Here is a 48,404-nt window from a genome sequence, read left to right on the forward strand (position 1 = left end):
GGGGCCCTCATGCCGGTTACCGATAATCCAAACAGGTTACAGTGACGGCGCACTTAATTCATGAGTCTTCGAACCCGCGAAAGCGGCCGGGGTCATGGAGTGCACCTGTCACCGTAACCCTTAACTTGGCGGCGATTATGCGGTCACCCGGGATTAAGGTTTCTGCATTCGGTAGTGCCCATCGGGCACCCTTTTCCTAGGTTCCCAGTCTAGGAATGTCAGTCGCTGTTCCTTCCGCAGCCGAGCCGCGATGTCGCGAATGTCCTTTAGCCTCACGACACGCCGGCTCAGCACGAGCGGCCAAGCGTCTTCGAACTTGATCGACGCCGGAGCGGTAGGAACGAGTTCGAGGAACGCCACTTCTGCCGCGCGCCCTTCGCGAGCATCAGTATTACGGTATTACGGTGACAGTGCACCTAATTCATGAGCCTTCGAACCCGCGAAAGCCGGAATTCATTGAGTGCACTGTCACCGTAATCCTGAGCCATCACGCCTGCGACCCCAACTCGGACATTGTGCGCTCCCTCGGTTGGGGTTTATCAGCGCCGAAAATTCCGCACCCTCGCCGCTCGCCGTAGCATCTGGATTGCCACCTCGCCGCAGACGATGCCGGAGGGAGCGATCCGATCCTAGCGTCAAGCATTCGCGAGGTGGCGCCGCAGCACCGGCTTGAGCAGCACCACCGCGCACAATGCTGCCAGAATGTCCATCGCAGATACCGTGTAAAGAACGGTGGACCAGGTGCCGGTCGCTTCCGTGATGAGATTGCCGATCGGGACGAGCAGAGCGGCGACGCCTTTCGAGCAATACAGCACGCCGTAGATGCTTCCGATATTCTTCGTTCCGAAGGCATCTCCCGATGTAGCGCTGAACAGGCTATAGACCTCACCCCAGGCCAGGAAGACGACGCCGCTCAGGAAAACGAAAGCCCATGGATTGCCGCCGAACGTGGCGAGCGCGGTAATGCCGAGCCCTTCCAATGAGAAGGCAACGAACATCGTGTTCTCGCGCCCGATATAATCGGAGATGACACCGAACAGCGGCCGCGAAATCCCGTTCATGATGCGATCAAGCAGGAGCGCGAAGGGCAGCGCGGCGAGGGCGAAGAAGTACAGATCGACCCTGAGATCCTTCACGCCAAGATCCTGCGACATCGGCCCGAGCTGCGCGACTGCCATGAGGCCGCCGGTCACCGTCATCGTGAACATCACGAACAAGACATAGAAGACAGGCGTCTTGGCGGCTTCGAGCAACGTGTAATCGCGTCGGCTTTGCGGAACGGTCGTCGAGGGTCGCGTTTCACCCGCTTGCGGAGCCCGCAGCGCCAGCGAGGCGAGCATGATAATGATACCCTGGATCAGGCCGTACCAGAAGAAGGCGGCCTGGAATCCACCATTGGCGATCATGTTGGCGATCGGAATGATGGTGAGAGCGGATCCCGCACCGTAGGCTCCCGCAGTGAACCCAACCGCAAGCCCGCGGCGATCCGGAAACCATTTGATCGCGTTGTTGACGCAGGTCGCGTACACGCAGCCCACGCCAATGCCCCCGATTGCGGCGGCGATGTAGTAGTCCGTGAGCGAGGCGGCGTAAGAATCGATGATCCAAGCGAGCCCCGTGAAGAAGCCGCCGATGAGCACGATGATGCGCGGGCCGAAGCGGTCGATCAGATAGCCCTCGAATGGCGTAAGCCAGGTTTGCACGAGCACGAAGATCGTGAACGCGACCTGGATCCCGGCGCGCTGCCAACCGAACGTTTTCTGGATTTCCGGCACGAACAGCGTCCAGGCATATTGGATGTTCGCGGCGGCGACCATGCAGATGACGCCGAGAATGAGCTGCATCCAGCGGTAGCCCGCTTGGGCTTGCGCGCCAGGATGCGTCGTCGAGATCGTTGCTGATGACGTCATGATACCTCCGATGCTGGCACCGCGACGGCCATCGAACCTCCTCCGTCAATGTCCCGTCACTTCCAGCTGCGCAATTGCCCAGCTCATGGCCTCCGCCGGCATCATGGGTATGACCGCCAGCGAAAGCACCAAGCCAAGGGCAGAGAAAAGGGAGACCGCTGTCAGATCGTCGTGCCCCTCATAAATCGTGTACATGGGTGCCTCCGATGCTTGGGTTGCACCGCCATCGGTAGCCCAGCGTCTGATATGAAACACTCGGAGCGGCGCTGGACCTATTCCCTCCCCGGGAGCGTCGGCGCATCGTTCCGATGTTTATCCAGCCGCCTTTGCGCCGTCTGCCGACGACGTCGAACGACAGGAGTGCGCTCGGCAGGAGCGTGTCAAATCGCGACAGAGGCGGGCGACCGACGACGAGCGGCAAAGCCGCACGGAAACGATCAATCGGTCCGACCCGTCTCACGGATGTCGTTCCACGTGACAGCGCTTGCTTTTGCAGGCGCCTGGGCGGGATACCGGGCAGTTCCAGATTATAACCGCAATCGAAGCGCGCGTCCGTGCGCTCTCATGCCGCACTCCCGTCACGGAACAATCCTTGGTCGCCGCCGAGCTCGTGGCGCTCGACCGGACGCCGATGCGAATTGGGGGCAGGCCGTTTCACGCGACAAGGCCACCGATTCTACGATGGAATGGTAGAGACCATAGTCAGATCGAACCAGGAGCGTTACCTTGCCGGGCACTGAATTACGACAATCAGTGACGAAGCAGAGCGTTTCTGGTGCGGTAGCTCAGCGGGGCAATGAAATAACACCGACTAAGCCATCGTCGATTTGCTGGTGGGCCCGGCAGGACTCGAACCTGCAACCAGGCCGTTATGAGCGCATTCATTGCGCACTAAGTATTTGAAATCTCATCGGTTTGACCTCGTCTCATTTCAAATTATCGCATTCTGTTCTGGTCCAAACTGGTCCCGGCCTGGTCCCCACCGAAAATCGCGTAAACCCTATGAAACAAGGGGTTTTACGCGACTCGGGAGAGCTTTCGAGACCGCTTTCCTGGACCCCGCTTTTTGGTGATCAGGTTGGTCGCATCGCTCATGTAGTCGGGGTGATGATGACCGTAGTTGTCGATCAAAACCTTCGGTGACATGCCGAGATATCCTGACGCTTCCCAGATGTCGCAGCCCTGCTGCATGAGCCAAGTCGCAGCGGTATGACGCAGCGTGTGTGGCGTGACGTTGCCTTCCGAGAGATCAAGCTTCGCCAGCTCGACAGCGCTCGCCATTGCCGTCTTGACGCTCTTGATCGCGGCACCGTTCCACTCGACGAAGTGACTGGCGACGATCCCCCTGTCGACCCACCGACGCATGTGCGCGAGCAGTCGGTCCGGCAGGGGGATGATAGGCTGCCGCTTGTTGCTCTTCTTCTTGCCGATCGCCAGGCGGTGGTAGACGCCCTCGTCGAGATCGACATAGGACTTGCCGGTCGCCTTGTGGATCGAGGCGGAAGCGATGGCTGCCGCACGAGTGCCGGTGTATAGACCGATCAGGATGAACCGGGCGAGATGGCGGAGCGTGTACTTGCCCGTCTTGATCTTGATGCCCTTGTTCTTCCCGCGATGGATCGTCTGCTCTTCCTTGTATCGCCAGCAGGTCCACAGAAGATGGGCGGCCTCGGAGCGCTGAAGCCAACGCTCTCGACGGTCGCCCTTCTCAGGAAGGTTCACGCTGATGACAGCTCGATGGAGGTTCTCGTTGCCGTGATGATTGACGGCGGCCCGGAGGTTCTCCAGGTCGCGACGAGCGCCGCCCTTGCTGCCGCGATGCTTGACGTAACCATCGGTCATGTCGCTGTTCATCGCGCCCAGGTACTTCTTGCCGAAGTATTTGCCGAGCCGGGTGATCGACTGCTTCAGTCGCCGGATCTGAAGTTCCTGGGTCTCTTCGTCGTACTCTTTGACCTTGTGCTTGTAATAGATCGCGAGGACGTCGGCGAGCAGGATCTCATCGACGTCGCGCAGCTTGCGCTCGGGATTGTACTTGGTCGCTATGTACTTGCTGAGCGCTTTTTCCGCTTCCTCGGGCGGTCGTCGCTCACCAGGTTTAACAAGGACTCCTGTGCTAGTTGAGCTTTCTCCGTCTCGGATAACCCAGACGGATTTACGTCCTCCCTTCCGGGCAGGTCGTTTGTAGAGTCGTGCTCCCTTGTTCTGTTGCGACATCGTTCTCTCATACGCTTTATGTCTGCCAGCGTGGTGAAATGCTTTCCGGCGATCAGCTCGACGTCAAGTGTTCCACGGGCGATTTCGGTTCGGAGCCCGGTAATGGTCATGCCACCAGCCGGGAAGGCGAGTTTAAGTGCATCTTCTAATCTGAGCGGCGTGTCGGAGTCGACAATGCTTACTCCGCCCCCTTCGATTTTCGGCATCACCGACATGACGGATCTTCCTCAAATGCCCGGTAGGGGCCGGCCTGATAGTCCTTCCCCATGACGGTGTAGTTGACGTAATGCATCATTTCTTCCCGAATACGCTTTCGATCGAGTGGGTATTCTTTTCGACCGGAGCCTTCCAGCTCTTGATGGTGTTCTGCCTGCCGTTGACCTGGCCCTTGACGTGGAAGTCTTGCTCCTGTCGGGCACGGTTCAGCTTGGCGACCATGACGCGGAAGCCGGCGAGGACCGCTTGATTGTGGTCCCTGAAAGTGTCCGGCTTCCCGTCCTTTCCATTCACCCACTCCGGAGCCTGACCCGGTATGCCGAACGTCGCATGGTAGAGACCGTCGATCTCCTTGTGCTGCACGGCTGCCGAGTAGAAGGAGTTGGCGATTTTCGTCATGCAGCCCTCGCGTAGATTTGTCGCTCGATGATCTTTCGGTTCTGGATGAAGCCGCGGAAGTTGCCGTGCAGCTCGGGCGCCTGCCAGTGCTCAACCCGCCATTCGCCATACGGTCCAACCTGACCGGGCACGCGAACGTCAGGTGTTGCCTGATGCTCGGCCGGCGATGCGTGCAGCGGGCGGGCGCCGACCAGATCGTGATAGAGCTGCAGGTCCTTGTGGACCAACGGCTGCTTGCCTTCGTGCGTCAGGTAAGAGGTGCGAGCGCAGCGGGCGACGGAGATTTTGATCTGCGTCGGCAGGTCCAGCCATTCCCGCTCGTATTCGGTGACGAACGGCAGATGCCATTCACCCGGGCGCAGCTGATCCGGAACGCTTTCGGCGAAAGCATTCTTCAGCGCGATGGCGAGCGCCTGGATCTCGGGCTGAGCATCCTTGTGGTCGCGCAGCTCGAAGAAGTTGTCCCATTCGGTCGCGGACACCAGGACACTGATGTGGGCGAATGGCTCCAGCAGTCGATTGACGACCTGCTTGTGGTATCCGGATTCGTCGAATGCCTGGGCAATCTTGATGGCCTTGTCGCGGGCCAGTATCCAAGCTTCCTCCGGACTAAGCTCCAGAAAGCAAGGCTTGAGGTTTTGCTCATCGATAGCTTCGATGAAGATGGGAGCGCGATGTTCCTCGTCTGCTTGCATGCCCCGCTGGTTCTTGCCCCAGTGGATCGGCATCGCGGTATCGCGCAGGATGTCTTCGATCAGTCGGCTGACGGGGATCGCACGGGAGCTGGAGGCGTTGCGCGACAGGTTCCGGTCGTACATTACCCCGTCGTTGATCTCGATGATCATGTCGGGAGTCGAACTGAGGATGCGGTGCGTCAGCTCCTCGGCATGGATGAAGCGGGGGTAGCGGAGCAGCGCGGTCTTCAGCTCGATGCCGTCAGGCGAAACGCTGTGCGTGATCTTCTTGGCTGCGATTGTCATTCGGTCGAAGTTTCCTCAAGGATGCGTGCTGCTTCGGCATCAGTGTCAAAGGGGCCGATCGTGTCGAAGCTCGTTCCGTCCGGCTCCAGCCAGACGATGTACCAACCGGCGTCGTAAGCATCGCAGCCGGGATGGTGGTGGATGATGGTCGAACCCTGCGGCTCGGCCTCACTCATTGCTTCACCGGAGGCACGGTGCAGTACCAACCGCTCCTGGTGTTCTTGGCGACCGATCCCGCGGGGCAGTCGGGCTTTGTCGCGTCACCGATGATCAGACAGATCACCAGCAGGAAGAGGGTGATGACGCAGAGGATGAGAACCTCTCTCCAGTCGTCGAGCACGATCATGCGGCTTCCTTCGTGATGACGCGCTCTTCGATCGCATCGAGCAGTCGGGGCAGAGCCGTGAGGAGTCCAGTCAGGAAGCGGGCGCGCTCGGCGGCGGCAGGCGTGTTGCCGGTCATGGCGAGCACGAGGTCATCGCTGTTGCGGACCGAATGCATCACCGTGCGCTCAGGCAGGTCGAGGCGCTCGCGGGATTTTGCCAGGTGCGTCGCCATCTCAGCGACGTGCTCTTCATCGGTCAGTTCGGCGGAGCCTGCCCAGGTGGGGGACTCTACGAGTGTCAGGAACTTCCTCGCTTCGCGGACGAACGAGAGCAATTCCTGTTCGGTATTCTGTTGGTCTGACATGTGGGTCTCCGAAAATTGCCTAACCGAAAAGGAGACGGCCGCCCGTAGGCGACCGTCGTTTCTCACCACAGAGAATTACTGGGGCTGAGCGAGCTTCGAGATTTCCGGCTTGGCCGACTGGAAGGCGCGGAGCAGGCCGTCGTACTCACGCTCGTGGTCGTTGATCCAGTTCGCGTTGGCGACGAAGATGGCGTCGACCTGGATCGTGCCGATGGCCTTGGTGCCGTAGACCGCGCCGGACGGCTGGATGCGCGGGTAGGTGCCGGCCGGGATCTCGCCATAGCTGTAGACGTACTGGCCGCGGGCATCCTTGGCGACGGTCGTCATGTCGCGGTCATCGGTGCCGACCAGCACAACGCGGTCGCCAGCGTTCTGGGCGTCGTTCTTCATGAACGCGCTGTTGAGCGCGGTGATCACCAGGGCGCACTGCACCTGGCTGCCATCGGCCACAGCCTGCACGGCGCGGATGCCGGAGCGGTTGTCCGTCACGACCTTGCCGTAGCGCGCCTTGTCGGCGAGCACGAACGCATCCCACGTCGTGTGGGCGCCGGAGCCATCCGGTCCGATCGCCACGGTCATGTCCTTCGTCAGGTTGACCATGCGGCCGAGGTCGAGCTTGCGGTTGCAGATCATGTGCGCCTGCTCCTGGTAGAGCACGCCAGCGCGCTCCAGTGAGCTGATCGCCTTCGCGTTGCGGTTCGAGTAGACGAGCATCGCGTCGGACTGCACGAACGCGCCGTCGCACTCGCCGGCCGTCACCTTGTCGAGGTTGTCGAGCGAACCCTTGGTCTCGATGACCTCGACGCCCGGGAACTTGGCCTTCACCATGTGGCCAGCCTTGAAGTAGTTGAGCTGGCTGTTGCCGGTGCAGAGCCGGAATTTCACGGCATCGGCGTGGGCGGATGCGGTCATAGCGCCGAGAGTCAGCGCGGCGATCAGGAAGAGCTTCTTCATTCGTTTCTCCTTTGGAGGCCCGCATTTGCAGGCCGATTGCATTCAAACAAGCGTCAAGGCACTAAAAGAACCAGCGGCGGACCGGGTACTTGCGTGCCATTTTCCAGACGGAGGTGGCGATCACGTAGATGCCGAGGCCGTCCAGTATGTGATTGGCGAGGAAGACGCCGACCATTGGCTATCCCTCGACCGGGTTGGGGAGACCCGTTTCCGGGCTGTATTTCTGGTCGGGCCGGCGAGCGAGGCGGGTCGGGTCCTCACCGTTCATCAGCAGCCGCTTGATCTCCTGGATCATGAACGTCACGCCGACGACGATGTTCGGGATATCGCCGCCGTAGCTGCGGAATCCGCTCCAGTCCTTCGGGTAGGCCTCCGGGATGACGTGGAAGGCGTCAGCCCCGCGGTTGCGGCGATCGAGTGTCGCGTCGAACTGGGCGAAGCCTGCATTGAACAGCTGCCCCTTCGAGGCGTCGACTCTCTCGTTCGCGCTGCCCCACATCTTGTTCGTCAGGCCCAGCTCGTTCATCACGAGTTCCAGGGCCGTCTTCTCTGCTTCAATTGCGTCCAAAGTCGCTTCTCCTTTGCATTTATTTTTGCATTCAAGTCAGCGGAAATGCAAGCAGAATTTGGGTCCTAATACTTTTTTCCGTTCGGCTTGACGCGGTTCTCGTGCTTGTGATCGGGGCGCGTCAGGTTGAACGCGCTCTTCTCAGCAACGGCTCCCGCCAGATCCAGGCCGAGCGCGCCGGCCAGGTCGCCGAGCGATCGGAGGTTGAGGGCAAGTGCGATTTCCAGGCGGTTGAACGGGGCGATTGCCACGATGGCCTCACCGACCTTGGAGTTCATCGCGCCGCCGAGGTCGCCGTTGCGGATCAGAACGTCTGCCGCTTCGGTCTCCAGCGCGGTGCGATGGGTCAGCTTGTCGTCCATCAGGCTCTTGCGGTCGCCCTCCAGTGCTTCGGAAAGCTCGCTGTGCATCAGGGCGATCTTGACGGCCGGCATCAGCGGGTTTTGCCGCAGGTCGGCGCCGGTCGCGGGATCGATCCACCAATGAGCATTCATCTTGTGGCAGATGCGGGTGATCGTCTCGGTAGCGGATCTCAGTTCGTCGAGATCCTGCTGGGTGAAGTTGTCGTTCACGTTGGCTCCTTGAATCGGTACTCGTCAGCCAGGTCCTCGAACATCCGGACGACGTCACGCTGGTGACGGCCCGTCTGATCGTTCCAGTCGAAGGGGTGCTTGCCCAGCTGAGTTTTGATGATGGGAACGAAGCGCGCGTACGCGCTTCGATCGTCTTGTCCCGCAGCCCGGCGGATCGCCCCCTCGATGTCGAAAGAGCGAGCCTCCTGGCTGAATACGGGGACCGGCTTACCCTGCCGATCCCTCGCGAGCGTCTTCTGCGTCCAGCGCCCGGGCTTGGAGAACAGCAGAAGGCAGCGCTCCACGATCTCCAGCTCGGTGAACATCAGCTGCAGCCGGTGGTCTCACCGCACGTCTCACACTTCAAACAGGTGCCGTTCCGCACCATCGTGAAGCTGTGGCAGTTGCCGCACTCGTCGCCCGTGTAACCGGACATCTTGGCGACAGCCCTCTGATCCGGCAGGACCGCCTTGGTCGTCCGATCGACAATCTTCTGGAGATCATCGTCGGTCATCCCTTCGGCGACGTTGACGGTGATCTGGTTGACCACCGTCGCATCCTGGCCGACGCCATCGCCCATCGCCGTGTGATTGCTCTCGTCGGGGGTGACGTGAGCCAGGTCATCGCGACCGAGGTAGTTGATCGCGAGGTCCCGCCATACGAAGTCGATGATCGAGCTGGCGCTCTTGATGCGGTCATGCTCCTGAACGAACCCAGCCGGCTCGAAGCGGAAGAACGTGAACGCATCGACGTACTCTTCGACGGGCACGCCGTACTGGAGGGCGATGCTGACGGCGATGGCGAAGGCGTTCATCATCGACCGGAAAGCGGCGCCTTCCTTGTGCATGTCGATGAAGATTTCACCGAGCCGACCATCGGCATACTCTCCGGTGCGGAGGTAGACCTTGTGTCCGCCGACGATAGCCTTCTGCGTGTAGCCGTTGCGCTTCGAGGGCAGCTTCTCGCGCTTGCGGACGATCTTCTCGACCACCTGCACCACGTTCTGCTTCTGCTCGACCACCTCGTCTTCGACCTGATCGTCCTCGACCAGAGCGGAGCTGAGCGGCTGAGACAGCTTCGAGCCGTCACGATAGATCGCGTTGGCTTTCAGACCGAGCTTCCACGACAGCATGTAGGCCTTCTTCACGTCCACGATCGATGCGCTCGCGGGCATGTTGATGGTCTTGCTGATCGCACCCGAGATGAACGGCTGGACCGAAGCCATCATCTTGATGTGACCCTTGGTCGAGATGAAGCGCTTGCCGATCTTGCCGCAGGGGTTGGCACAGTCGAACACCGCATAGTCCACTTCCGCCAGGCCCGGAGCACCCTCCAGGGTCATGGTCCCGCAGACCTCGGTGTTCGCCTTCTCGATCTCCTCGTCGCTGAACCCGAACGCCTTCCAGTCCGCCAGGAAGCGGATGTCGAAGGCCGATCGGACACTCGACTCAGAGATCGAGGTTCCAGCTGCGCGCAGGGCCAGATCGAACTTGGCCGGCAAACGACCCGTTCCGGTCGCATACAGAACCATCGCCTCGATCTCAGCCTTGCCGTAGCCGAGCTGAGCCAGCGCCGGCCGAACCGACTGGTTGATGATCTTGAAGTAGCCACCGCCGGCCAGCTTCTTGAACTTCACCAGAGCATAGTCCGGCTCGATGCCGGTCGTGTCGCAGTCCATCACGAGACCGATGGTCCCGGTCGGCGCGATGACCGTGGTCTGCGCATTCCGGAAGCCGTACTGCGAGCCCAGATCGATGACCTCGGCCCAGATCTCGCTCGCGCGGCCTGCCAGACCCTCCTGGTACTCGTTGTCCCAGTCGAGACCGACCGGCTCGATCGAGAGGCCGGTGTACGGCGCGCTGCCGTTCTCAGCCGCTGCGTAGTGATTGTGCATCACCCGCATCATCGAGTTGGCGTTCTCGTAATACTTCCGGAACGGTCCCAGCTCCTGAGCCATCTCAGCCGACGTGCGATAGGCGATGCCAGTCATGATGGCGGAGATTGCGCCAGCGAACGCCCGTGCGTTGTCGGAGTCGTAGGCGATGCCCGCCGACATCAGCATGCCGCCGATGTTGGCAAAGCCTAGTCCGAGCGTCCTGTAGTCGAACGACCGGAGGGCAATCTCCATGGACGGGAACTGCGCCATGTAGACCGAGATTTCCAGCATGATCGTGATCAGCCGGCAGGCGTGCTCGAAGCTCTCGACCTCGAAGACAAGCGGGTTTTCGCCGCTCTGCGAGGTGAACTTGAGCAGGTTGGCCGAGGCCAGGTTGCACGCCGTGTCGTCCAGGAACATGTACTCCGAGCACGGGTTGGACGCACGGATGCGACCGCCGGCCGGGCAGGTGTGCCATTCGTTCATGGTCGTGTTGAAGTGCAGACCGGGGTCTGCGGACTCCCAGGCGGCGAGACAGATCTGATCCCAGAGATCCCGGGCCTCGATCGTCTTGACCGCCTTGCCGTTCGTGCGACCGATCAGGTCCCACTTGTGGCCGAGCTGGACAGCCTCCAGGAAGTCGTTGGTCACCGACACCGTGTTGTTCGAGTTCTGACCCGACACGGTCTCATAGGCCTGCGACTGCCAATCGACGTCGAACTCCGGGAAGTAGAACGGCTCGTCGTTGTTGGCGAGCTGGATCACGCGCTGGATGTAGCTGTCCGGCACGAACGCCTTGCGGGCGGTCTTGATCTCGGCCTTGCCGTCCTTGCCGTCGAGGATCGCCCAGTGAACGGCCTGGAGAGCCTTCTTCACTGCCTTCGAGCCAGCGACCAGGGCCGCAACCTTCTTCTCTTCCTCGACCTTCCAGCCGACGTATTCCTCGATATCCGGGTGATCGACATCGACCACGACCATCTTGGCCGCGCGCCGCGTCGTGCCGCCGGACTTGATCGCGCCGGCTGCCCGGTCACCGATCTTGAGGAACGACATCATGCCCGACGACGAACCGCCGCCCGACAGCTTCTCGCCCGTGCCACGCAAACTCGAGAAGTTGGAGCCGGTGCCGGAGCCGTACTTGAACAGGCGAGCCTCACGGAGCCACAGGTCCATGATGCCGCCGTCCTGGATCAGGTTGTCGCCGACCGACTGGATGAAGCAGGCGTGCGGCTGCGGGCGCTCATATGCCGACGTGGACGGCTTGACGTCGATGACGTCGTCGCCGTCTTCCTCGACGAAGAAGTGACCCTGGGCCGGGCCGTCGATGCCGTACGCCCAATGCAGGCCGGTGTTGAACCACTGCGGCGAGTTGGGTGCGAACATCTGGGAGGCCAGCATGAAGCGCATCTCGTCGTAGAAGGCGAGCGCGTTGGACTCCTCGGACTCGTTGAAGTCCTTGATGGAGACGAACATGCTCATGCTGCCGGGCTTGAAATAGCCGCCCTTCAGACCCCAATAGGTCCAGCAACCGGCGAGGCGGTCGAACACCTGCTTGGCGGTCGTCTCGGAGCCGAGGAACTTGTCCTCTTCGCCGAGCGGGAAGGGCTCAGCGACGGAGCGCTGCAGCCACGCCGGCACGACCTTCTCGGGCACCTTCACCAGGATCTTCGGCACGCCGGCCTTGCGGAAATACTTCTGCGCCAGCACGTCGACAGCGACCTGCGACCAGGACTCGGGCACCTCGATGTCTTCCAGGCGGAAAGCGATCGAGCCGTCCGTGTTCTTGATCTCGCTGGTCGCCTTGCGCCAGGCGATCAGATCGTAAGGCGAGACGCCCGCCCTCGTGTATCGTCGTTCAATTCTCATTACGTGGTGGGCCTTACCGGTAGGACTTGGAGTAATCGATGCGCTGCTCGTACTTGATGGGCACGAACTTCACGGGGAGCGCGCTCAGCTCCTTCAACAGGCCCTCGATGGCCGTGTTGTTGGCGTCGTCGCGGGGATCGAGCGCCTTCAGCTTCGCGACGAGAGCGTCGATGCTGGCTGCCTCAGCCCTGCTGAGCCGGCGCTTTGCATGGACGGCGGTGCCGAACTGGCGATAGGCGAACTTCTGCTTCACCTGCCGAGGCTTCGACTGAGCCTGCAGCAGCAGGCCGAAGGCCTTGAGGATCGAGTCCTGGGTGGTTCTGACTTCCATGGTTTTTGCTTCTCCTTTTTGCATTCAAGCAAGCGTCAAGACATGGCTCTGATGCGCCGTCTGATCTGTTGTCGGGCGTAGTTGGCGGAGTAGGGCGTCCTGGGCGAGACGGAGACGGGTACCGACATCCACTTGCCCCTGACCTGAAACTCGATGAGGTGATGCTTCTTGTCGTGGCCGAAGCTGAACGCTTCGATCTCGCCACTACGTTTCATCTCCTCCGCTACCTTCTTCACCTCGCGTACGTGTCTTTCCATTCTTCCCCCGTTTCGGAAATGGCCGCTTGGGCCATGCCTTCTTGCGTCGAGGCTGAGGTGCCTCAACTTCGGGGTCACCTTTGGCCAGCATGCGACGTCTGAACTCTTCGGTGTCCTTCGCAACCCGCTTTGTGCGGGCGATTTCCTGCACGTCACCTCGCGTCAGCTCCTCGCGGGATCCAAACGTCTTCTTGGCGTGACAGTCTGTGTGCTTGGCCTCGATGAACGCGGGGTCATTCGACCGCGGCGTTGTATCCTTGGCCTCAGCGTCCCAGCATCGCAGCTGGATGGCAGGGACGTGATCGAACTGGGTGTCGTCGAGCTTGCCCAGCCTCTGACCGCATTTGCTGCAGAGGCTGTGCTGTCTGATCACCACCTCCAGCTTGACAGAGACCGGTATGGCCTTCCGGAAGCGGGCAGGTGGGGCAAGTTCGAGGACGGATTGCATTTGCATTTCCTATTTGTATTCAAGCAAACAGTCAAGCATTTTGAACCGGGTCGTCGATGATGATCAGGTCTGCGGTTTTGCCGAGCAGCTGCTGCGGCGAGCGCGGCTTCGGCACGATGACCGACACCCGTTGCTCGTAGGCCCGCTGCCCATCCGCCGTTACGTGGCCGTCCTCGGTCAGGAACTTCTTCCGGATCAGGGACTCGACGATGACCTTCTGCCACGGCTGCATCTTGATGCCGACAGCCTGGCCGGTCGCCTTCAGCCAGTTCAGATAGGCTGGCAGATGCTCCCGCATGAACTCCACCTGGGCCTTCGACATGCGCGGCTTGCGCTTGGGTTTAGCAGCCGACGTCATCGGGCTCGTCCCAGTTCGGGTCTTTGTACAAGCGGTATTCCAGGCCTTCGCGGTGCCACTGGCCGGCACACATGCCGATGACCTTGTTGTTGGCGAGGAAATCCTCGTCGGACATCTCCTCGTCCTCGTACATCTCCTTCAGCTCGGCCGCCGTCGCCAGCTCGTTGGTCCAGACCAGCTCGGTGTTGCCGACCTTGACCTTGGCGAAATCGGTGAGGCTGTTCTCGACCTGCGAGATGGCGTGGCGCAGGTCTGCCAGCTCGGACAAGAACAGGGCGGCGTTGTTCGGCCCGCCGCCTGGGAAGGTGCTGGCGAGACCGAAGCGGCCGATCTTGCCGTAGATGCGCAGGCAACGGCCGATCACTTCGACGACCTCGCCGGACTCCTCGACGACGCGGACGACCTTGCCGCCGACGTCTGTGGGTAGAAATCTTGGGTTCACGGGTTTTTCCTTGGGAAGATCAGGTTGAACAGGTCGCGGAGCTTCTCGCCCTCGTGCTGCGCTGCTCAGGCTGTTGGGTCGACTGCGAAGTCATCTCGATCCTCGTAGGTTGGTTTGACCATGCCCGATGCGACCATCCAGGCCAGCAGGTTCATGGCGGGCAGATAGCGGACACGTCCGCCGTCGCTGGTGTGATTGACGATTTTCCCGCGGGGGAATCTTGGTGGTGCCTTCCATCCCTTTGGCGTGGTGACGAGGACGTGGGCCTCCTTCAAGGGGAGGCCCAGCCTCTTCGCCGCGTTCAGGGAATTGGCGCAGAGCTGCGCCAGGTCCGATGGGTTCATGCCGCGACCGGCTCCGGAAAGAGCTTCCTCAGCTCCGCCTTGACCCGGTCGATGACGCGGTGGGAGAAGTTGTCCGGATGGCGGGCATCGGTGACGATGCCGTCCGTCATCTCCAACTCCTCGTCGATCCCGAAGGCCGTGTGCGGGTTGCTCGCATGCCACAGGCCGTAATAGTTTCGGATCGACATGCCGGCGAACATCAGGCAGCCGGCGTGCTCGGGGACGTACATCGCCTTCCGGCCGTCCGGCGACATGTCGGGCATCCGCCAGCTCCGCTCGTCGAGCCAGCGCTTGACCGCCACAGCGTCAGCGGAGACCTTCGCGAGGATGTCGGCGACCATGCCGTCCTCGTCCAGATAGGATCCGTGCCATTCCTGGCTGTCCCGGGGTTCACCTTCAACAACGTTTGCCATTACGCGGCTTCCTTCCATTGAGACTCGTTCCGGGCTTCTTTCATCAGCTCTTCGAGATCGAGCCCGGGGATGATGATGGTCGTGATGATCTCCATGGCCCGATCGAAATAGGCCTTGAACTCGTCCTCCGGCATCGCGTCGAACGCGGTGGAGGAGGGGCACATGATGATCTCGGCGTCCGGTGAGATGACCGGCTCGACCACGCCGCAGCCCACCAGGAGCGTCTTGTGGAGCGCATCCTCTGTCGAAAACTTGTCGGTGTTCTCGACCACGATCCGCAGGATCACCCGGTAGAGGCGATGCCGCGGCCCGCTGCGGGGCTGCGCCAGCTGGATGCGGAGCGGAACGTCGATCGGAAACCGCTCCAGCATCTTCTCGTCGTAGGGCGCATGCGCTCTCAACGTGATGCCGTCGTCGCCAATCTGCTTGCGCACCAGGATCCACTGGTTCTTCGATTTGTTGCTTGCCTTGCTCATGAAGTCCTCAGATCAGGGGCAGCTGTCTTGGCTTTGGCTTTCGCTTCGGCGCCGGCTCGGGCGGCTTCTCCTTGGCGATTTCGCCCAGCTCTCGGATGTGATCGCGGCAGGCATCAGCCAGCATGTCGATCTGCGCCTGTGACAGCTCGTATTGTTCCCGATGGGCGGACTCTTCCGCCCACCAGGAACGCAGGCCGTTGGCGCTGCGGGAAAGCTTGATCCCCCACAGCGCCAACTCGCAGTACGCTTCAGCCGGAGTCATCAGCCGTTAGCCGCTGCCTTTTCCTTGGCGGGCTTGACCCAGCCGAGATCCTTCAGCCGCTGCGTTGCGAAGCTGCGGAGATCGGTGACCTCCTGCTTCGACATCTCAGCCATCGCGTCCTTCATGTCCTTGCTGTTCATGAGGTCCGTGACCGCCTTGATGTCCTGGGCCTCGCGGATCTGGGTCTCGCACTTGATGATCAGATCCTCGATCCGGCTGCCGCCACTGTTGCCGCCCTGCTGCTGATCGCCGCGGTCGTCGTCACGGCTGTCACGCCGATCGTCACGATCATCGCGGCGGTCGTCGCGTCGGTTGTCATTGGACGCCGGGGCGGTGTCGAACTCGTCACCGTCGCGGAAGTCCCGCTTCAGGTCGTTGACGTACCGGTTGTCGTCGTACATCCCGAGGTGGATGTCGGCGGCGAAGCCCAGGCCGGACAGGCTCTTCGAGATGGCGTCTGTCAGCGACTTCTTCGGCGCCTCTTCATCGGTGAACCAGCCATTGCGGTTCTTGCCGACAAAGGTGGTCTGACCGAAGTGCTCGATCTCGCCGCGCTGACCGTCCAGCATGTACCAGAGCTTGATCCGGACGACGTGGATGACTTCCTTGTCGTGCCCTGGCTGGTACTTCTCGTCGATCACGTTCCAGCCCCAGCCCAGGCCAAGCGGCCCGAACTGTGCGGTGGCCTTCTTGGCCAGGTAGGTGGCGTTGGTCGCCGTGCCCTTGAAGCCACCACCGCGGTTGAACTGCTTGGTGTGCTTGGGATCGGTCGCCTCGACGGCGTTCCAGATCCGGAGGTTGGTGTTGTTCTCGCTCATGAATGCTCCTTATGCCGCTTCCGTTGCGGCGGGTTTCTCGTTGCTGTTGGCTGCCTTCTTGCGCGGAGCCCGGGATTTCTTCTCAGGCTTCGGCTCCTCGGCCGGCGGCGGCATGTTCGCTGCGTCCTCGACCGCCTTCTTGATGGCTTCCTCATCGAACTTGATGAGCTGCTTGCCGTCCTTCGACAGGTTGATGGACACGCCCTTGCCGGCCGCAGACTTGGCGTCGGCGGGGAACAGGCGCTTGATGGCTTTCTTCGCCTTCTCGTGCTTCTCGACGGACGGCTTCGTGCTGAGCAGCGTGAAGGCGAGGTCGCCCCACTCGTTGTTCGTGCTCATGTCGACGACCTTGATCCGCTCGGCGACGGGAATGTCGACCTTCGGAGCGCCAGGCGTCCGGCCGGTGACGACGCAGTCCCAGAAGTCCTTCTCCGCTTCGAGGAGCGCGAGCTGGTAGAACAGGTCGGCCTCGACTTCGATGATGACGTGCTGGGCGGCACCTGTCAGAATCGACAGGTAGGCCTTGGGCAGATCGGTCACCATCATGTTGTGCTGGACCTGCGGGTAATACTTCTCGTACGCCTCCTCCTTCGAGAAGCCGAACGGGAACATGAACTTGAACTCGACCACGGCGATCGGGTCCGCGTCCTCAGCCTTGCGCACGAGGCCGTCGAGCGTGGTGTGTGCCTTGTCCCAGGCGTAGTAGTGGACCTTCTTTTGCTCGTCCGTGACCAGCAGCTCGGTCTCGTCCTCGAACAGGTCGGCGTTCAGCGGCTCGGTCAGGTTGCCGAGATTGATCAGGATGACGTCGCTGAGATCCTCAGGGAGAACCTCGCCGCGCTTCTCCATCCAGAGCTGCTCGATCGCTGCCTGATCACCGGACATGATGATCTTGGCATCCGATCCTCCGATCGACTTCATGCGTGCGGCGCGAGCCTCATCGCTCATGCCGATATGTCCAGTGCGCCTGCGCATTTTCATTTCCTTTGCATTCAAACAAACGGTTAAACGTACTCGCGCCAGATGGCCTTTTCGCCGAGCGTCTCGACGAAGGCCCTGTGGGCGGCGATATCCTCGTTGGTCAGTCGGCTCGCCAGCGGTGTTGGTCGCTGTCGAGCCGGCTTGACCTCTTCCTCTTCAGCAGCGCCGGCCAGAAGGTCGAGCTGCATGCCGATCTGCAGACCACCGCGCATCTCGACGTAGACTTGAGCCAGAAGCTCGGAGTCCAGGAGAGCGCCGTGTTCGGTTCTTCTCGAAGTGTCGATGTTGTAGATGCTGCAGAGAGCATCCAGCGTGTGCTTCCTGCGGGGATGCACCTCCCTGGCCATGGCCAAGGTGTCGACGACCTCATTCTCAAGCGGTGCAATGCCGAGCCGATCCAGCTCTTCATTTATCATCGAGATGTCGAAGGTGGCGTTGTGCGCCACCAGTCTGGCCCCCTCGATGAAGCTCAAGAAGCGATTGTGGATCCGCTTGAACGTCGGCTTCGTTGCGAGGAAGACGTCGCTCAAGCCATGGATCCGGTATGCCTCCCGGCTGACAGGCATCAGCGGGTTGCAATATTGGTGGAACGTCCTGCCGGTAGGGACCATGTCGACTATCTCGACACAGCCGATCTCGACGACTCGATCCTTCTTGCGATCGAGCCCAGTCGTTTCCGTGTCGAAGATAATCTCCCTCATCGTTGTATCGGTCTCCTGGTGAACGGGTCGATGCCGTCTTCACGCATCTGGACGAAGAGCTGATCCTGGGAGCGATCCAGCACAGCCTCGGCCGCTGCCAGATACGCGGACCGAGCCAGCTCGATCTCGTGGGGAGAGGCCCCGGACAGCAGAGCCGCCTTGAACCTCTCCAGCGATGCAACCTGCACATGGATCGCCGCGTGCAGGTTGAGGTGGGCGTTAGCCCCTTCCGGGCTACGCTGCGTCACGGATCCACGTCTTCCGGAACGTGATGCCTGTGCGCTGCTCGAACTGGCGGAGCTTCGCGATCACCTCGTCGGCGGTGAACTTGTTGTAGAGCCCGTCGAGCGAAGGCGCGTTGCCCTTGAAGAAGGTCGAGGTCGGCTTATCCAGCGGCCGGATGTCCTCGAACTGCACCAGCATCAGCACGGTCTCGTTGCCGGCGATGCGGATGGTGTGCAGGTCATCGGCCTGCATGTAGTAGGACTCGCCGTTCGTGAAGCGGTAGCGGTTGGCTTCGTACAGGATCTCCTCACCCGCGAAGGTGAAGCCGTTGCCGCCGTTCAGCGGCGTGTTGTACTCGAACCAGTTGAACACCTCGCCGACGTCATCGACGAGCGAGCGGCGGAACCAGACGTTCTCGACCGCGCCGGCTGCGACGTAGGTCTCGAAATCGTAGCGGTGATCGTGCGGTGCAACGACCTCGGGCATCGCCGAGACGTCACCGTCGAAGAAGTACAGCTTGATCGTCTCCTCCGGAGAGCGCTGGAGGCAGAGATAATCGAAGCCCTTGACGTGAAGGTCCTTGAAGGAGTGTTCGACGATCTGGTCGATGTCGAGTCTGGCGGGCAGCGGCAGGTCGTTCATTAGTGAACCTCTTTGAAGGTGATGCCATTCCCCGGCACGATGCCGAGGTCGTTCTTGAGACCTTTCAGGATGAAGCCGACCGTGCGGGTCCTGATCTCGTGGATGTCCGTGTGCTTGGGCTTGCTGTTCGGACGGTAGTGGCGGTGGACGATGTCCTTGTCGCCACCACGAGCGAGCGCCATAGCGGCCTTGACCAGGCGCTTGGGCATGCGGGCGCAGTTGCACCATCGCAACCATTCCAGCACGCCAAGTGCGCGGTCGATGTCGTCCCGCTGCGGAGCAGTCTTGGTGTCGCCGTCGAAGGGCTTCATCGCCGAGAGGAGGCGGATGCGCTCGATCTCGATCAGCTCGGCACGCGACATGCCGATCATGTTCCAGCCGCCTGAGCGGCGACCGGAGGTGAGCCAGCGCTTCTCCTGGTCGGGAAGCTTGTCGACGATGGCGACCGACTCCACGAGGAGCTGCCAAATCACGTCGTTATGCCGGGCTTCCTCGTACCCCTTGAGGTCGTAGGCCAGCTCGGCACCGCGCCGCAGCCAACCGAGAACCAGCGTTGCGTCCTGCTCGACGGAGGTGGACAGCTTGTCCTCCTTGTCGACAATCGGCTTCACGGTCTCGATCGCCTTCAGCACGTCGTCCGGGATCGGAACGCCAGAGCCACCAGCGATGCTCTTCAGCGTCGTCATTGGCTTGTAGCCGAACGGCTTGTCGGGCTTGCCCATCAGGCGGGTCAGCGTCGACGGTTGCAGTCCTGCATTGCGAGCCAGATCGGTGATGCTCCAGTCCTTGGTCTCCAAGATCTGGTTGATCCAGCCGATCACAATCGCTCTGGCGCTCTGGCTTTCCATATTGATCCTCAGGCGGGAACGAGGGTGGGCTTCTGCGTGGCGACGGGTTTGCCCCCGAGGACTCGGCGCCGGGTGGCGCGGTACTCGAAGAGGTTCGTGCCGATGCGCTGCTGCGTGAGGTGCAGCAGGCCGTCCTTGCTGTCGGCGAGGACGCGGTCGGCAACGAAGTTGAGGGCTTGAACGCGGGTGCGTTCGGCGGACCGGAGCACGTCGCTTTCGGGCACCACGACCTGGCGGTCGAACTGGAGGTCACCCTGCCAGTAGACCAGGACGTCGCCATTGGCGGCGCCCTTGAGCCATTCGTAATACTCGGAGAGAGCGCCCGGACCGATTTCCAGGACGGTTCTCGCCATTACGCCACCAAGCTCTTCAGCAGGCTAGCGTGGGTCTCGACCGCGAGGCTGACGCCTTCGAGGATCCGGCCGAGCTGAGCCACCGCCTCGACCTTGTCCTCGTGAGCCATCTCGGGCTCGTCGGACAGATCGAAGTCGGGCTCGAAGTCGACGTCGAACTCGTCTTCGTCTTCCTCGTCGTCGGGGCCCTGCTGAGCGAAGATCGACAGCTCCGGACCAGCGGGGTCGGTGCCGAAGATGTTGTTCATGAGGGCGACCACTTCGTCGGGAGCACCAGCCTGAGCCAGCGCCTCGCCAACCGTCTGACCGTCCTCAACTTGGATGAGTTGCATTATAACTCCGCTTGCATTCGTGCAAATGATGGAATGTGAAAAGGGGCGCCCTGGCACGCACAACCAACAGGGCGCCCCTCGATTTTCCCCGCTCAACGGGGAAGCTCAGTAGAACTGACCAGTCCGAAGCTTGGTCAGGACGTCATCGCCTTTGCAGTCGTCAAAAGGGGATGTCGTCGTCCAGGTCGTTGTTGCGACCGCCGCCGTTGCCGCCGCCGTTACCGCCGCGGCTGCTGCCACGGTCATCACGGCCACCGCGATCATCCCGATCGTCACGGCCACGGCTACCGCCGCGGTCATCCCGATCATCGCGGCTCGACGAGCGACCCGAGGAGCGGCTGTTGCCGCCGCGGTCATCGCGGTCGTCGCGGCTGTTGTTGCGACCACCACGGCTGGAGCCGCGGTCATCGTCACGGTTATCGCTGCCGCCGCGGTTGTCGTTGTCGAACGACAGCTTCATCAGGGCATCGATCGGCGCGAAGGCGGGGATCATCACCTCGGTCGCGTACTTCTTGTTGCCGTCGTTGTCTTCCCACTCGCGGGTCTGGAGCTTGCCTTCGAGACGGACGAGGTCGCCCTTCTTGAGGTAGCTCTCGACGAACTTGATGGTGTTCTCGTTCCAGACGACGATGCGGTGCCACTCCGTCTTCTCGACGCGCTCGCCGGAACGCTTGTCCTTCCAGCTCTCGCTGGTGGCGACGCTGAAGTTCGCGACAGAGCTGCCACCGTTCAGGTGACGGATCTCGGGGTCCTTGCCGAGCCGACCAATCAGCTCAACACGGTTCAGACTTGATGCCATTTGTGGTCTCTCCTTTTCGACGTTTGCATTAGCATAGCGTTTGCATTCAAGCAAGCGCTATTTCAAAATTCTGGCCCCATGAACAGGCCGGTCTTCTCGTTGAAGAGCATCAGGGCGGTGCCGGTGTTGCCGGCGATCCGCTTCAGTCGCACCTTCGGGATGATGATCTTCCTCGAGTTCGGGTTATCCGGGTCGTCGCCATGGACCACGATGCCGAGGTCCGGCTTGTTCGCCCAGTGAGCCGAGTCCGAGATGCTGTACAGCCCGGGAACCATGCCGGGGTCCAGCTTCGTCGGGTGAGCGACGACGACCACGCAGACGCCAAACTGCTTGGCGAACCGCTTCAGCTTTTTGATCGCCTTGCCGACGTATTCAGTCAGCGACATGGAGCCGGGCCGGCTGTGCTCCAGCTCGTTCCACGGGTCGATCAGCAGCATGCGGACTCCGTCACGAAACACCGCGGTCGCGGCGCGCTCGATCAGGAAGTCCAGGTCGATGTCGAAGTCCGCCGTCTCGTCATAGTCGATGAACTGGAAGTAGCGCTCGACAAACGCCTCGGCTTTCTTCTTCTCCTCGAACGACCAGGCCGCGCGCTCCTTTTCGAGATACGCGGTCATCAGCTCGTACGCCAGGAACGGCTTGACGTCCTTCTCGCCCGAGAAGATGGCGATCGGCCACTTGTGCTTCTTGGCCAGGATCACCGCCGCCTGGTTGATGAAGGTCGACTTACCGACGTTCGGCACGCCCGTGCAGACCACGAACTGGCCGCCGTAGAACTTCATCAGCTTGTCCAGCTCGTCGGACAGGCCGATCTCGCACATGACCGGGATCTCCATCTCCGGATAGTCCGAGAGGCGGAACAGACCGGTGACGGGCCAGGGCCTGGCATTATCGATCATCTCCCGGACGCGCTCGGCGCCGAGATACTGCTTGACCTCGTTGAGGTCCTTGGGGGCGCGCAGCTTGCCCTTGTTCCTCTTGTCGGGGACGACCTCGTCCTTCGGGTACTCAGCCCAGAAGCACTTGGCCGGACCGATGCGTCTGACCAGCTCCTTCGCCAGCCGGCGGCCGGGCTCGTCACCATCGGTGCAGATGATGTGGTGCTTGACCCGCATGATGTGCTCCATCAGGCGGGACATGAAGGCGAACTTGTCGTCATCATCCGGGTCGATGTCCCGGGCGTCGTCCGGAACATGGATCAGCTTGCCTTTGGCGTCACGGGCAGGGGGCGCCCCATCGGGAACCGAGATGATGTGCTCGTAGCCGGACTCCTTACCGGCCTGCACGTCGAACTCGCCCTCGACCCAGATCAGCGACTCCTGGCCGCACTCCAACTGCAGCATCGACTGCTCGTTGAGCAGTACGTCCGCGTTGAAGACGGTCTTGGGTGCGTTCGGTCTTTGCTGGAAGCGACGCTGGCCATCCTGTGCCCAGCGGTACTTCGTGTTGATCTCCTCGCCGTATTCGAAATAAGGCCAGCAGAGGATGTTGCCGCGCTCGTCAGGTACGATTGACCCATCGTGCAAGCGACGCCCGCTGTAGAGCCCCATAGCCGCCGACATTTCCACGCTGAGGCCGCGGTCCTCGATTCCCCTCGCGTGCTTCTCGTTTAGCATTCTCAGATCCAACCCATCCGCAATTTTTGCAGTTCCACACCACGCCGCTCACGTCGATCTTGACGCTGAGGCACTTGATTTTCTTGTGCGCCCCCTTCCGCTTGTGCGAGCACTGCGGACAGAGGGCGTACTGGTTGCCGAATTTGATGGAGCGGACCTTGATCCGCTCCTCGGACAACACCTTCTCGATGTCGACGCCGGCCATGTCAGATCGCCGTGGCGCGTCGGCCGTTCACGCCAGCCCACTCGTTGACGGAGGTGCGCTTGACTGGCGGGCGCTCCGTCTCCCATCGGGCCTGGTTGATCCAAACCGACGCGGCGGCGATGTACTTGACCCTGGTGGGGTCCTGTTTGATCTCCGCGTTCATGCGCTCGGCGTAGTAGCGAAGGCCGGTCATCAGGTCGGTGAACTCGACCTCGTCCTCGCGCTCGACCTTCTCCAGCTTCAGCCACGCAGCCTTGCGGCTATCGCCCGGCTTCTTCGGGTAGAGATTCCAGAACTGCTTCCGGAAGTCTGTCGGCCAAGGCGCCGTGCGCCGGTTCTTGGTGGGAGGTTCTTTGGGAGGTTCTTCTTTTGGGTGGTTAAAGGTGTGATCCCCGTTCTCACCCCGGTGTGAACCAGCTTCACTGCGGGTGTGATTGTCGTTCTCACCCCTGTGATTGTCGTTCACACCATGGGGGTGATCCTCGTTCACACTCTTGTCGGTGTCCCGTGCGTCCTTGCGCCGCGGGCTGTCGATCATCAGCTTGTAGACTGACGACCTGGTGGCGCCGGTCGGATGCGTCCGGCCGGTCGACTCGATGATGCCGATATCTTCGAGCTTCTTCAGGTTCTTGTTGACCGCCTCGCGGGTCAGCATGCTGCGGGCGCTGATAGTGGTCTGTCTCGGATAGGCCTCGTCTTCGTCACCGGCAAAGTCGGCCAGGACGAGGAGCACCAGCTTCATCGTCGACGTCATGTCGTCGCGGTTCAGCTTGAAGGCCCAGTCGAGGGCTTCGATACTCATTCGGATGTCCATGTCGTTGGGGGTGGGCTTGACACCCAAACCCGGGGCGGTGTATTTGCACGAATGCAAGTAAAAATGCAAGCCACGAGATGTGGGTGCAAATCTGGAACACAGCACTAGGGGTTCAGGTGGGTTCGATAATTCGTGTGGCCGGCATTGATCCGTCGATGTCCAATTTCGGCATCTGCCGCATGCTCCTGGACTGCGACACCCTCGAACTCCGGTTGGAACGCTTCAGAACGATCTGCACGGTGCCGCAGCGCGGTTCCAAGAAGGTGGTGCGCCAGAACTCCGACGACCTGCGCCGGGCTCAGGAGCTGCACCAGGGCTTCCAGGAGGAGCTGAAGGACTGCATTCTCGGCTTTACCGAGGTACCATCAGGCTCGCAGCATTCCCGCAGCGCGCTCGGCTTTGGCATGTCGATCGGGATCCTGGCGTCGTCGCCGATCCCGCTGATCGAGGTCATGCCCTCAGAGACCAAGCTCGCCAGCGTCGGTGTGCAAACGGCCGAGAAGCCGGAGATCATCGCCTGGGCTGCGGCGCTCTACCCGGACGCTGACTGGATTCGCTATCAAAAAGACGTCACCCGGGGCCAGAAGAGGCGGAAAGCCGGTGACTTGCACGACGACAACGAGCACGTCGCGGACTCGATCGCAGTGACTCATGCTGGCATTCGAACCAGTCAGTTCAAGCAGACGCTTGCATTGCTGCGAGCGACCCACAAGAACCTTGGCTGAAATTTCAAGCGACCGAGTCGGTCCGAGACTATTGATTCGTTTGCACTTTCCGGCGATTTTGGAACGTATAGAGAACAAAAAAACGTTTGCAATCGTGCGGAACCTCGCGTAGGTGGCGTATTAGCATCCGCGCAAACGGATTGGAGCCAACGACCATGAATGCAAATCTTCTGAGATTTCGAGCAAAGCAATAATTCAACTCCGGTCTCCTTCAGGTGACGGAAAAGAAATTCTTCGCGAACCGTGCTATGGAGGATCGCAAGTGTCATTGGTAGAAAATACAAATATGAAACAGGCTCCCGCGGCCAACACTAAAGCCAAGCAGCTTGTGATCGAGTGGATCGATCACATCCTGGACCGCAAGAAGTGGAACGGGACTGACTTGGCCCGTGCCGCCGAACTGGCTCCCTCGACCATTCTTCGACTGCTGAACAATCCTAAGCACCCCTTCGTGCCCACCGTCACGACCTTGCAGAAGATTGCTGATGGATCGGGCTATCCTATCCCGAAGAAGGTCATGCAGGCGCTCGGCGCCGAGGGTGAGCGCGGTGACGGCAATGGCGACGAGGCTGACGAGAACATTCGCTCGCTCGGCACCGTCCGTACGCGGCAGCCGACTGTCGAGCTTAAGCACATCTCGTCGCTGCCGGCGTCGTTGCAGTCGACGGTGAGCGCGGGGCGGGACTCGTATGTCCCGGCTCCGCCTCAGCTGGAGGGCGACGAGACTGCATTCGCCTTCCACATGCCGGACAACACCTTCGACCCTTGGTTCAAGTCGGGTTCACTGATGTTCGCGACCAAGCGCCGCGATCCAGTGGCCGGCGACACCATTGTTGTCACCGACAAGAACGGACGTGCTCGCGTCCGTCTTCTGATGGACATCACCGAGGCTGGGTTGAAGCTCACGAAGACCATCCCGGCGACGGAAGATGAAGTAGTGTCCTTCGATGACATCGGGGACATTGCTATCGTCACCATCTTTGTGAAGAGCTGATCAGACCTGTAAGTCAGTTTTGACTTACAGGCCTACACTTCGAACATCTTGCGGACACGTTCAGCCATCGCCCTGATCGTCTTGGGCGGTGACGTCATGACGTCCACCTTGAAGTCCTCCTCCAGCTGGGCGAGCTGCTTCAGCCATTCTTCAGCCTCTCGCAATGATGGAAGGTCGACCTGCGGCTCCCATTTGAGCCGCTGGATCTCCAACGCTGTCTTCTGGATCTCGAAGTCGAGGTAGTCCAGGAACTCACGCAACACGACCGTCACCCGATCGACGGCCGGCTCGATGACAAGCAACTGGTCACCGATCTCCGTCATGATTTCAGGCAGGCGGTCTTTGAACTTTGGGTTAATCGGGCGCGTTATCAGCTTGGGAACTGACTGCGCCGCACTACGCTTCATGAATCCTCCTTACGAAGGAGACGCATTCGGTCATGGACCTTGACTGCAGACATGTCGTCCTTCGTTGGCTTGAATGGTTGCAGGCCACGATTGATCGCTGCAAATGCCAAGGCGGTCGCCTTGGTCACGCCGCGGATTTCGTACTTGCCGATGGCCTGAGGCGTCAGTCCGAGCCAATCGGCCAGCTCGGTCTGCGTTAGGTCGCGGGAAACTCGGAACGCCCGAACCTCTTCGCCGGTAAGGAACTTCCTGGACGCATTACGACTAGGGGTCATTTCACAACCTTTCTGAAGGCGCGAAAGGGCAAGAGGGATAACGGCTGAGGGGAACCGCAGTTGCCCTAATCCAGGCATACCGGCACCGGTCGGGCACCTATGCCGCATGCAGGGCACCATTTCCTGGCGCTACCCCAGTTCTTCAGCTTCCGCTCGAAGGTGCGGGAGGCGCCTGGGTAGAACTGCGCGACATGGACCAGGCTGCCGGCGGCCACGGCGGCTTTAACAAGGGGTGACCCTCTGCCGTTGAGATGTTGTTCCAGGCGTCTGTCTGGAGTTTCATCGTGACACCAGCCGATGTAGTGAGCCGCATGTAAATAGCTCGGCTCGAAGTGAAGTAGGTAAACACTCATTTGCTTTTCGCAACCTGTTGGATTTGTTTTCGATCAGGCGGCTTCGGCAACCGGTGCTCGCTCGATGCGAGCCATGCGGCCAAGCTTCCATTGATCACGGATGACCAACACAAGCTCGGCGCGGTCCATCGGCTCGGAAACCTGACGCCACTTCGGACCAGGCTTCGTCAGCGCCCACACAACGAACATCGCGGGCACGGGCTTCGTCTTCATGGTGACTCCTTGGATTTGATGAAGTTGGTGATCGGGCCGTCGCCCTGATCAAAGACGTTGACGATCCCCCGGCCTTCCATCTCGTTGACGGGGATCCACACGGTGAAGGTGAGGCCCTGCGGAGGGGCGAGCATCTCGATGCACTCGATGATGCCGTCAGCGCCGGGCAGGATCGTGTGCTCGTTATCTTCGTGGTCGTCGCCGACGCAGACATCGAGCATCGTCACGCGCTGCCCGAGCTTGAACCCCTCGGCCTCCGGCAGGCCATGCCGATGATCGAACGGACGGCTAACCATAGACGATGTCCCCGAACAGGCAGGCTTGCAGGAAAACATCGCCGGTCTCGGCGTCGCCGTTCTCTTCGACGATTTCCGCGATACGGGATGCGGCTTGCTTCGATAGGTAGTCGAGGCCGGTCTTGATGCTTGCCGGCGTCAGCTCGTACGCCTTGTCCTCCTGGACCTTGATCTCGATCAGGAAGTCGCCGGACCAGACGTTCGGACAAGCGTACCAGGGGCGCTCTTTCGCCAGCTCGCGGCCCTTCTTGGGTGTGACTTCCTCGATCCAATAGTTCGATCCGCCCTCGAAGGCGGCGATGATCTGGTCGGCCACATGCTGAGCTGTCAGCTGAATGGTAGCCGGAAACGTTGCGAGCACAGGTGTGTCGCTCATGATGTATTCCTCTGATGGTGGATTGTGGTCAGGCGAAATCGAGTTCGCCGTATCCGTCCTCGACGTAGCGGTTCGAGCGGCGGTACTCCCCGCCGCGACGCGGGGAGGATCTGCGCTCACCTCTGTTGGTGTTGATGACGTCGCTGACCGCTGTCTCGTCGAAGTCCTCGTCGATCAGCTCCTGGTCCCAGGGGCCCTGCTTGGGCTTACGCATGCTCAAGGTCCTTCGAACGTTCGAAGTGCTTTGAGCCGGTGCCGTGCGCCTCGATCGTGATGTCAGCCTTGCCGCCGGAGCGGTGGCCGCCGCAAAGCAGGCAGTAGGCACACTGGATGGCCTTCCCCATCTCAGCGCCGGCCGGGCAGTGACCCTCGCCCTTGGCCTTGGGTTCACCCTTGGGGCGGACCCGGTAGGTTCGGAATCCGAGCGCCTTGGCGAGGACGCGATCGACCTCGCTGTCGCAGGAGGCCATGCAGAACTGCGCCAGCTCGGGGACCTCGCGCCAACGATGGGTGTAGCCGGTCATCTCGTCGACGAGCTGGAGAGCGGACTGCCAGATCTTCACCGGCACGGCTCCGGGATCGCCGTAGGCTCCGAGACGAACCCGCTTGCGAGCCAGAAGCTTTCGGGCCTTGGTGAGCGGCACATCCTGGTAGACGCCGCGCTGAAAAGCGTCCCAAACGACGCGAGGACCATGCATCAGCGTCACGTAGCAGGAGCGCTCGATGTTCTTCTTCTCGCCGGTCTTGGGGTCGGTGATGATGCGGCCCATGTGGATGCAGGTGCCGCAGATCGAAACGTCATCACCGCGCTGCGCAGCCAGCATCGGGTTCTGGTCGGCGCGCAGGATGTAGACCTGGACCATCGGGCCGGTCTTTGAGTTGCTGCCGCCATCTTCCAGACCAGTGGCGATGACGACGATCGGCTTGCCGTCGATCATCGACGGGCCGCGGTAGAGAACGAAACCGTTCATAGGTCTCTCCTTATTTGCATTCATGCAAGCACCAGGGCATGGGTCTTCGGTTCGGTCAGGGCCAGATCGGCCTCTGCACGTTTGAGCTGGTTGGTCAGGATCTTGATGTGCTTCCGTTTCCTGGCCTGAAAGTCGTGGATGGCGTCAGCCTCGGACTCCGAGAACTTCTTCTTGAATGCGGTGAGCAATACGAACTCACCGCAGCACCAGGCGCCCTTAGGCGTCCGGCGATCGACCGGGTACCAGCGCAATTCGAGGCGAGGATCGGTGACCCCGTACTCCTCGCGGTCGGCATCGACAACGTAGGAGTAGCGCTGGGCCTCGCACCGCCAGAGGACATCGAGATCCCCTGGCGGCTTTCCGTGTGGATAGTGCAGCTTCACGCCGCCTTCTCCTGCTGCTCCTTGTTGTCGTTGGCGGGCTTCTGCTTCGGCACGGGCGCAGCCAGGTCGACGAGGGTGTTCATCGAACGGGTCGCCGCGACGTAGCAGAGGTTGTCCTCCTGCTCGATCTCCCAGGGCATGGAGGCGTACTTCGAGGGGCAGGTTGCGAACCGGTCGAGCCAGAACACGTACTTCCACTCGCGGCCCTTCGACTTGTGGATCGTCGAGAGGGTCAGGATGCCCGTCACGTTGTCGGCGAAGATCGAGTTGATGTATGCGACCACGTCGGTGATCAGGTGCTGCTTCTTTTCGAGGCAAGCATCCATCACGACCTTGAGTGTCTCCGCCTTGTCCTCGGCCTCCTGGACTCGAGCCATCTTCTTCTTGGCCATCCAGCGCTGGGTTTCCATGTCCAGCCATTCTTCGAGCTTGTCTTCCAGCTCGGGGATGGTGGAGATCGACTTCCAGCGGGTCGCCAGCTTGATCAGCGCCTCGCCGATGTTGCGGCCCTCGATCCGGCAGGGGATGTTCTGGCGGATCAGTGCGAAGGCGGCGGACACCAGCGGCCGGGTGTTGCGGCAGAGGATCGCCGAGTCCCCATAGTGAAGCGCCTTCTTCACCATGAAGTCCTCGAAGGTCATCGCCGTCACCGTGCCCTGCGGCGCGCTCTCGTGTGCCTGGATGTGATCGACCCAGGTCTGAGCGAACCGGACGATGTTCTTCGGGCAGCGGTAGGTCACCGTGAGCGGCATTTCCTTCGCCTGGAAATACTGCTTCAGGTTCTCCATGCTCTCGTTGTCGGCGCCCGTGAAGCCGTAGATGGCCTGCCGGGGATCGCCGACGCCGAAGAACCGGCCGGTCTCTTTGAGCAGCGCGTCAGCCAGAAGCTTGCGGCATAGGTTGGCATCCTGCGCCTCGTCCATGATCACGTTGTCGTACTCGAAGAACTTGATCTGGTAGAGTAGCGGCAGATAGATCATGTCATCGAAGTCGACGACCTGTCGCAGCTCGTTGGACGCCTTGAGCAGCTTGATCCCGACGTCGATGAGCTGGTCCGCCTTCTTCTGCAGCGGCTCTTCGTCAAACAGATCGAAGTGGTCGACGATGTCCTCCCAGATCGAGGTGTCGTCGATGTGACCCTGGCCCGGGACGCCGACAGCATTGGCCTTGGCGAGCGACACCAGGTGGCAGATCGTGCCGGTGTGCGGCACCAGCGTGATCGGGATCTCGTCGTTCTCGACCCAGGAGGCGCAGATCGCGCCGACCTTGTCGCCCTTGACGATGACGCCGGGGACGGCCTTCTTGTAGTTCCGCAGGCCGATCGAGTGGGTGGTGGCCGCCTCAACCCGCTTCCAGTCGATGCCGCGCTTCTTCAACTTGGCCTTGATCTCTTCGGCAATCTTCTTGTTGTAGGCCAGGATGATCGAGATCCCGCCCATGCCATCGGCCGCTTCGAGGATGGTTGTGGTCTTGCCGGCGCCGGCCACGGCGATCAGCACGATAGAGCTGGTTCCGGTTCGGGCTTCCTTGATGAATGCCGCCTGCTGGGGCGACCATTGAATTGCTGTGGTCTGCATGTGTCCTGTCTCGGATCGGGGTTAGTGGCGGATCGTTAGCATTGCGATTGCATTCAAGCAAATAGAAAGCCAGCGAAATGCAAATTTATGCGGCGACTCGGTGCTCCTGGGCACGCAGCGCCTTCAGGGCCTGGACGATACGCTGGGCGTTCGCCTCGCTGCGGGGCTGGGCGATGACCTTGCGGTCCTCGAAGATGATCCAGCAGTTATCGTAGATGTCCTCGATCGCGAACACCTCGTCGTTGTCGGCGAAGAACGCGGTCTTGCCGGCCGGCGTGAGGTGGTGGGTCTGGATCATCGTGTAGGCGTGCTCGTCGATGAACCCCTTCTTCTTCAGGTTGTTCAGCGAGTTGACGTGCCCTTCGCGCAGATAGAGGCTGGTGCTGACGGACATCGCCAGGATCCGCGCAATGATGCGCTCTTGCAGGTTAGTCAGCATCTTCGTCATGGTTGCCTCTGTTCAATGGTGGCCTGGAGTCGGCTGAGCCAGTCATCCAGGAAGCGTTGGTGGCTTTCGAAGGCGAATGAGATGTTCGATGCGGCCTGCTGCATCTGGTCGGCTGCTGCGCTCATGGTGCTTGCAGCAGACCGCACGTCATCGGCGCCGATCAGGTGAACGTACCGCTCTGACATGGCGTCACTTCAGGTAGGCCGGGCCATAGATGCCCATCTTGGCGAGGCCGTTGTGCTCGTCGAAGATGTTGCCGCGGGCGTGTTTGGCGGGCTTCGACCAGCTCGCCGGCATCAGCACGTCGCCAGTGTTCTTGCAGACGAAGGCGTGGACGCTGCCGTCACGGCGGACGCGGTAGCGAACCTTCAGCTCCTCCAGCTTGAACTCCGGCTTCGGCAGCCGTGGATAGTTCTGCGCCATGTGCTCGTGGTTGATGCGCCGACAGCCCTCGAAGAATGTCTGAAGGGCAGGGCCGAAGTTGCGCTCGAATTTGGTTTGGAAGGGTTGGACCATTGCATTTTCCTGGTAAGTTTGCAGTCAAGCAAACGGCCGGACAGCATGAGCCACCCGGCCGGAGCGCTTACAGCTCGGCGACCGCCTTGCGGAGGTCATCGAGCGACATGTTGGAGAGCTTCTCCATTTGTGCTCTCAGTCCTTGATGATTTCTTTGATGGATGCGTTGGCGACGAAGCCGAGGAAGCCGTCCTCGGACTCGACCATCACGCGCTTGTCGAGGTCGTCATTGTCGACGTCGCCGACCGTGTAGATGCCGTCAGGGGCATCCTCGTCCCCTTCGACGCGGACCTGGTCGCCGGGGCTGACGATCAGGATCTTGGTGGCCTCGGGTTCAGCCGTGGCCCTTTGCTGCCAAGCCGAAGGCATCTGCTCGCCGTCGACGAACAGGCCATCCTCGCTGAGGACAGCCCGCCCATCGGTGGCGTCGTTCACCGCCACCCGAACGTCCGCAAGGCGAACAAGCTCGTTCTCGTCCTCGCACCCCTCACCGAGTCGGCTCTTTATCTGCTCGAATGCGGGATGATCCACCGCCAGGGTCCATGGCCGACCCTGTGCGATGAAGAAGATCGATGTGTCAGTGATGACGCTGGCAATCATGTTGCGCTCCGGTTTCGTGTTAGGCAGCCTGATCGAGTTCAGCGCCGGTGAACTCGACCTCTTCGTTGTCGTTCGCAGCCGCCGGGCGAGACAGCAGCTCGAAGTAGTGTTCGAGCTTGGCAATCTTCTCGGTGTTGCGATGGGAGTAGTAGGTGTGCTGTTCGACGATGGCCTTGAGCAGCATGTACTCGCCGCACAGGACCTCGAACCGCTTGCTGATCGCCGCGATCGGGCAAGCCACGTCTGGCTTGTTGACCTCGACGCCGACCTTCTTGAGAGCAGCGAACGCCTTATCGCTGTCGGTCGATGCGGTGGAGTTGCTCTCAAGCTGAGCGTAGAGGGTTTTCAGATCCTCGTGGAACAGCTTGATGTCTGCCGGAGCCTTGGCGAAGGGCTCCATCTTCGCCACTTCCTGGAGGTTATGGTTCAGATTGTTGAGCGACTTCTTGTGCAGACCGGTGAACTCGGCGACGTTCACCTTGTCGCGGATCGGCTGGATCATGTCGTCGGCGAGCATGGTCCAGTCACCTTGCACGACCTGGTCCTGGCTCTTCACCAGAATGACCGTGCCAACCTCGATCAGACCAAACTCGAACGCGGTCATCACGAAGCCCTCGACATCGCTGAACGAGATCGAGGCGGTCTGGCTGCCGTGTAGGCGGTAGAAGTCGTTCGAGCCACCGCGACGCCGGGTGTAGCTCGGGAACTGCTCCACCATCAGGCCACCCTCGGCCAGGTCGACGTCCTGGGTGAGGCGCTGCAGCCGACCACCGGACGTGACCATGATGGTCTTGCGCTTGCGGATCGTCTTGCTGACGCGCTTGGTCACCGGCACCTTGAAGGTGTCCAGCTCGATGACCTCGGGATTGCCGAGGGCAGCCAGAACATCGTCGCGGAACAGGCGCTTGCAGCGGACCCAGAGGACCTTCTTCCCGACCAGCTGAGCCATGTGGAAGCGGCTCAGCGAGTAGCTCGGGTTGTGCTCGATGACGACCGTGGCATCGGCCGCCCACTGGGTGCGGACCGTGGTGTCCTCGAACTTGTCGAACTGCTGCCAGCCCTCGCCGAGGGTGTCCATCTTGCAGTTGGCCTTCGACAGGGTCTCGGTGATGCGCAGGCCCTGCCAGTCGACGATGCTCCGCAGCCGCTCAGTGCGGGACCGGCCGAGCGTCTCCGTCTCCTTCTCGAAGATGGCGGCGGCTTCAAACAGGGTCTCGGCCGCGTCCACCTTCTCGCGCAGCTGCTCGATGAAGCTGTCCTCATACTGCTTGACGAGGGACTTCAGCGTCGTCTTGGTCGTCTCGTCGTAGGCCAGCTCTTCGCGGGACAGGATGACCTTCAGCGAGCCGATCGGCGCATCGAACAGGACGACGTCGTCGTAGTCGAGGAAGCCGCTGGTCTCGACCTGGTCGAGATCGAACGGATACATCACGCAGCCCATGCGAACGCGGGGGCCGTAGAAGGGGACCGAGCCTTCCTTGTACTTGGTCCAGTTGTCGCCCTCGCTGAGCACGACCGGCTCCTTCCAGGTCACCGCACCCTCGGGGAAAATCGTCGGGCGGGGTTGGAACGACCAGAGGATGTCGCGGGCGGCCTTGGCGAAGCCTTCGATGTCGTCGCGGCGGACAGCGAAGGAAACCTCCATGCCGTTCGGCTGATCGGTCGGACCGTCGTGCAGCAGGTCCATCTTCGGCATGCCGTCGTCGGCAAGCGACATGATGTAGGCCAGCATCCGGCCGTTGTAATACGAGGTGATGTTGTAGCTGCCGGAGCCGGTATCGCCGATCAGGTAGGCATACGGGCTCTTGGAGCCGATGCCCCAGCCACCAACCTCAGTGTTGGTGTCGCGCTTGGTGGAGGCGTACGGCTTGGCGTAGACGTTCTCCATGGCCTCTTCGGACATGCCGGTGCCGTAGTCGCGGATGCGGAAGACCGGGTTGAGGCGGGTTGGAAGGTGAACCTCGAAATTGCCGCGGGCGACGTCCCAGGCGTTGGTCGACAGCTCGCGCATCGGATAGCCGATCTTGTCCTTCGCCAGACCGGAGAACGTGGCGTAGAAGGCCACCGCGTTGGTCTCGAACGCGACCTTGATCTCCTTCTTGACGCCGGTTGCGATGTGGGCGTGCTGCTTCATTCCAAGCTTCATTGGGTGTGTTCCTTGCTGGTGTTGGTTGGATCAGGCAGCGCCTGAGAGGAGGTCGTCGAACAGGGAGCCGAAGGCGTCTCCCGTGTCGTCATCGTGTTCGTGGATCGCGTCGTGGAGCTGGTCGAAGGTGAAGCCCTTGTTCTCCAGGAAGGCGGAGACCTTCTCCGGGTACCAGTAGACGAGGTCGCGCAGCGTCTCTTCACGACGACGCAGGCGACGGAGGCCAAGACCAGAGCCGGTCGGCTTCTTGATCTTCGGCTTCACCGGGGCAAAAGGGTCGCGTTCAATCACCAGCTTGGACTGGTCGAACTTGACCATGTGGTCGCGCAACTCGATCAGGTGGCCGACATCGAGCGCCTCGTGGGGATGGTGCTCGTTGTAATAGCCGACCGAGAGGTTCGTGCATTCCTGCACCAGGTGCATGTATTGCTTGGTGTCGGTGACGAAGCCGGTGTCGTCTAGCCGATAGCGCGACGGCAACATCGGCTGCATCGACTTGGCAAAGGCGTCCGAGCAGCAGCGCTGCCGCTGGTGGGTGATGATCGAGTCGATGCCCTTGCGATCGAAGGCGATGGCCGCCTCGATGCTGATCAGCCGGCCCGGCTCGTTCTCTGCGATTGCCCGCGATCCCTGGCAGCCGATCTCTTCCGCGTCGTGGAAGATGTACATGCCCGGTACCTTGGCCTTGATCATCTCGATCATGATCCAGACGCCGGCAGCGCAGTCAGCGCCGAGGCAGCTGGACTTCGAGTTGACCGTAAGCGTGATGAACTTGCCGTCGAAATCGACCCGCTGGTATCCCTCGGAACGATGGACGCTGTCCGTGTGCGAGGACCACAGCACGGTCGGGACCTCGCCGATCGTCAGGCACCAGTTGCCGTGCTTGTCGCGCTTGGCGCCGGTAGGGACGATGAACTTCTCGATGAAGGCCTTCTCGGTCGCCGACCGGGCAGGGCGCCGGTAGGACAGCATGGCGATGATGGTTTCGAGATCAGACATAGTGCTTCCTTAGGCCACGCGACGGTGACGATTGAGTAGGAGGTCAGACGTGGAGAGGGCGCCCGGCCGCGGACGCATCATCAGATCGGCGAAGGCATCGGCTCGATCGTCATCGTTGTCGTGGGCAACGCTCTTGTGCATGCGCTGCCCGTCCTTCTCGACGAACTCAGCCTTCGGCCAGTTCTTGCCCGACACCGTGCAGAACTCGCCGTGCTGTTCGAAGTGCTCCTTCGACCAGTACCGGCCATCTCCCATGATGACCTTGAAGTCGTTGGACCAGTGCTTGCCGGTGCCGCGGCAGACGAACGCCTCGTAACGGACAGCTTCTGGCGACCACATCTCGTCCGCACCGAGGACGAAGATCATGTCCGTGGTCTTGGCCGGCACGTTCTTACGCGGACACATGGTGTGCAACACCGCCGTGCCATCGTCAGAACTACCGCTCACGATCCAGGTCTTGCCCGGCTCGCCCTGTTCCGCCGTGACGAAGTGGTCGCCCATGTCGATGGCGACCTTGATGTCGTCGAAGTACGGCATCACGTATTCGTCTTCGTGGTTTTCGGTCGGGATCTTCAGGAGCTTGGCGCCGACGAAGACCTGGAGCTTCTTGTTGCCGTGGACCGTGTTGTCGTCACGCATCCAGGTGTAGCCCTCGGCCTCCAGGGCAGCCTTCATGCGCTGGAAGTCGCCGTAGACGCGGCCGAACAGCTTCTTCTCAGGCCAGCAGAGTGCGCGGGACTGGATGCGCCCGTCGCTGTTCTTGGTGTAGGCCACAGCCAGATCGCCGCCAGCGTATGGCGCAGACGGCCACGCCGGCAGGTCTTCGAAGTCGGCGGCATGCTTGCCGCTCATGCAGGACTCGGGACCGTCGCGGTAAATCCACTCGATGTCTTCCTCGCTGGTGGCGAAGTAGACCTCACCGCTTGGATCGATCGCAGCGATCAGGTGCCGGCGCCGGTTGTCGTCGATATCCGGATAGAAGCGGGTGAGATAGCGACCAGGCGTGAGCACGGTCGGCTTGTTGATGATGCCGTTCTCCTCGGACTCGATGAAGCCGATCAGGCTGTTGTCGATCGTCGCGAGGTGGGCGAAATGATCCTTGATGGGCTCCAAGTCCCACTTCGGTGGAAGTGGAAGCAGCTGGCCATCCTCGAAGCGCTTCAGCATGGCTGCGCGCCAGTCGCCGGCCTGTGCAATGCGCCGACACTGGACCTTGGCGCCAGTGGCAGTCGCGGCAGTCTTGGACGCCTTCGCTGCATCGGCGCCCTTGGGGAATGTGCCGTAGTCCGGCAGCGGCGTCTCGACCAGGTTGCCGTTCTCGTCGCGGTCCAACCGAACCAGGTAGAACATCGTTTGCTCCGTTTGCATTCATGCATGTCGTTGGACATGGCTTTCTCGTCATTTCCCGCGGAGGAACCAATTTTCCTCCGCAGTCGGAGGCTTGCTCTATGTTTGCATTCAAGCAAGCAGAAAAGCAAGCCAAATCTGCGGCCCCCGTATTGGGCCGTACCTGTAGGTCTATCCCGTGAATTGAAAAGGCGAAGCCAATAGATGGCGTCGCCGAATTTGAGGACAATCATTTTTGACGCTCGCACTGTTACTCTTTTGGGGTTCTTGCCGCCCCGTGTTCTTGTCCAAAAGAGTGGGTTTCAAAATCGTAATGCCTTTTCAGTCGCGTTTTGCAGGTTCAGTCTCCGGCTCGTTACCGCACTAGCCAGCTCTCCTAGTTCAGTCCTCCTTGTCGACGTAATCGATGATGAATGATGCAAGGCCATCCTTGTGGGCTGCGTCGCAGACCGCATAGATGTCGTCGTACTGGCCGTGCCAGCGTTTCCCGGGCCACTTTGCCCGAAGAGTCTTTCCGTTCAGCCTGGCGTAGAGCACAGGCTTGCCGGTTTGTTCGTCAGAGTCCGCGGACATGGTCGATGCCGTAGTTGCGGAGCTGATCGCGGAGCGAGGCAACCACCATGTCGTCCTCGATGGGATCTTCGAGGCGGAGGAGAAGCGCGCCTGTGCGGACAGCCTTCTCGCGCTCGGCGTGGCGTTGTGTCGTCCTGGTCTGTTTGGTCATACGTCGTTCCAATCGATGGTGATGTTGGCGACCTCGTCGATCAGCAGTGCTCGGCCGCCGAAAAAAGCGACAGCCTTTGCGATGTGCGAAAGGACAGCGGTTTTGGGTTTGCTCTGGAAGTAGTGGCCGGTGCCCAGCTCCCGGTCGATGCCGGTCAGGCTGATGCCGTCCTCTTCACAGCGGGTGATGATGGAGTCCACGACCGGGTTGCCGGTCCTGGTCAGCTTGCGATCTGATTTCGGGCCGGTCGGCTTGTGCGTCAGCGGGACATAGGTCAGCCCCATCTTTCGCCGTTGCCATTGAATGCTCTTTACCGTCCGGCCCGGGATCAGCTCCATGAGCTGTCGTGCCGTCTTGTTTGGGTGGTTGCGGATGACGTCCAGCTCACTGTCGAGCCAGAGCTTGATGATGCCGAGCCGGAGGCTTCGGGCCGAGATGGCCCTCTGCGTTCTTCCCGGCAGCAGCCTCGTCAGCTCCTTCGCCGAGAGGACTCTGTTATCCTTGAGGATGGCGTCCTCTTCAGGTCGCCACTCTTCACCTAACCTCTCGGCACCAGAATTTCTCGAGACAGGCCGAACATTCAATAACTTCAGATGACCGATCACCTTCTTCGTCGAAGTCGAAGTTGCAGTGGGGGCAATCGAAGTGGGTTCGGATGTAGCCAAGGCAGTGTTCAAGGTTCTCACGGTCGGTGCTCACGCTGGTTCTCGTTTCATCGCATCGACAAAGCGACGCTCGCTCCGTCGATCGAGCCCGCGCCGTGTCTTTGCGAATGGTTCTGGGTGGCGCTTCCAGGTGCTGTTCTCCAGCAGGAAGCGGAAGGCTGCGCCCAGCTTGCGCTGAGCGGGAGGCCCCTTGTCACTGGGGTGGCGGAGCCTCAGGTATCGCAGTTTCATGGAGCCCATTGTTTCCCTCCAATCGACAAGCCAGCTTCGGCTCGCCCTTGTCGTAAGAACCGGTCGGGACCTGCACGAGCTTCAGCGGCTTCGGGCAGCCGACCTCCCAATTGCCGCACTCCTCGCAGACGCCACTGCGTCCGCAGGAATATCGGTTGGTGACTTGGGTGCAGACCTTGCGGGGAAGCGGCATGTCGCTGCCGCCCTCCTCGCACCCTGCCAGCAGCAGGGCGATCAGGATGACGGCGCGCTTCATGCGACAGCCCTCCGCCTCACCGTGTCGGTGATGCAGTCGTACTCGATCGGGTTGTGATCCTTCAGGAACTGAAGGGCTTTCTGGTGATATTCGCTGCCGGCATCAGCGTAGGTGATGACGAACCGCCAAGCCTCGATGTCGCTCTTGAACTTGTCGAGTTCGTCACATTTCTGAAGCTGCCACGGACCGTTCTCACTGCCGTAGCATTCGCAAATGCACCAGCCCTCGTCGATCGCCCGATTGTTGTCGAACGCTGTGACGGTCATGCTGCCTCCAGATGCGGGATCTCGTGGCGATAGAATTGCGGCTTCGGCGCCTCGTACCAGAACGCCACACGCGGCGGCTCCTCGTAGACCGCAATGACGATCGGGTTGGCGTTGCGATACCAACGTGCTGCCTTGCGCAGTGTGCGTCCGCTTTCGCGGGCGGTGTCGATGATGAGGAGCCTGAATTTCTCGGGGCACAGCTGGCCGTACGGGATGAACGGGATGTGCAGCATGTGCGAGGTGTAGACCGCGGCGATAGCGCCGGACCGGCCAGGCCCCGTGACTGCGCCAACGCTGTCGACGTTGTGCTCCTGAAGGGCGATGCGCAGCTGAGAGGCAAACTCTTCTTCGCTGACGATGCGGACAGTTCTTCTCGGGCTAGTCATTGTGCGGCTCCTGGTCGGCGCTGAGTTCGTTGGTGAGGACTTGTTCCGGAAAGTCGGGCGGCAGGCCGTACGCTTGCAGCGCCAGCTCGACGATCGGCTGAAACTCTGGTGGAGCGAGCTGTGGCGACTCGCAGATGAGGTTGATCAATTGGCGCGATGCTTCGAACGCATCGAACGCCTGGACGATCTGGGCATCGCTTCCCAATCTTCTCGGCATGTGATCCTCGGAGGTAGCGGACCCGCCTCCCGAAGGAGACGGGCCGCATTGGCTGGCTCAGTAGCGAACGTGGCTGTTCCACGCCCAATAGGCGGCGGTGCCGTCCTTCGGCTGGAGACAGAGCGACTTGGTCGCATCGCGGCGGAGCTTCGTGACCGTGCATTCACGCACGCCGAAGTCCTTGCGCTTTGCGTAGACGATGTCGCCCACGCGGCGCATGCGGCCGGCGACGTACATCTCGGTCGGCGGAGCGTTCGGATCGACCTCGGCTTCGGCCTCGTCCGTGCCCTCGACGTCCTCGTCGTCCTCTTCCTCGATCGCCTGCTCGTCGCTCTCGACGCCGCCATCATGGAAGTCGCTGATGGCCTCGGCCGGCGCCTCGGCGACAACCGGCGGCTCTTCCTTCGCCTGGATGACGACGGGGAAGATGCCGGCGATTTCGTCGATGTTGGTCTCCTCGGCCGCTGCCGCCTCGCTGGCGTAGAGGTCCGGATCGAGCACGAGGTTGCGACCGTCGCGACCGATCACCACGAACATCGTCCGCGGATACGGCTGGTCCTGCTCGACCTTGAAGTCGCCGGAGAGCGAGTCGCCGTCCGTGTCGAACTGGTCGATGCGCTGCTCGCCCTGGCTCCAGAAGGAGACCACGACCGGATGCAGGCTGCCCTTCAGCACCGTCACGATCGACGGGTTGTCGAGCAGCTCCTGATCGTCATTGGAGTCGACGACCAGGATCGGCAGGTTGAAGTCGATCAGGCCGATCGGATACTGCGGGATGGAGGGCGGCGTCTCCGGAGCCGGAGCGGGAGCCTCGGCGGCAGCGGGCGCTTCGGGCGGAAGCACTTCGCCGTCGAGTGGGGCAGCGACGGTCTCGACGACAGCCAGGGCGACGGGCGCCTCGGCAGCGGCGAGCATCGGCTGCGGTTGCTCCGCCTGCGTCTGGAGCTGGTCGGCAACAGACGAATAGCGGAAGGGATCGTTGGAGGCAGGGTTCATGTCGTCTTCCTTTTTGGTTGCAAGCCGTCATTGCTCTCACCCCCGTTCGTGAGGGCGGCTCGCGGGCTCAGAACGGGGGTGTTCTTTGCATCGCTTGCATTCAAGCAAGCGGCAGGGCATGGCTACGCCAGCTGGTCTTCCACGAGATGGAAGCCGCAGGCCCGGTACCAGTCGGGATCGCCTGTGGCGAGAAAGCTGTCGATCGCACAGAGCGCGGCGCCCGGCGTGATGTCCGAGTAGGCCATGTCCTGGATCTCGTTCTGGTCGGGATAGTACAGCGCGCGGAGGGCAAAGCTGCGGTCGTGCGTGACGTAGCGGCCGGCGGTTGGGCTCGACGTGGTGCGGTCGCGGCTCATTGCGGCCCAGACCCAGCCGCCGATGCAGCAGGTGGTGCCGCAGGACGTTTCCGTCTCGGCCTGGTCCATGTTGAAGCCGTCCGGCTTGTCGGCTTCGAGGGCAGGGTCGTGCTTGAAGACGCCCTTGGCGAACAGGTCGCGGATCTCGAGCAGGGCGCGGTGCTCGCCGGCCGTGATCCGCAGCGCGGGGGCGGAAAGAACTATTCTGTGATCGTCGCTCATCAAAAACCTCCGTGATTGGGTTGGCGTCCGGATAAGACGTCGCAGGCTCGAATGCAAGCGAAATTTGCAGGAATGCAAATCCTCTGCTACGGCTCGTTCCATGCAGAAGACCGAGATTGCTTACGGACTCCCTTGGCTCCAATCGAAGCCGGAACGTGCCATTTTTCTGGAACTCGGTTTTGCCTGTGTGTATGCGGTCGGTCCCACCGGGGGCCGGCCGCTACGCATCAGCTGGGCAAAGCAGCTGCGCGACAAGCTCGTGGACTTGCAGCCCGGATGCTGGAAGGAGCTGCAGGTTCATGATGTGCGGTGGACTGCGGGCGACATGCTCGCAATCCGGCTGTTGAACGAAGCGACTGCGCTGCTCGACAAGGCGAAGCGCAGGCTTACCGGCGATTGGTTTGATGTGACCCCCGAGTTCGCTCAGCAAATCCTGCGCTTCGCCGCCGACAAGAGCGGCATTCCGACCTTCAGCCATGCCGAGATGCTCGACAAGGTGAGGGCAGCACGCCGCTCTCGGATCGAAGCAGCCATGAAGTCCTAGTACCTTGCATCTGTCAGCCGAAATGAGGCGCGGGAGCGCACAACCCGGGTTTGGCCCGAGTCCGCCGACTTGCGCGGTGCAGCAAGTCGGCAGCTATCTGGAGTACAGCGGCCGTGGCGCCAACGCATTCGGGAAGGCAGCCATTGACCGATCTCCGACATAGGCCGACCTGTTTTCCAAGATTATCTTGCAATCCCCCAATTGCGTCGCGGTAGGAGCTAGTGCACGTGGACAATGCACAATCCAGATTAACCACGCTTTCCCATGTCTTCATCCAGTCAGAATCAGAGAAAGCAGCTTCCCATGCATCCTAGCGTCTCGCCCGGCCTTAAGCGGGTTCAAGATTACATCCGAGAACAGACGAGTCAAACGACAGCGACTTTTTCAGCATTCGAAGCCGCCGTCACTCGCGCTCATGAACTTTACGACTCCATGCCGGCAGAGCTGCGCCTTCGCATTTTTAAAAATATGCATCCGGCGAATTACGGCGATGATATTCGAACTTCATTGTTTGGAATCATTGATGAAGAAGTGTCACTTCTTGACGCAATCGGAGTGACCTACGGCCATAAACTCCGCGAATTAGTAACGGGGGTTTGGGAAGGATTTAGTCCCCAGCATTTTAGAAGCGCTGTTCTTTCGTGTCGGACCTTGTACGAAGAGGCAGCAGCGGCGAAGTATTACGGCGATCAGGCCGAATCCGCAATAAAGCACCTACTCTCGACGCCGCCGTCGGCATATCGATTAGAACGCATGAAAAAATTGAGGGCGACTAATACAGAACGGCTCAAAGTTCTTCTCAATGATACGTCGTCTCCAGCCAAGATACTCAAAACATGGTACGCAGTGCGAAAAATCGACTGGCAAAAACCAGATTACTTTAACGATCACAAGCTCGACAAAAAAGATCCGCTGTATCCCGGTTTTTTCCTATCTGCATTCAAGACACTCAAATGGCAGCATGAAATCCCGGCCGAATACTTTTATGCCCTCCTCTGCGAAGCCACGCATCCGAACATGTTATCGAACACGTTATATGTCGATGACGCCTCCCAAACCGATAGCGAGCAACTGGTCTATTTAATTCGCAAGATGCCTGTGACGATCGAGCCGTACGTAACACTGTATAGTTTCGTCTCTGTCCCGACAGTCGAGTGCGTCAAGATCATTGATCAATACATTCAGAAAATAGCCTCCCTTCGATCGGACCTAGCCCAATATGTGCAGAAGGCGCGGCGAGTTACTGCGTAAGATGTCTCAGTTTGGCCTAGGGCTGCCGAAATGTGGTGCTGCAGCAATCCGGCAGCTATCTGGAGTACACCGGCCATCAAATCAACGTAGCGTCACCGCAGCCCGTGGCCCTGCGGTCCATCCAAGGCAGACTGCCCCGGTCCATGGTCAGGCAGCTTTCATGTTGTCGTTGCAGGCTGGGCGGATCGCATCCCGGCTCATGGCCAGGAGGTGAATGTCCATCGTGAGCTGCTCGGTCCAGGTGTAGCCGGTGACGCTGCGATGACGATGCGGGAAGGTGACCCGGTCGACAACCAGGGTGGTGAAGGGCAGGCGATAGCCCGGTGCTGTTCCGATGGCGAACATCAGATGTTCCTCAGTTTCTGGCGTTGTGTGGTGCTCAGCTGCAGCAGCAGCCCGGCCAGCTCGAAGCCCTCGGTGTCGCCGGTTTCGAGCGCATACTCGGCGGCGCAGGTGACGTGCTTGTTCCGGACGTTGCCGTCATCGAGCACGAGATGAAGCGAGCCCCAGCTCGGGTTCGCGGCCTTGTAGGCACGGAACCTTTCGATCACAGCGGGCAGGGACAGGGTGTTGTTGGGTTGCATCTCGACTCCTCGCTTGCATTATAGGCTGCAAATTCTTGCATTCAAGCAAATACTATGACACACCAAAGCGCCGCCGAGATCAGGACAGCAGTCCCGAGGGTCTTGGCGCTGATGAACTCACTCGGCGGAGCTTGGAGCATTGGTGGTCACCCTTCTGATCGTGTTGGTGGAGAAGATCAGGCAAAGCCTACGGCTTCGCCGGACTTCATGAGGATCGCGACGAAGCCGAGATCCCAGGAGCGATCGGGATTGCGCTGCCGCCTGCGCTTCACCCGGAAGGTGTCGGCGCGGTCTTCGTCGACGGCTTTCCTGGCAGCGCTCAGGGCGGACCGTTCGGAGATGTAGAGGTTGTCGTCCATGGCTCACTTCCTCTTCATGAACCCGACTTTGACCATCGTGGCCCCGTACTTCTTGCAGAAGTAGCGTTCGCCCTTCTTGATCTCGCCCATCAGTTCTTCGAGATCGGCGCGGACAAACCGGGTCACCTCGGGGATCAGCTTGGTGCGGTCGTACTCGATGCCGATGATCACGAAGATGGCGTTCATGGTCGCAGGGCCGTAGGTGTCGAAGTCGGCACCGACCTGGTCGGCCGCCTTCTGGGCGCTGCCGTCGATGAACTCGTACTGGTCACCGCACTTGTTGATGACCGTGTAGGAGATGGTGGCGAGAGCGATGAACTCCCGGTTGACATTCTCGGCCGCAGCCGGCGTGAATTGAGCAAGCACCAGCGTTACCGCCAGCGCTGCAAGAGCGCGCAGTTTCATTTCATAGTCCTTCGATGTTGGGTTAGATTGGGTCGCGGTCGTCGTTCACGACCTTGATCTTAAAGTGCTGCGAGATGCGGCCAGTCCCCTGGCTCGCTTCGACGATGCCGTGGCTGGCACGGTCGATGGAGAAACCCTTCTCGCGAAGGGCGTCCTGAACGATCTGTTGAATGTCGCGGGTGGAATAGAGCTTCACAGGTCATAGCTCCTTTCGCCTGCGATATCGCGGGCAATGGCGACATGCAGCTCGTCGATCTCCGTCGAGCTGTAGGACTTGTTCATCCAGGCAATCGCCTCGCTGTGGGTCTTGGCTTCGAAGACGTCTTTCTCGCCCTGGTAGCCGGCGTTCTGGACCACCACGTAAACCGGAACTCGAGCCCGGGCGTCAGCAAACTTCAGCAGCACCTGGTCCAGGTTGTCACGCAGATTGCGAGCCTGGAGATAGCTCATGGTGTAATAGGCACCGCCGCCACGCGGCCCGATCAGCGCGAGGTTGATCCGATCTTCGTTGGTGTAGTCGAGCGTGATCGGCGAATAGAAGCACGAGACATGTTCCCTCATGACCCGATCACCTCGTGCTCGCTGATCTCGACGCGGGGCATCGAGTTGAAGTGGTCGACGTACGCCACCTTGGCGTCTTCCAGCTCCTCTTCCCAGTTGTCGACCGTCACCTCGATCTTCTCATCGTCGATGAGGTCGTTGAGGATGATGTTGACCAGCGCGACGGCTTCAAGGTCGGCCAGGGTCTTGGAGGCGCAGACCTTGACGATGATGCCGGGCACGCTGTGGTGCTCGCCTTCAACTATCCAGACCTTCATCGTCTTCCTCCTCGTCTTCGTCGTCCTCGGCCTCGACCGGCTGGAGTTGATCGAACGTCCACTCGGCGCCGTTCTCGTCCAGGAAGATCATCTTGCCGTCCTTGGTCGCCGTGACCTGGTCGTCATAGAAAATCTCGGTGCCGCCCTGGTAGACAGGCTCGCCGTTATCGTCGATGCCCATGATCTCGGCGCGGCCGGTCAGCTTCTCCAGCGTGCCCAGTATGGGCGAGCCGGTGGGTGAGACGTATTCCTTCATCACGGAGTCTCCGGTTTGGTGATCTCTTTGTCGGTCGCGAGGTCGATGACGATGCCGAACGTGCCCGCCTTGTGGCGAGCGTTGTAGCTGGTGTCGTCGATCAGGAACCATTTCTCGGCGCCGTCGCTCTGGCGGCGAGCCACTACGCCGACCTTGCCTTTCGGCACCCACTTCGCCCAATCGCCCCATGCAGATGCCAGGACGAATTTGGTAGCGTTCTCGTCTCGCCACCGTGCCTCATCCCTCGTGCGGGACTCGCCTGGCTTGAGCGTGACGCCGAAAAACTGCTCGTATTGGTCGGGGTACCAGCCGCGGAAGGAGTCGAGTGCATACTCGTACTCGGTCTTGTCGGGCCTGCCTTCGATCGTCACCACCCGCTGGAATGCTTCCTTGTGGACCATGGCGGCGATCGACCACTGGCAGTCTTCCTCGTACCATCCACCAGCCGAGCGCATGTATTCTGGGACGGCGGCATTGCGCTCGCGGGACAGCTTGATTCCGCCGTGGCCCGCGGTCGAAACCTGCCAGATGCCAGGCGCCAGCTCTCGCTTGTCCTGGATGGCGCCCCAGGGCGACGACTTGGGGCATTCGCTTCGCTTGTACTCGCTCATTCGATCACCAGAAGATGGGTTTCAAGGGACTCGTTGTGGGCTCCGAGCACCTCCGCCCAGTCCTCGATCACGCCGACCAGCGCATCGACCAGATGCGTGGGGACGTAGACCGTGGCGGGGTAGGTCTCGACCGCCTCCATTGTCTCCAGCAGGAAGTCGATCGCCTCGAAGCGGACCTCGTGCGTCACGTCGTCAGGATGGTTTTCGAGCCACACAGCGAGGTCGGACAGCTCTTCCTCGTTGGCGGCGACCAATCGGCCGGACCTCATTTCATCGGGCCGAAATCTAGGAGTTCCAGCTCTTCGCCGAGTGCCTTGACGAACTCGGCCGGCTTCTCCTTCGCCTCGAAGGCGCGCTGCACTTCGTCGGGGTGATCGCTGATCAGATCGGCGTAGCACCACTGCTCCTCCGCCTCATCGCGGCAGTCCTTGATGAACTGGTCGCGCTCGCGGGTTGAAGGCGGGTACTTGCTGACGAACGCTTTGCAGCGGGCGCGGGCAGCCTGATACAGGCTGCGGAGGTCTTCCGGACGAGCGACAACCGGATTGACGTCTTCGCCGTCGCCGAAGTTGAGGCAGTAGATCATGAACTCCGGCACGAACTCGAAGTCCCAGCAGATCATGCCATCGCGATCGGCCTCGGGCATGATGGCCCAGACGCTCTCGATGATCGGTGCCATCTGCCACGCAGCCCAGCGCATGCCGCGGGCGCCGTAGTCCTCGCAGTATTGCGCCATCTGCTGCTCGGCTTCCTTGTACGGATGGTCGTCGGGCAGCGTCGTGCCGACGATGAGCCGGGTGTCTTCGAGCACCGCGTAGGCAGCCATCGCGGTCTCGATGATGAGGTAGTTGGTCTTGATGATCTCAGGCGTCTTGCCCATGGTTCAGTTCCTGCTTGCTGTTGCGGCGAAAGCGGCGGCGCATCTTTGCGCTGACACGCGCCTTCGCCCGCTTCGATCGGTTGCTGCTGTAGGTTTCGGATGGGTAAACGTCCGCATCATCCTGCTCCCTGCGCTTCGCGGACAATTCCGCGTAGCTCGAAGAAAATTTCATTGCGGGCCGGGTCATCCGGGCCGACGTTTTCGATGAACCACCATGCTAGGAAGAGCGCCCGCTCCTTGGCGAACGGGTTCGGTGTCATGGACGGCGCGAGATGGGTTTCGTCGTACAGGGCCGCAGCCTGCCGGAACTGGGCATGTGTTTTCTTCAGTGCCATCGGCTTTGCTCCGGCTTCGTTTCAGTCAGATCGGCATCGCTGATCCAGATGAAGCGGTAGACCTTGTCGTGATCGAACAGCGCTTCGGTCTTGCTCAGCAGCTCGACGTCGCGCCAATGCACGGCGTAGCTGTCTCCCCAGCCCGTGCGCTGCCGCTCAACCGGGGTCCCGCGCTTGACAGCCAGACGATGGATGTCCTGGTAGGTGATGATCAGGTCGCGGCTGACGTACTTCCATTGCGGCGGTACCTTGTTCATGGGCGTGCTCACTTGGCGTCTGAGCAGATCAGGTGCGCGGCCTTTTCGAGCGTCTTGGCGTCGACGTCCCAAGCCTTTGCGCTCGTGCCGTCCTGCCAGTTGTGGCGCAGGTGCTCGGCCTTCTCCGAGCAGATCAACGAAAGCCCGGTGACGACATGCGTAAGGCCGTGACGATCGATCAGGCCTTCCAAGATGGCGGTGACGTTCTCCATGTCAGTCCTCCAGAGAGTCGAGATAGGCCTGACCAGCAGGCGTGAGGTACAGCTCGCCCAGGATGAAGACGGCGAAGCCGGCGAGCACAGCGCTCCAGACCGGGCCGAGGATGGCCAAGGCCTCATATGTGAGGGATTGCAGCGCGAGCATTGCATTTGCTTTCAAGCAAGGCTCAAGGCACACCTCGGGCGCGAAGTGGAAGAGGTTAGGCATTCAGCCCTGCGTATTTGCTCAGATCATCCCAGTCAGCGTCCCAGACGGGACGCGGTGTGCTGCCAGGCTCGGTCACGGTGACGCGCTTCACACGGTCGTTAAAGCAGATGCGGTTGCGGTAGAAGTCCCGCGCCTCGCTGAACGATTTGAACGGATGCCGGTCGGCCGAGCCGTTCGTGAAGCGAATGATTACGGTGTGCATGCCTCGTCACCTGTTGAATTGCACCAGCGGATTGGTTTGCCCGCCGCTGGTCGGGCTGTGCGTCCGGTCGCTCGCGGCTTCACCGGTCCAAAAAGTCGTCAGTCGTTCTGCAGCTGGTTGAAACGTGGGGGTCGCTTACTTCATGGCCGATCTCCATCGTCGTTGCTCAAACTCGGCACCCTCGCCTTGCGCTTCTTGTTGGGCACAACGCGGGGCTTGTATTTCGGCGTCCGCAGATCACGAGCGATCGGCGAGCGCCTGACCGTCTTGCGTTTCTTCATGGTCTGCGGCTCGATGAATTGGGGATGGCCGGATAGCGCCGGCCTCGCCACTGCGTTTGGGTCGCAGCAACCAAATACGCTGCCCATTTCTCCGGGCTCGCGAACTTCACAGTCCTGTCATGGGTGGCCATCCTCGCCAGGCGCGGGCCAGGGCGCCGAAGCTAGGCCGTTTGATGAGTGGCCCTGCGGATTTCCCCTGCCTTCGTGTGCGGACCGCTTTACCGCACACCTTGGGGTCTCGTTGCCACCTTGCCGCGCCCGTTGCAGGCGGAGCATGGTGGTGATCCGTCGTTGTCGTAGTAGCCGGAGCCGTTACACGCGCTGCATTTCACCAGCT

80 protein-coding genes (1 of these 80 running past the window's edge) are annotated in these 48,404 nt (G+C 60.9%); 4 read left to right on the forward strand and 76 right to left on the reverse strand.

Translation table 11 applies throughout. The annotated features are described in order from the left end of the window. Window positions 1-635 precede the first annotated feature (635 nt). From oxlT to FXV83_RS45430, 34 genes are all read right to left on the reverse strand, one after another. On the reverse strand, window positions 636-1,910 hold the full coding sequence (gene oxlT, locus FXV83_RS15830) for an oxalate/formate MFS antiporter (protein ID WP_148740338.1): 1,275 nt from the start codon (window positions 1,908-1,910) through the stop codon (window positions 636-638). Between the two features lie 45 nt (window positions 1,911-1,955). Then, entirely contained in the window at window positions 1,956-2,105 is a 150-nt protein-coding gene (locus FXV83_RS42720) for a hypothetical protein (protein ID WP_187435937.1), read from the reverse strand. 822 nt (window positions 2,106-2,927) lie between these two features. Beyond that, the gene (locus FXV83_RS15835; RefSeq protein WP_148740339.1) at window positions 2,928-4,127 is read right to left on the reverse strand and encodes a tyrosine-type recombinase/integrase; all 1,200 of its coding nucleotides are present in this window, start codon (window positions 4,125-4,127) and stop codon (window positions 2,928-2,930) included. Window positions 4,128-4,418: 291 nt separating this feature from the next. Next, complete coding sequence (locus tag FXV83_RS15840) at window positions 4,419-4,742, reverse strand: hypothetical protein (RefSeq protein WP_148740340.1); 324 nt, start codon at window positions 4,740-4,742, stop codon at window positions 4,419-4,421. Then, the gene (locus tag FXV83_RS15845) at window positions 4,739-5,587 is read right to left on the reverse strand and encodes an FAD-dependent thymidylate synthase (protein ID WP_210250736.1); all 849 of its coding nucleotides are present in this window, start codon (window positions 5,585-5,587) and stop codon (window positions 4,739-4,741) included. Before FXV83_RS15845 ends, FXV83_RS15840 begins: the two co-directional genes overlap by 4 nt. Before the next feature lie 131 nt (window positions 5,588-5,718). Then, on the reverse strand, window positions 5,719-5,898 hold the full coding sequence (locus FXV83_RS15850; RefSeq protein WP_148740342.1) for a hypothetical protein: 180 nt from the start codon (window positions 5,896-5,898) through the stop codon (window positions 5,719-5,721). Continuing rightward, a complete protein-coding gene (locus FXV83_RS42725; protein WP_187435938.1) occupies window positions 5,895-6,068 on the reverse strand; it encodes a hypothetical protein in 174 nt (57 codons plus the stop codon). The genes FXV83_RS15850 and FXV83_RS42725 overlap by 4 nt, the downstream gene beginning before the upstream one ends. Beyond that, window positions 6,065-6,412 (reverse strand): hypothetical protein, encoded by a 348-nt coding sequence (locus FXV83_RS15855; protein WP_148740343.1) that lies wholly within the window; start codon window positions 6,410-6,412, stop codon window positions 6,065-6,067. The genes FXV83_RS42725 and FXV83_RS15855 overlap by 4 nt, the downstream gene beginning before the upstream one ends. Before the next feature lie 75 nt (window positions 6,413-6,487). Beyond that, on the reverse strand, window positions 6,488-7,366 hold the full coding sequence (locus tag FXV83_RS15860) for a TAXI family TRAP transporter solute-binding subunit (protein ID WP_148740344.1): 879 nt from the start codon (window positions 7,364-7,366) through the stop codon (window positions 6,488-6,490). Between the two features lie 178 nt (window positions 7,367-7,544). Further along, window positions 7,545-7,934: a hypothetical protein gene (locus FXV83_RS15865; protein ID WP_148740345.1), complete on the reverse strand. Its 390-nt coding sequence runs from the start codon at window positions 7,932-7,934 to the stop codon at window positions 7,545-7,547. A gap of 65 nt (window positions 7,935-7,999) precedes the next feature. Beyond that, window positions 8,000-8,506: a nucleoside triphosphate pyrophosphohydrolase family protein gene (locus FXV83_RS15870; RefSeq protein WP_148740346.1), complete on the reverse strand. Its 507-nt coding sequence runs from the start codon at window positions 8,504-8,506 to the stop codon at window positions 8,000-8,002. Then, entirely contained in the window at window positions 8,503-8,832 is a 330-nt protein-coding gene (locus FXV83_RS15875) for a DUF6197 family protein (protein ID WP_148740347.1), read from the reverse strand. Before FXV83_RS15875 ends, FXV83_RS15870 begins: the two co-directional genes overlap by 4 nt. Continuing rightward, a complete protein-coding gene (locus FXV83_RS15880; protein ID WP_148740348.1) occupies window positions 8,832-12,248 on the reverse strand; it encodes an adenosylcobalamin-dependent ribonucleoside-diphosphate reductase in 3,417 nt (1,138 codons plus the stop codon). The genes FXV83_RS15875 and FXV83_RS15880 overlap by 1 nt, the downstream gene beginning before the upstream one ends. 13 nt (window positions 12,249-12,261) lie before the next feature. After that, on the reverse strand, window positions 12,262-12,579 hold the full coding sequence (locus tag FXV83_RS15885; RefSeq protein ID WP_148740349.1) for a hypothetical protein: 318 nt from the start codon (window positions 12,577-12,579) through the stop codon (window positions 12,262-12,264). Window positions 12,580-12,614: 35 nt separating this feature from the next. Then, window positions 12,615-12,794 carry a hypothetical protein gene (locus FXV83_RS15890; protein ID WP_187435939.1) on the reverse strand — a complete coding sequence of 60 codons (180 nt, stop codon included), beginning with the start codon at window positions 12,792-12,794 and terminating at the stop codon, window positions 12,615-12,617. Further along, a complete protein-coding gene (locus tag FXV83_RS15895; RefSeq protein ID WP_148740351.1) occupies window positions 12,784-13,284 on the reverse strand; it encodes a hypothetical protein in 501 nt (166 codons plus the stop codon). The genes FXV83_RS15890 and FXV83_RS15895 overlap by 11 nt, the downstream gene beginning before the upstream one ends. A 31-nt stretch (window positions 13,285-13,315) precedes the next feature. Further along, window positions 13,316-13,642, reverse strand: coding sequence for a hypothetical protein (locus FXV83_RS15900; protein ID WP_148740352.1), 327 nt, complete (start codon window positions 13,640-13,642; stop codon window positions 13,316-13,318). Continuing rightward, complete coding sequence (locus tag FXV83_RS15905; protein WP_148740353.1) at window positions 13,626-14,084, reverse strand: hypothetical protein; 459 nt, start codon at window positions 14,082-14,084, stop codon at window positions 13,626-13,628. Before FXV83_RS15905 ends, FXV83_RS15900 begins: the two co-directional genes overlap by 17 nt. A gap of 65 nt (window positions 14,085-14,149) precedes the next feature. Continuing rightward, window positions 14,150-14,428 (reverse strand): hypothetical protein, encoded by a 279-nt coding sequence (locus FXV83_RS15910; RefSeq protein ID WP_148740354.1) that lies wholly within the window; start codon window positions 14,426-14,428, stop codon window positions 14,150-14,152. Continuing rightward, window positions 14,425-14,841, reverse strand: a complete 417-nt coding sequence (locus FXV83_RS15915) for a hypothetical protein (protein WP_148740355.1) — start codon at window positions 14,839-14,841, stop codon at window positions 14,425-14,427. The genes FXV83_RS15910 and FXV83_RS15915 overlap by 4 nt, the downstream gene beginning before the upstream one ends. Continuing rightward, entirely contained in the window at window positions 14,841-15,317 is a 477-nt protein-coding gene (locus FXV83_RS15920; RefSeq protein WP_148740356.1) for a hypothetical protein, read from the reverse strand. The genes FXV83_RS15915 and FXV83_RS15920 overlap by 1 nt, the downstream gene beginning before the upstream one ends. Before the next feature lie 7 nt (window positions 15,318-15,324). After that, window positions 15,325-15,579, reverse strand: a complete 255-nt coding sequence (locus FXV83_RS15925; protein WP_148740357.1) for a hypothetical protein — start codon at window positions 15,577-15,579, stop codon at window positions 15,325-15,327. Beyond that, window positions 15,579-16,397 carry a hypothetical protein gene (locus FXV83_RS15930; RefSeq protein WP_148740358.1) on the reverse strand — a complete coding sequence of 273 codons (819 nt, stop codon included), beginning with the start codon at window positions 16,395-16,397 and terminating at the stop codon, window positions 15,579-15,581. The genes FXV83_RS15925 and FXV83_RS15930 overlap by 1 nt, the downstream gene beginning before the upstream one ends. A gap of 9 nt (window positions 16,398-16,406) precedes the next feature. Continuing rightward, entirely contained in the window at window positions 16,407-17,372 is a 966-nt protein-coding gene (locus tag FXV83_RS15935) for a YqaJ viral recombinase family protein (protein ID WP_187435940.1), read from the reverse strand. A 29-nt stretch (window positions 17,373-17,401) separates the two neighbouring features. After that, window positions 17,402-18,079 (reverse strand): DNA polymerase III subunit epsilon, encoded by a 678-nt coding sequence (dnaQ, locus tag FXV83_RS15940; RefSeq protein ID WP_148740360.1) that lies wholly within the window; start codon window positions 18,077-18,079, stop codon window positions 17,402-17,404. After that, entirely contained in the window at window positions 18,076-18,327 is a 252-nt protein-coding gene (locus tag FXV83_RS15945) for a hypothetical protein (protein WP_148740361.1), read from the reverse strand. The genes dnaQ and FXV83_RS15945 overlap by 4 nt, the downstream gene beginning before the upstream one ends. Continuing rightward, the gene (locus FXV83_RS15950; protein WP_148740362.1) at window positions 18,314-18,946 is read right to left on the reverse strand and encodes a hypothetical protein; all 633 of its coding nucleotides are present in this window, start codon (window positions 18,944-18,946) and stop codon (window positions 18,314-18,316) included. The genes FXV83_RS15945 and FXV83_RS15950 overlap by 14 nt, the downstream gene beginning before the upstream one ends. Next, window positions 18,946-19,794, reverse strand: a complete 849-nt coding sequence (locus FXV83_RS15955) for a hypothetical protein (protein WP_148740363.1) — start codon at window positions 19,792-19,794, stop codon at window positions 18,946-18,948. Before FXV83_RS15955 ends, FXV83_RS15950 begins: the two co-directional genes overlap by 1 nt. 8 nt (window positions 19,795-19,802) lie before the next feature. Further along, window positions 19,803-20,147 (reverse strand): hypothetical protein, encoded by a 345-nt coding sequence (locus tag FXV83_RS15960; RefSeq protein ID WP_148740364.1) that lies wholly within the window; start codon window positions 20,145-20,147, stop codon window positions 19,803-19,805. Then, the gene (locus FXV83_RS15965; protein ID WP_148740365.1) at window positions 20,147-20,479 is read right to left on the reverse strand and encodes a hypothetical protein; all 333 of its coding nucleotides are present in this window, start codon (window positions 20,477-20,479) and stop codon (window positions 20,147-20,149) included. Before FXV83_RS15965 ends, FXV83_RS15960 begins: the two co-directional genes overlap by 1 nt. Window positions 20,480-20,639: 160 nt before the next feature. Beyond that, entirely contained in the window at window positions 20,640-21,278 is a 639-nt protein-coding gene (gene ssb, locus FXV83_RS15970) for a single-stranded DNA-binding protein (RefSeq protein WP_148740366.1), read from the reverse strand. Between the two features lie 62 nt (window positions 21,279-21,340). Next, the gene (locus FXV83_RS15975) at window positions 21,341-22,894 is read right to left on the reverse strand and encodes an AAA family ATPase (RefSeq protein WP_148740367.1); all 1,554 of its coding nucleotides are present in this window, start codon (window positions 22,892-22,894) and stop codon (window positions 21,341-21,343) included. Between the two features lie 206 nt (window positions 22,895-23,100). Beyond that, window positions 23,101-23,901 (reverse strand): helix-turn-helix domain-containing protein, encoded by an 801-nt coding sequence (locus FXV83_RS15980; RefSeq protein ID WP_187435941.1) that lies wholly within the window; start codon window positions 23,899-23,901, stop codon window positions 23,101-23,103. Between the two features lie 116 nt (window positions 23,902-24,017). Beyond that, window positions 24,018-24,224 (reverse strand): DUF2201 family putative metallopeptidase, encoded by a 207-nt coding sequence (locus FXV83_RS45430; RefSeq protein WP_187435942.1) that lies wholly within the window; start codon window positions 24,222-24,224, stop codon window positions 24,018-24,020. Between FXV83_RS45430 and FXV83_RS42730 the strand changes: the two genes are divergently transcribed. Beyond that, on the forward strand, window positions 24,180-24,638 hold the full coding sequence (locus FXV83_RS42730; RefSeq protein ID WP_210250737.1) for a RuvC family protein: 459 nt from the start codon (window positions 24,180-24,182) through the stop codon (window positions 24,636-24,638). The two genes, FXV83_RS45430 and FXV83_RS42730, sit on opposite strands and share 45 nt — an antisense overlap. A gap of 286 nt (window positions 24,639-24,924) precedes the next feature. Next, window positions 24,925-25,632, forward strand: coding sequence for a helix-turn-helix domain-containing protein (locus tag FXV83_RS15990; RefSeq protein ID WP_148740369.1), 708 nt, complete (start codon window positions 24,925-24,927; stop codon window positions 25,630-25,632). Window positions 25,633-25,664: 32 nt separating this feature from the next. Here the strand turns inward: FXV83_RS15990 and FXV83_RS15995 are convergent, their stop codons facing one another. The 25 genes from FXV83_RS15995 to FXV83_RS16120 form a co-directional block, all read right to left on the reverse strand. Further along, the gene (locus FXV83_RS15995; protein WP_148740370.1) at window positions 25,665-26,039 is read right to left on the reverse strand and encodes a hypothetical protein; all 375 of its coding nucleotides are present in this window, start codon (window positions 26,037-26,039) and stop codon (window positions 25,665-25,667) included. Further along, window positions 26,036-26,314 carry a helix-turn-helix domain-containing protein gene (locus FXV83_RS16000; protein ID WP_148740371.1) on the reverse strand — a complete coding sequence of 93 codons (279 nt, stop codon included), beginning with the start codon at window positions 26,312-26,314 and terminating at the stop codon, window positions 26,036-26,038. The genes FXV83_RS15995 and FXV83_RS16000 overlap by 4 nt, the downstream gene beginning before the upstream one ends. A gap of 386 nt (window positions 26,315-26,700) precedes the next feature. Further along, window positions 26,701-26,880, reverse strand: coding sequence for a hypothetical protein (locus FXV83_RS16010; RefSeq protein ID WP_148740372.1), 180 nt, complete (start codon window positions 26,878-26,880; stop codon window positions 26,701-26,703). Further along, on the reverse strand, window positions 26,877-27,176 hold the full coding sequence (locus FXV83_RS16015; protein ID WP_148740373.1) for a hypothetical protein: 300 nt from the start codon (window positions 27,174-27,176) through the stop codon (window positions 26,877-26,879). The genes FXV83_RS16010 and FXV83_RS16015 overlap by 4 nt, the downstream gene beginning before the upstream one ends. Then, window positions 27,169-27,552 (reverse strand): hypothetical protein, encoded by a 384-nt coding sequence (locus tag FXV83_RS16020; protein ID WP_148740374.1) that lies wholly within the window; start codon window positions 27,550-27,552, stop codon window positions 27,169-27,171. The genes FXV83_RS16015 and FXV83_RS16020 overlap by 8 nt, the downstream gene beginning before the upstream one ends. Before the next feature lie 28 nt (window positions 27,553-27,580). After that, the gene (locus FXV83_RS16025) at window positions 27,581-27,766 is read right to left on the reverse strand and encodes a hypothetical protein (protein WP_148740375.1); all 186 of its coding nucleotides are present in this window, start codon (window positions 27,764-27,766) and stop codon (window positions 27,581-27,583) included. Beyond that, a complete protein-coding gene (locus FXV83_RS16030; RefSeq protein ID WP_148740376.1) occupies window positions 27,759-28,523 on the reverse strand; it encodes a hypothetical protein in 765 nt (254 codons plus the stop codon). The genes FXV83_RS16025 and FXV83_RS16030 overlap by 8 nt, the downstream gene beginning before the upstream one ends. Before the next feature lie 20 nt (window positions 28,524-28,543). Then, complete coding sequence (locus tag FXV83_RS16035) at window positions 28,544-28,906, reverse strand: hypothetical protein (protein ID WP_148740377.1); 363 nt, start codon at window positions 28,904-28,906, stop codon at window positions 28,544-28,546. Further along, window positions 28,903-30,483: a UvrD-helicase domain-containing protein gene (locus FXV83_RS16040; RefSeq protein ID WP_148740378.1), complete on the reverse strand. Its 1,581-nt coding sequence runs from the start codon at window positions 30,481-30,483 to the stop codon at window positions 28,903-28,905. Before FXV83_RS16040 ends, FXV83_RS16035 begins: the two co-directional genes overlap by 4 nt. An 85-nt stretch (window positions 30,484-30,568) precedes the next feature. Beyond that, on the reverse strand, window positions 30,569-30,931 hold the full coding sequence (locus tag FXV83_RS16045) for a hypothetical protein (RefSeq protein WP_148740379.1): 363 nt from the start codon (window positions 30,929-30,931) through the stop codon (window positions 30,569-30,571). Further along, entirely contained in the window at window positions 30,928-31,116 is a 189-nt protein-coding gene (locus FXV83_RS16050; protein WP_148740380.1) for a hypothetical protein, read from the reverse strand. Before FXV83_RS16050 ends, FXV83_RS16045 begins: the two co-directional genes overlap by 4 nt. 4 nt (window positions 31,117-31,120) lie before the next feature. Further along, on the reverse strand, window positions 31,121-31,447 hold the full coding sequence (locus FXV83_RS16055; protein WP_148740381.1) for a DUF7717 family protein: 327 nt from the start codon (window positions 31,445-31,447) through the stop codon (window positions 31,121-31,123). A 135-nt stretch (window positions 31,448-31,582) separates the two neighbouring features. Further along, window positions 31,583-32,047 carry a hypothetical protein gene (locus tag FXV83_RS16060; protein WP_148740382.1) on the reverse strand — a complete coding sequence of 155 codons (465 nt, stop codon included), beginning with the start codon at window positions 32,045-32,047 and terminating at the stop codon, window positions 31,583-31,585. Between the two features lie 19 nt (window positions 32,048-32,066). Beyond that, the gene (locus tag FXV83_RS16065) at window positions 32,067-34,193 is read right to left on the reverse strand and encodes an ATP-binding protein (RefSeq protein WP_148740383.1); all 2,127 of its coding nucleotides are present in this window, start codon (window positions 34,191-34,193) and stop codon (window positions 32,067-32,069) included. Window positions 34,194-34,223: 30 nt separating this feature from the next. Continuing rightward, window positions 34,224-35,192 carry a M28 family peptidase gene (locus FXV83_RS16070; RefSeq protein ID WP_148740384.1) on the reverse strand — a complete coding sequence of 323 codons (969 nt, stop codon included), beginning with the start codon at window positions 35,190-35,192 and terminating at the stop codon, window positions 34,224-34,226. Window positions 35,193-35,201: 9 nt separating this feature from the next. Further along, window positions 35,202-36,542 (reverse strand): hypothetical protein, encoded by a 1,341-nt coding sequence (locus FXV83_RS16075; protein ID WP_148740385.1) that lies wholly within the window; start codon window positions 36,540-36,542, stop codon window positions 35,202-35,204. Between the two features lie 378 nt (window positions 36,543-36,920). Continuing rightward, window positions 36,921-37,112 carry a hypothetical protein gene (locus tag FXV83_RS16080; RefSeq protein WP_148740386.1) on the reverse strand — a complete coding sequence of 64 codons (192 nt, stop codon included), beginning with the start codon at window positions 37,110-37,112 and terminating at the stop codon, window positions 36,921-36,923. Then, window positions 37,096-37,263 (reverse strand): hypothetical protein, encoded by a 168-nt coding sequence (locus FXV83_RS42735; protein WP_187435944.1) that lies wholly within the window; start codon window positions 37,261-37,263, stop codon window positions 37,096-37,098. Before FXV83_RS42735 ends, FXV83_RS16080 begins: the two co-directional genes overlap by 17 nt. Beyond that, window positions 37,260-37,868 (reverse strand): hypothetical protein, encoded by a 609-nt coding sequence (locus FXV83_RS16085; protein WP_148740387.1) that lies wholly within the window; start codon window positions 37,866-37,868, stop codon window positions 37,260-37,262. Before FXV83_RS16085 ends, FXV83_RS42735 begins: the two co-directional genes overlap by 4 nt. A 253-nt stretch (window positions 37,869-38,121) precedes the next feature. Further along, on the reverse strand, window positions 38,122-38,415 hold the full coding sequence (locus FXV83_RS16090) for a hypothetical protein (protein ID WP_148740388.1): 294 nt from the start codon (window positions 38,413-38,415) through the stop codon (window positions 38,122-38,124). Further along, window positions 38,412-38,681 carry a hypothetical protein gene (locus FXV83_RS16095; RefSeq protein WP_148740389.1) on the reverse strand — a complete coding sequence of 90 codons (270 nt, stop codon included), beginning with the start codon at window positions 38,679-38,681 and terminating at the stop codon, window positions 38,412-38,414. Before FXV83_RS16095 ends, FXV83_RS16090 begins: the two co-directional genes overlap by 4 nt. Continuing rightward, window positions 38,678-39,067, reverse strand: coding sequence for a hypothetical protein (locus tag FXV83_RS16100; RefSeq protein ID WP_148740390.1), 390 nt, complete (start codon window positions 39,065-39,067; stop codon window positions 38,678-38,680). The genes FXV83_RS16095 and FXV83_RS16100 overlap by 4 nt, the downstream gene beginning before the upstream one ends. Continuing rightward, on the reverse strand, window positions 39,060-39,272 hold the full coding sequence (locus tag FXV83_RS16105; protein ID WP_148740391.1) for a hypothetical protein: 213 nt from the start codon (window positions 39,270-39,272) through the stop codon (window positions 39,060-39,062). Before FXV83_RS16105 ends, FXV83_RS16100 begins: the two co-directional genes overlap by 8 nt. A gap of 69 nt (window positions 39,273-39,341) precedes the next feature. Next, window positions 39,342-40,280 (reverse strand): hypothetical protein, encoded by a 939-nt coding sequence (locus tag FXV83_RS16110; RefSeq protein ID WP_187435945.1) that lies wholly within the window; start codon window positions 40,278-40,280, stop codon window positions 39,342-39,344. A 122-nt stretch (window positions 40,281-40,402) separates the two neighbouring features. Then, the gene (locus FXV83_RS16120) at window positions 40,403-40,858 is read right to left on the reverse strand and encodes a hypothetical protein (RefSeq protein WP_148740394.1); all 456 of its coding nucleotides are present in this window, start codon (window positions 40,856-40,858) and stop codon (window positions 40,403-40,405) included. Window positions 40,859-40,958: 100 nt separating this feature from the next. Here FXV83_RS16120 and FXV83_RS16125 point away from each other — a divergent pair, with 100 nt between their 5' ends. Together FXV83_RS16125 and FXV83_RS16130 are read left to right on the forward strand one after the other, a co-directional pair. After that, complete coding sequence (locus FXV83_RS16125) at window positions 40,959-41,402, forward strand: hypothetical protein (RefSeq protein WP_148740395.1); 444 nt, start codon at window positions 40,959-40,961, stop codon at window positions 41,400-41,402. 303 nt (window positions 41,403-41,705) lie between these two features. Beyond that, complete coding sequence (locus FXV83_RS16130; RefSeq protein ID WP_148740396.1) at window positions 41,706-42,653, forward strand: hypothetical protein; 948 nt, start codon at window positions 41,706-41,708, stop codon at window positions 42,651-42,653. A gap of 147 nt (window positions 42,654-42,800) precedes the next feature. On the opposite strand, the gene FXV83_RS16135 is transcribed toward FXV83_RS16130, so the two are convergent. The 17 genes from FXV83_RS16135 to FXV83_RS16205 all read right to left on the reverse strand — a co-directional run. Continuing rightward, entirely contained in the window at window positions 42,801-42,998 is a 198-nt protein-coding gene (locus FXV83_RS16135) for a hypothetical protein (protein WP_148740397.1), read from the reverse strand. After that, window positions 42,998-43,237 (reverse strand): hypothetical protein, encoded by a 240-nt coding sequence (locus FXV83_RS16140; RefSeq protein WP_148740398.1) that lies wholly within the window; start codon window positions 43,235-43,237, stop codon window positions 42,998-43,000. The genes FXV83_RS16135 and FXV83_RS16140 overlap by 1 nt, the downstream gene beginning before the upstream one ends. A 176-nt stretch (window positions 43,238-43,413) precedes the next feature. After that, complete coding sequence (locus FXV83_RS16145; protein ID WP_148740399.1) at window positions 43,414-43,596, reverse strand: hypothetical protein; 183 nt, start codon at window positions 43,594-43,596, stop codon at window positions 43,414-43,416. Window positions 43,597-43,599: 3 nt separating this feature from the next. Further along, window positions 43,600-44,001, reverse strand: a complete 402-nt coding sequence (locus FXV83_RS16150; protein ID WP_148740400.1) for a hypothetical protein — start codon at window positions 43,999-44,001, stop codon at window positions 43,600-43,602. A gap of 22 nt (window positions 44,002-44,023) precedes the next feature. Beyond that, window positions 44,024-44,197 carry a hypothetical protein gene (locus tag FXV83_RS42740; protein WP_187435946.1) on the reverse strand — a complete coding sequence of 58 codons (174 nt, stop codon included), beginning with the start codon at window positions 44,195-44,197 and terminating at the stop codon, window positions 44,024-44,026. Further along, a complete protein-coding gene (locus tag FXV83_RS16155; RefSeq protein WP_148740401.1) occupies window positions 44,194-44,562 on the reverse strand; it encodes a hypothetical protein in 369 nt (122 codons plus the stop codon). Before FXV83_RS16155 ends, FXV83_RS42740 begins: the two co-directional genes overlap by 4 nt. Beyond that, window positions 44,559-44,819, reverse strand: coding sequence for a hypothetical protein (locus FXV83_RS16160; RefSeq protein WP_148740402.1), 261 nt, complete (start codon window positions 44,817-44,819; stop codon window positions 44,559-44,561). Before FXV83_RS16160 ends, FXV83_RS16155 begins: the two co-directional genes overlap by 4 nt. Continuing rightward, entirely contained in the window at window positions 44,800-45,075 is a 276-nt protein-coding gene (locus FXV83_RS16165) for a hypothetical protein (RefSeq protein ID WP_148740403.1), read from the reverse strand. Before FXV83_RS16165 ends, FXV83_RS16160 begins: the two co-directional genes overlap by 20 nt. Further along, window positions 45,075-45,686: a DUF7007 domain-containing protein gene (locus tag FXV83_RS16170; RefSeq protein ID WP_148740404.1), complete on the reverse strand. Its 612-nt coding sequence runs from the start codon at window positions 45,684-45,686 to the stop codon at window positions 45,075-45,077. The genes FXV83_RS16165 and FXV83_RS16170 overlap by 1 nt, the downstream gene beginning before the upstream one ends. Then, on the reverse strand, window positions 45,683-45,955 hold the full coding sequence (locus FXV83_RS16175; protein WP_148740405.1) for a hypothetical protein: 273 nt from the start codon (window positions 45,953-45,955) through the stop codon (window positions 45,683-45,685). Before FXV83_RS16175 ends, FXV83_RS16170 begins: the two co-directional genes overlap by 4 nt. Beyond that, window positions 45,952-46,566 carry a hypothetical protein gene (locus FXV83_RS16180; protein ID WP_148740406.1) on the reverse strand — a complete coding sequence of 205 codons (615 nt, stop codon included), beginning with the start codon at window positions 46,564-46,566 and terminating at the stop codon, window positions 45,952-45,954. The genes FXV83_RS16175 and FXV83_RS16180 overlap by 4 nt, the downstream gene beginning before the upstream one ends. Window positions 46,567-46,682: 116 nt before the next feature. After that, the gene (locus FXV83_RS16185; RefSeq protein WP_148740407.1) at window positions 46,683-46,901 is read right to left on the reverse strand and encodes a hypothetical protein; all 219 of its coding nucleotides are present in this window, start codon (window positions 46,899-46,901) and stop codon (window positions 46,683-46,685) included. Further along, window positions 46,892-47,158, reverse strand: coding sequence for a hypothetical protein (locus tag FXV83_RS16190; protein ID WP_148740408.1), 267 nt, complete (start codon window positions 47,156-47,158; stop codon window positions 46,892-46,894). The genes FXV83_RS16185 and FXV83_RS16190 overlap by 10 nt, the downstream gene beginning before the upstream one ends. Window positions 47,159-47,166: 8 nt before the next feature. Next, the gene (locus FXV83_RS16195; RefSeq protein ID WP_148740409.1) at window positions 47,167-47,370 is read right to left on the reverse strand and encodes a hypothetical protein; all 204 of its coding nucleotides are present in this window, start codon (window positions 47,368-47,370) and stop codon (window positions 47,167-47,169) included. Between the two features lies 1 nt (window position 47,371). Next, window positions 47,372-47,536 carry a hypothetical protein gene (locus FXV83_RS42745; protein ID WP_187435947.1) on the reverse strand — a complete coding sequence of 55 codons (165 nt, stop codon included), beginning with the start codon at window positions 47,534-47,536 and terminating at the stop codon, window positions 47,372-47,374. Window positions 47,537-47,576: 40 nt separating this feature from the next. Continuing rightward, complete coding sequence (locus tag FXV83_RS16200; RefSeq protein WP_148740410.1) at window positions 47,577-47,786, reverse strand: hypothetical protein; 210 nt, start codon at window positions 47,784-47,786, stop codon at window positions 47,577-47,579. A gap of 499 nt (window positions 47,787-48,285) precedes the next feature. Continuing rightward, window positions 48,286-48,404 carry the 3' portion of a hypothetical protein gene (locus FXV83_RS16205; protein WP_148740411.1) on the reverse strand. The gene runs 64 nt beyond the window's last position, so only the last 119 of its 183 coding nucleotides appear in the window; its start codon lies beyond the right edge, outside the window; the stop codon is at window positions 48,286-48,288.

Source organism: Bradyrhizobium hipponense (assembly GCF_008123965.1).
In the GTDB taxonomy this organism is placed as follows: Bacteria; Pseudomonadota; Alphaproteobacteria; order Rhizobiales; family Xanthobacteraceae; genus Bradyrhizobium; species Bradyrhizobium hipponense.

Coding starts and splice junctions, on each gene's coding strand:
- FXV83_RS16100 (WP_148740390.1), bottom strand. CDS start 39,067: ATGACTAGCCCGAGAAGAACTGTCCGCATCGTCAGCGAAGAAGAGTTT.
- ssb (WP_148740366.1), bottom strand. CDS start 21,278: ATGGCATCAAGTCTGAACCGTGTTGAGCTGATTGGTCGGCTCGGCAAG.
- FXV83_RS16120 (WP_148740394.1), bottom strand. CDS start 40,858: ATGAGCGACGATCACAGAATAGTTCTTTCCGCCCCCGCGCTGCGGATC.
- FXV83_RS15930 (WP_148740358.1), bottom strand. CDS start 16,397: ATGAGCGAGAACAACACCAACCTCCGGATCTGGAACGCCGTCGAGGCG.
- FXV83_RS16175 (WP_148740405.1), bottom strand. CDS start 45,955: ATGAGGTCCGGCCGATTGGTCGCCGCCAACGAGGAAGAGCTGTCCGAC.
- FXV83_RS16080 (WP_148740386.1), bottom strand. CDS start 37,112: ATGTCCGCGGACTCTGACGAACAAACCGGCAAGCCTGTGCTCTACGCC.
- FXV83_RS16195 (WP_148740409.1), bottom strand. CDS start 47,370: ATGGAGAACGTCACCGCCATCTTGGAAGGCCTGATCGATCGTCACGGC.
- FXV83_RS15995 (WP_148740370.1), bottom strand. CDS start 26,039: ATGAAGCGTAGTGCGGCGCAGTCAGTTCCCAAGCTGATAACGCGCCCG.
- FXV83_RS15840 (WP_148740340.1), bottom strand. CDS start 4,742: ATGACGAAAATCGCCAACTCCTTCTACTCGGCAGCCGTGCAGCACAAG.
- FXV83_RS16095 (WP_148740389.1), bottom strand. CDS start 38,681: ATGACCGTCACAGCGTTCGACAACAATCGGGCGATCGACGAGGGCTGG.
- FXV83_RS15950 (WP_148740362.1), bottom strand. CDS start 18,946: ATGAACGACCTGCCGCTGCCCGCCAGACTCGACATCGACCAGATCGTC.
- FXV83_RS16185 (WP_148740407.1), bottom strand. CDS start 46,901: ATGGCACTGAAGAAAACACATGCCCAGTTCCGGCAGGCTGCGGCCCTG.
- FXV83_RS16155 (WP_148740401.1), bottom strand. CDS start 44,562: ATGAGGGAACATGTCTCGTGCTTCTATTCGCCGATCACGCTCGACTAC.
- dnaQ (WP_148740360.1), bottom strand. CDS start 18,079: ATGAGGGAGATTATCTTCGACACGGAAACGACTGGGCTCGATCGCAAG.
- FXV83_RS16130 (WP_148740396.1), top strand. CDS start 41,706: ATGCATCCTAGCGTCTCGCCCGGCCTTAAGCGGGTTCAAGATTACATC.
- FXV83_RS15980 (WP_187435941.1), bottom strand. CDS start 23,901: ATGAGTATCGAAGCCCTCGACTGGGCCTTCAAGCTGAACCGCGACGAC.
- FXV83_RS15860 (WP_148740344.1), bottom strand. CDS start 7,366: ATGAAGAAGCTCTTCCTGATCGCCGCGCTGACTCTCGGCGCTATGACC.
- FXV83_RS16040 (WP_148740378.1), bottom strand. CDS start 30,483: ATGCAGACCACAGCAATTCAATGGTCGCCCCAGCAGGCGGCATTCATC.
- FXV83_RS16165 (WP_148740403.1), bottom strand. CDS start 45,075: ATGAAGGAATACGTCTCACCCACCGGCTCGCCCATACTGGGCACGCTG.
- FXV83_RS15900 (WP_148740352.1), bottom strand. CDS start 13,642: ATGACGTCGGCTGCTAAACCCAAGCGCAAGCCGCGCATGTCGAAGGCC.
- FXV83_RS16135 (WP_148740397.1), bottom strand. CDS start 42,998: ATGTTCGCCATCGGAACAGCACCGGGCTATCGCCTGCCCTTCACCACC.
- FXV83_RS15990 (WP_148740369.1), top strand. CDS start 24,925: ATGAAACAGGCTCCCGCGGCCAACACTAAAGCCAAGCAGCTTGTGATC.
- FXV83_RS16050 (WP_148740380.1), bottom strand. CDS start 31,116: ATGTCAGAGCGGTACGTTCACCTGATCGGCGCCGATGACGTGCGGTCT.
- FXV83_RS16150 (WP_148740400.1), bottom strand. CDS start 44,001: ATGAAACTGCGCGCTCTTGCAGCGCTGGCGGTAACGCTGGTGCTTGCT.
- FXV83_RS16125 (WP_148740395.1), top strand. CDS start 40,959: ATGCAGAAGACCGAGATTGCTTACGGACTCCCTTGGCTCCAATCGAAG.
- FXV83_RS15920 (WP_148740356.1), bottom strand. CDS start 15,317: ATGAGCAAGGCAAGCAACAAATCGAAGAACCAGTGGATCCTGGTGCGC.
- FXV83_RS15875 (WP_148740347.1), bottom strand. CDS start 8,832: ATGTTCACCGAGCTGGAGATCGTGGAGCGCTGCCTTCTGCTGTTCTCC.
- FXV83_RS15855 (WP_148740343.1), bottom strand. CDS start 6,412: ATGTCAGACCAACAGAATACCGAACAGGAATTGCTCTCGTTCGTCCGC.
- FXV83_RS42720 (WP_187435937.1), bottom strand. CDS start 2,105: ATGTACACGATTTATGAGGGGCACGACGATCTGACAGCGGTCTCCCTT.
- FXV83_RS15910 (WP_148740354.1), bottom strand. CDS start 14,428: ATGAACCCATCGGACCTGGCGCAGCTCTGCGCCAATTCCCTGAACGCG.
- FXV83_RS42735 (WP_187435944.1), bottom strand. CDS start 37,263: ATGACCAAACAGACCAGGACGACACAACGCCACGCCGAGCGCGAGAAG.
- FXV83_RS16020 (WP_148740374.1), bottom strand. CDS start 27,552: ATGAGCGACACACCTGTGCTCGCAACGTTTCCGGCTACCATTCAGCTG.
- FXV83_RS16045 (WP_148740379.1), bottom strand. CDS start 30,931: ATGACGAAGATGCTGACTAACCTGCAAGAGCGCATCATTGCGCGGATC.
- FXV83_RS16090 (WP_148740388.1), bottom strand. CDS start 38,415: ATGAAGCGCGCCGTCATCCTGATCGCCCTGCTGCTGGCAGGGTGCGAG.
- FXV83_RS15885 (WP_148740349.1), bottom strand. CDS start 12,579: ATGGAAGTCAGAACCACCCAGGACTCGATCCTCAAGGCCTTCGGCCTG.
- FXV83_RS15835 (WP_148740339.1), bottom strand. CDS start 4,127: ATGTCGCAACAGAACAAGGGAGCACGACTCTACAAACGACCTGCCCGG.
- FXV83_RS16145 (WP_148740399.1), bottom strand. CDS start 43,596: ATGGACGACAACCTCTACATCTCCGAACGGTCCGCCCTGAGCGCTGCC.
- FXV83_RS15925 (WP_148740357.1), bottom strand. CDS start 15,579: ATGACTCCGGCTGAAGCGTACTGCGAGTTGGCGCTGTGGGGGATCAAG.
- oxlT (WP_148740338.1), bottom strand. CDS start 1,910: ATGACGTCATCAGCAACGATCTCGACGACGCATCCTGGCGCGCAAGCC.
- FXV83_RS15895 (WP_148740351.1), bottom strand. CDS start 13,284: ATGCAATCCGTCCTCGAACTTGCCCCACCTGCCCGCTTCCGGAAGGCC.
- FXV83_RS16010 (WP_148740372.1), bottom strand. CDS start 26,880: ATGAAGACGAAGCCCGTGCCCGCGATGTTCGTTGTGTGGGCGCTGACG.
- FXV83_RS15915 (WP_148740355.1), bottom strand. CDS start 14,841: ATGGCAAACGTTGTTGAAGGTGAACCCCGGGACAGCCAGGAATGGCAC.
- FXV83_RS16055 (WP_148740381.1), bottom strand. CDS start 31,447: ATGGTCCAACCCTTCCAAACCAAATTCGAGCGCAACTTCGGCCCTGCC.
- FXV83_RS16070 (WP_148740384.1), bottom strand. CDS start 35,192: ATGTCTGATCTCGAAACCATCATCGCCATGCTGTCCTACCGGCGCCCT.
- FXV83_RS16110 (WP_187435945.1), bottom strand. CDS start 40,280: ATGAACCCTGCCTCCAACGATCCCTTCCGCTATTCGTCTGTTGCCGAC.
- FXV83_RS15850 (WP_148740342.1), bottom strand. CDS start 5,898: ATGAGTGAGGCCGAGCCGCAGGGTTCGACCATCATCCACCACCATCCC.
- FXV83_RS16025 (WP_148740375.1), bottom strand. CDS start 27,766: ATGCGTAAGCCCAAGCAGGGCCCCTGGGACCAGGAGCTGATCGACGAG.
- FXV83_RS16015 (WP_148740373.1), bottom strand. CDS start 27,176: ATGGTTAGCCGTCCGTTCGATCATCGGCATGGCCTGCCGGAGGCCGAG.
- FXV83_RS15880 (WP_148740348.1), bottom strand. CDS start 12,248: ATGAGAATTGAACGACGATACACGAGGGCGGGCGTCTCGCCTTACGAT.
- FXV83_RS15845 (WP_210250736.1), bottom strand. CDS start 5,587: ATGATCATCGAGATCAACGACGGGGTAATGTACGACCGGAACCTGTCG.
- FXV83_RS16030 (WP_148740376.1), bottom strand. CDS start 28,523: ATGAACGGTTTCGTTCTCTACCGCGGCCCGTCGATGATCGACGGCAAG.
- FXV83_RS16200 (WP_148740410.1), bottom strand. CDS start 47,786: ATGCACACCGTAATCATTCGCTTCACGAACGGCTCGGCCGACCGGCAT.
- FXV83_RS15955 (WP_148740363.1), bottom strand. CDS start 19,794: ATGGAAAGCCAGAGCGCCAGAGCGATTGTGATCGGCTGGATCAACCAG.
- FXV83_RS16190 (WP_148740408.1), bottom strand. CDS start 47,158: ATGAACAAGGTACCGCCGCAATGGAAGTACGTCAGCCGCGACCTGATC.
- FXV83_RS15975 (WP_148740367.1), bottom strand. CDS start 22,894: ATGCTAAACGAGAAGCACGCGAGGGGAATCGAGGACCGCGGCCTCAGC.
- FXV83_RS15935 (WP_187435940.1), bottom strand. CDS start 17,372: ATGCGCAGGCGCACTGGACATATCGGCATGAGCGATGAGGCTCGCGCC.
- FXV83_RS42725 (WP_187435938.1), bottom strand. CDS start 6,068: ATGATCGTGCTCGACGACTGGAGAGAGGTTCTCATCCTCTGCGTCATC.
- FXV83_RS16170 (WP_148740404.1), bottom strand. CDS start 45,686: ATGAGCGAGTACAAGCGAAGCGAATGCCCCAAGTCGTCGCCCTGGGGC.
- FXV83_RS16160 (WP_148740402.1), bottom strand. CDS start 44,819: ATGAAGGTCTGGATAGTTGAAGGCGAGCACCACAGCGTGCCCGGCATC.
- FXV83_RS15960 (WP_148740364.1), bottom strand. CDS start 20,147: ATGGCGAGAACCGTCCTGGAAATCGGTCCGGGCGCTCTCTCCGAGTAT.
- FXV83_RS15890 (WP_187435939.1), bottom strand. CDS start 12,794: ATGAAACGTAGTGGCGAGATCGAAGCGTTCAGCTTCGGCCACGACAAG.
- FXV83_RS16060 (WP_148740382.1), bottom strand. CDS start 32,047: ATGATTGCCAGCGTCATCACTGACACATCGATCTTCTTCATCGCACAG.
- FXV83_RS16140 (WP_148740398.1), bottom strand. CDS start 43,237: ATGCAACCCAACAACACCCTGTCCCTGCCCGCTGTGATCGAAAGGTTC.
- FXV83_RS15965 (WP_148740365.1), bottom strand. CDS start 20,479: ATGCAACTCATCCAAGTTGAGGACGGTCAGACGGTTGGCGAGGCGCTG.
- FXV83_RS16065 (WP_148740383.1), bottom strand. CDS start 34,193: ATGAAGCTTGGAATGAAGCAGCACGCCCACATCGCAACCGGCGTCAAG.
- FXV83_RS16075 (WP_148740385.1), bottom strand. CDS start 36,542: ATGTTCTACCTGGTTCGGTTGGACCGCGACGAGAACGGCAACCTGGTC.
- FXV83_RS16180 (WP_148740406.1), bottom strand. CDS start 46,566: ATGGGCAAGACGCCTGAGATCATCAAGACCAACTACCTCATCATCGAG.
- FXV83_RS16000 (WP_148740371.1), bottom strand. CDS start 26,314: ATGACCCCTAGTCGTAATGCGTCCAGGAAGTTCCTTACCGGCGAAGAG.